This is a genomic window from Streptomyces sp. STR69 (assembly GCF_024519455.1).
In the GTDB taxonomy this organism is placed as follows: Bacteria; Actinomycetota; Actinomycetes; order Streptomycetales; family Streptomycetaceae; genus Streptomyces.
Genome location: NZ_JALJRY010000002.1, coordinates 1 through 57,390, shown reverse-complemented (window position 1 = coordinate 57,390; position 57,390 = coordinate 1). Strand labels below are relative to the sequence as shown.

The 57,390-nt window shown below is 70.4% G+C and carries 52 protein-coding genes and 2 pseudogenes (1 of these 54 only partly in view); 40 read left to right on the top strand and 14 right to left on the bottom strand.

Translation table 11 applies throughout. The features are described from left to right. From OC490_RS03980 to OC490_RS03955, 6 genes are all read left to right on the top strand, one after another. Positions 1–214, top strand: the final stretch of a protein-coding gene (locus tag OC490_RS03980; RefSeq protein ID WP_262056372.1) for an ATP-binding cassette domain-containing protein. It extends 815 nt beyond the left edge of the window; the window shows 214 of its 1,029 coding nt (coding positions 816–1,029); the start codon falls outside the window, past its left edge; the stop codon is at positions 212–214. Position 215: 1 nt separating this feature from the next. Next, entirely contained in the window at positions 216–1,019 is an 804-nt protein-coding gene (locus OC490_RS03975) for an ABC transporter permease (RefSeq protein WP_262056371.1), read from the top strand. A gap of 5 nt (positions 1,020–1,024) precedes the next feature. Then, a complete protein-coding gene (locus tag OC490_RS03970) occupies positions 1,025–1,825 on the top strand; it encodes an ABC transporter permease (protein ID WP_262056768.1) in 801 nt (266 codons plus the stop codon). Further along, positions 1,822–2,973, top strand: a complete 1,152-nt coding sequence (locus OC490_RS03965) for an MFS transporter (protein ID WP_262056370.1) — start codon at positions 1,822–1,824, stop codon at positions 2,971–2,973. The genes OC490_RS03970 and OC490_RS03965 overlap by 4 nt, the downstream gene beginning before the upstream one ends. Positions 2,974–3,147: 174 nt before the next feature. Further along, positions 3,148–3,618 carry a SigE family RNA polymerase sigma factor gene (locus tag OC490_RS03960; RefSeq protein WP_410098569.1) on the top strand — a complete coding sequence of 157 codons (471 nt, stop codon included), beginning with the start codon at positions 3,148–3,150 and terminating at the stop codon, positions 3,616–3,618. Further along, complete coding sequence (locus tag OC490_RS03955; RefSeq protein ID WP_262056369.1) at positions 3,615–4,133, top strand: hypothetical protein; 519 nt, start codon at positions 3,615–3,617, stop codon at positions 4,131–4,133. The genes OC490_RS03960 and OC490_RS03955 overlap by 4 nt, the downstream gene beginning before the upstream one ends. Before the next feature lie 228 nt (positions 4,134–4,361). On the opposite strand, the gene OC490_RS03950 is transcribed toward OC490_RS03955, so the two are convergent. After that, positions 4,362–5,648 (bottom strand): YhgE/Pip domain-containing protein, encoded by a 1,287-nt coding sequence (locus tag OC490_RS03950; protein ID WP_262056368.1) that lies wholly within the window; start codon positions 5,646–5,648, stop codon positions 4,362–4,364. A 124-nt stretch (positions 5,649–5,772) separates the two neighbouring features. Here OC490_RS03950 and OC490_RS03945 point away from each other — a divergent pair, with 124 nt between their 5' ends. The 3 genes from OC490_RS03945 to OC490_RS03935 all read left to right on the top strand — a co-directional run bounded on the left by OC490_RS03945 (position 5,773) and on the right by OC490_RS03935 (position 8,655). Then, positions 5,773–6,354, top strand: a complete 582-nt coding sequence (locus tag OC490_RS03945; protein WP_262056367.1) for a TetR-like C-terminal domain-containing protein — start codon at positions 5,773–5,775, stop codon at positions 6,352–6,354. A gap of 218 nt (positions 6,355–6,572) precedes the next feature. Next, the gene (locus OC490_RS03940) at positions 6,573–7,907 is read left to right on the top strand and encodes a hypothetical protein (protein ID WP_262056366.1); all 1,335 of its coding nucleotides are present in this window, start codon (positions 6,573–6,575) and stop codon (positions 7,905–7,907) included. A 22-nt stretch (positions 7,908–7,929) separates the two neighbouring features. Continuing rightward, positions 7,930–8,655 (top strand): hypothetical protein, encoded by a 726-nt coding sequence (locus OC490_RS03935; RefSeq protein WP_262056365.1) that lies wholly within the window; start codon positions 7,930–7,932, stop codon positions 8,653–8,655. 16 nt (positions 8,656–8,671) lie between these two features. Here the strand turns inward: OC490_RS03935 and OC490_RS03930 are convergent, their stop codons facing one another. Then, positions 8,672–9,094 (bottom strand): NUDIX hydrolase, encoded by a 423-nt coding sequence (locus OC490_RS03930; RefSeq protein ID WP_262056767.1) that lies wholly within the window; start codon positions 9,092–9,094, stop codon positions 8,672–8,674. A gap of 246 nt (positions 9,095–9,340) precedes the next feature. Here OC490_RS03930 and OC490_RS03925 point away from each other — a divergent pair, with 246 nt between their 5' ends. Then, positions 9,341–10,909, top strand: a complete 1,569-nt coding sequence (locus tag OC490_RS03925; protein WP_262056364.1) for a hypothetical protein — start codon at positions 9,341–9,343, stop codon at positions 10,907–10,909. On the opposite strand, the gene OC490_RS03920 is transcribed toward OC490_RS03925, so the two are convergent. Together OC490_RS03920 and OC490_RS03915 are read right to left on the bottom strand one after the other, a co-directional pair. Then, positions 10,854–12,560, bottom strand: coding sequence for a DUF2264 domain-containing protein (locus OC490_RS03920; RefSeq protein ID WP_262056363.1), 1,707 nt, complete (start codon positions 12,558–12,560; stop codon positions 10,854–10,856). The two genes, OC490_RS03925 and OC490_RS03920, sit on opposite strands and share 56 nt — an antisense overlap. 87 nt (positions 12,561–12,647) lie before the next feature. Further along, positions 12,648–13,691 carry a rhamnogalacturonan acetylesterase gene (locus tag OC490_RS03915; RefSeq protein WP_262056362.1) on the bottom strand — a complete coding sequence of 348 codons (1,044 nt, stop codon included), beginning with the start codon at positions 13,689–13,691 and terminating at the stop codon, positions 12,648–12,650. Positions 13,692–13,878: 187 nt separating this feature from the next. Between OC490_RS03915 and OC490_RS03910 the strand changes: the two genes are divergently transcribed. Both OC490_RS03910 and OC490_RS03905 read left to right on the top strand, forming a co-directional pair. Next, positions 13,879–15,558, top strand: a complete 1,680-nt coding sequence (locus OC490_RS03910) for a rhamnogalacturonan lyase B N-terminal domain-containing protein (protein WP_262056361.1) — start codon at positions 13,879–13,881, stop codon at positions 15,556–15,558. A gap of 39 nt (positions 15,559–15,597) precedes the next feature. After that, positions 15,598–16,671: a pectinesterase family protein gene (locus tag OC490_RS03905; protein ID WP_262056360.1), complete on the top strand. Its 1,074-nt coding sequence runs from the start codon at positions 15,598–15,600 to the stop codon at positions 16,669–16,671. A gap of 8 nt (positions 16,672–16,679) precedes the next feature. On the opposite strand, the gene OC490_RS03900 is transcribed toward OC490_RS03905, so the two are convergent. Further along, positions 16,680–18,092 (bottom strand): RICIN domain-containing protein, encoded by a 1,413-nt coding sequence (locus tag OC490_RS03900; protein WP_262056359.1) that lies wholly within the window; start codon positions 18,090–18,092, stop codon positions 16,680–16,682. A gap of 160 nt (positions 18,093–18,252) precedes the next feature. On the opposite strand from OC490_RS03900, the gene OC490_RS03895 reads away from it, so the two are divergent. After that, entirely contained in the window at positions 18,253–20,364 is a 2,112-nt protein-coding gene (locus OC490_RS03895; protein WP_262056358.1) for an autotransporter, read from the top strand. Positions 20,365–20,394: 30 nt separating this feature from the next. On the opposite strand, the gene OC490_RS03890 is transcribed toward OC490_RS03895, so the two are convergent. Continuing rightward, positions 20,395–20,802, bottom strand: coding sequence for a hypothetical protein (locus OC490_RS03890; RefSeq protein WP_262056357.1), 408 nt, complete (start codon positions 20,800–20,802; stop codon positions 20,395–20,397). Between the two features lie 155 nt (positions 20,803–20,957). Between OC490_RS03890 and mmuM the strand changes: the two genes are divergently transcribed. After that, positions 20,958–21,884: a homocysteine S-methyltransferase gene (mmuM, locus tag OC490_RS03885; RefSeq protein WP_262056356.1), complete on the top strand. Its 927-nt coding sequence runs from the start codon at positions 20,958–20,960 to the stop codon at positions 21,882–21,884. On the opposite strand, the gene OC490_RS03880 is transcribed toward mmuM, so the two are convergent. Together OC490_RS03880 and OC490_RS03875 are read right to left on the bottom strand one after the other, a co-directional pair. Beyond that, positions 21,871–22,920 carry a LacI family DNA-binding transcriptional regulator gene (locus tag OC490_RS03880; protein ID WP_262056355.1) on the bottom strand — a complete coding sequence of 350 codons (1,050 nt, stop codon included), beginning with the start codon at positions 22,918–22,920 and terminating at the stop codon, positions 21,871–21,873. The genes mmuM and OC490_RS03880 overlap by 14 nt on opposite strands. Before the next feature lie 179 nt (positions 22,921–23,099). Next, positions 23,100–24,677, bottom strand: a complete 1,578-nt coding sequence (locus tag OC490_RS03875; RefSeq protein WP_262056354.1) for a carboxylesterase/lipase family protein — start codon at positions 24,675–24,677, stop codon at positions 23,100–23,102. A gap of 226 nt (positions 24,678–24,903) precedes the next feature. On the opposite strand from OC490_RS03875, the gene OC490_RS03870 reads away from it, so the two are divergent. The 7 genes from OC490_RS03870 (at position 24,904) to OC490_RS03840 (ending at position 33,271) form a co-directional block, all read left to right on the top strand. Then, positions 24,904–25,917, top strand: a complete 1,014-nt coding sequence (locus tag OC490_RS03870) for a hydroxyacid dehydrogenase (protein WP_262056353.1) — start codon at positions 24,904–24,906, stop codon at positions 25,915–25,917. 120 nt (positions 25,918–26,037) lie between these two features. Further along, a complete protein-coding gene (locus OC490_RS03865) occupies positions 26,038–27,129 on the top strand; it encodes a LacI family DNA-binding transcriptional regulator (protein ID WP_262056352.1) in 1,092 nt (363 codons plus the stop codon). A 190-nt stretch (positions 27,130–27,319) separates the two neighbouring features. Next, on the top strand, positions 27,320–28,651 hold the full coding sequence (locus OC490_RS03860; protein ID WP_262056351.1) for an ABC transporter substrate-binding protein: 1,332 nt from the start codon (positions 27,320–27,322) through the stop codon (positions 28,649–28,651). Positions 28,652–28,661: 10 nt separating this feature from the next. Then, positions 28,662–29,546: a carbohydrate ABC transporter permease gene (locus OC490_RS03855; protein WP_262056350.1), complete on the top strand. Its 885-nt coding sequence runs from the start codon at positions 28,662–28,664 to the stop codon at positions 29,544–29,546. Next, positions 29,546–30,451, top strand: coding sequence for a carbohydrate ABC transporter permease (locus tag OC490_RS03850; RefSeq protein WP_262056349.1), 906 nt, complete (start codon positions 29,546–29,548; stop codon positions 30,449–30,451). The genes OC490_RS03855 and OC490_RS03850 overlap by 1 nt, the downstream gene beginning before the upstream one ends. After that, entirely contained in the window at positions 30,448–32,049 is a 1,602-nt protein-coding gene (locus tag OC490_RS03845; protein WP_262056348.1) for a family 43 glycosylhydrolase, read from the top strand. The genes OC490_RS03850 and OC490_RS03845 overlap by 4 nt, the downstream gene beginning before the upstream one ends. 178 nt (positions 32,050–32,227) lie before the next feature. Beyond that, positions 32,228–33,271: a LacI family DNA-binding transcriptional regulator gene (locus OC490_RS03840; RefSeq protein ID WP_262056347.1), complete on the top strand. Its 1,044-nt coding sequence runs from the start codon at positions 32,228–32,230 to the stop codon at positions 33,269–33,271. Between the two features lie 33 nt (positions 33,272–33,304). Here the strand turns inward: OC490_RS03840 and OC490_RS03835 are convergent, their stop codons facing one another. Continuing rightward, positions 33,305–33,766 (bottom strand): PaaI family thioesterase, encoded by a 462-nt coding sequence (locus tag OC490_RS03835; protein ID WP_262056346.1) that lies wholly within the window; start codon positions 33,764–33,766, stop codon positions 33,305–33,307. Positions 33,767–33,918: 152 nt separating this feature from the next. Here OC490_RS03835 and OC490_RS03825 point away from each other — a divergent pair. After that, a pseudogene (locus OC490_RS03825) lies at positions 33,919–34,014 on the top strand (Lrp/AsnC family transcriptional regulator); the annotation flags it as partial. A 92-nt stretch (positions 34,015–34,106) separates the two neighbouring features. Here OC490_RS03825 and OC490_RS03820 read toward each other — a convergent pair. Further along, complete coding sequence (locus OC490_RS03820) at positions 34,107–34,763, bottom strand: ThuA domain-containing protein (protein ID WP_262056345.1); 657 nt, start codon at positions 34,761–34,763, stop codon at positions 34,107–34,109. A 28-nt stretch (positions 34,764–34,791) separates the two neighbouring features. Next, positions 34,792–35,388, bottom strand: a complete 597-nt coding sequence (locus OC490_RS03815; protein WP_262056344.1) for a hypothetical protein — start codon at positions 35,386–35,388, stop codon at positions 34,792–34,794. 83 nt (positions 35,389–35,471) lie between these two features. Between OC490_RS03815 and OC490_RS03810 the strand changes: the two genes are divergently transcribed. Then, the gene (locus tag OC490_RS03810; RefSeq protein WP_262056343.1) at positions 35,472–36,104 is read left to right on the top strand and encodes a VOC family protein; all 633 of its coding nucleotides are present in this window, start codon (positions 35,472–35,474) and stop codon (positions 36,102–36,104) included. 59 nt (positions 36,105–36,163) lie between these two features. Then, entirely contained in the window at positions 36,164–36,574 is a 411-nt protein-coding gene (locus tag OC490_RS03805; RefSeq protein ID WP_262056342.1) for a VOC family protein, read from the top strand. On the opposite strand, the gene OC490_RS03800 is transcribed toward OC490_RS03805, so the two are convergent. Both OC490_RS03800 and OC490_RS03795 read right to left on the bottom strand, forming a co-directional pair. Continuing rightward, a complete protein-coding gene (locus tag OC490_RS03800) occupies positions 36,551–37,252 on the bottom strand; it encodes a helix-turn-helix domain-containing protein (protein WP_262056341.1) in 702 nt (233 codons plus the stop codon). The two genes, OC490_RS03805 and OC490_RS03800, sit on opposite strands and share 24 nt — an antisense overlap. Positions 37,253–37,292: 40 nt before the next feature. Further along, positions 37,293–38,228, bottom strand: coding sequence for an AraC family transcriptional regulator (locus OC490_RS03795; RefSeq protein ID WP_262056340.1), 936 nt, complete (start codon positions 38,226–38,228; stop codon positions 37,293–37,295). Between the two features lie 81 nt (positions 38,229–38,309). Here OC490_RS03795 and OC490_RS03790 point away from each other — a divergent pair, with 81 nt between their 5' ends. Then, entirely contained in the window at positions 38,310–39,146 is an 837-nt protein-coding gene (locus tag OC490_RS03790; RefSeq protein ID WP_262056339.1) for an NmrA family transcriptional regulator, read from the top strand. 7 nt (positions 39,147–39,153) lie between these two features. Here OC490_RS03790 and OC490_RS03785 read toward each other — a convergent pair whose 3' ends face one another. Continuing rightward, the gene (locus tag OC490_RS03785) at positions 39,154–40,341 is read right to left on the bottom strand and encodes a YihY/virulence factor BrkB family protein (RefSeq protein WP_262056338.1); all 1,188 of its coding nucleotides are present in this window, start codon (positions 40,339–40,341) and stop codon (positions 39,154–39,156) included. Positions 40,342–40,808: 467 nt separating this feature from the next. On the opposite strand from OC490_RS03785, the gene OC490_RS03780 reads away from it, so the two are divergent. The 15 genes and pseudogenes from OC490_RS03780 to OC490_RS03715 all read left to right on the top strand — a co-directional run. Next, positions 40,809–43,259, top strand: a complete 2,451-nt coding sequence (locus OC490_RS03780) for a Pls/PosA family non-ribosomal peptide synthetase (RefSeq protein WP_262056337.1) — start codon at positions 40,809–40,811, stop codon at positions 43,257–43,259. A 42-nt stretch (positions 43,260–43,301) separates the two neighbouring features. Continuing rightward, positions 43,302–45,386 (top strand): non-ribosomal peptide synthetase, encoded by a 2,085-nt coding sequence (locus OC490_RS03775; protein WP_262056336.1) that lies wholly within the window; start codon positions 43,302–43,304, stop codon positions 45,384–45,386. Between the two features lie 55 nt (positions 45,387–45,441). Next, positions 45,442–46,446: a TauD/TfdA family dioxygenase gene (locus OC490_RS03770; protein ID WP_262056335.1), complete on the top strand. Its 1,005-nt coding sequence runs from the start codon at positions 45,442–45,444 to the stop codon at positions 46,444–46,446. Continuing rightward, positions 46,443–47,486 carry a 2,3-diaminopropionate biosynthesis protein SbnB gene (gene sbnB / locus OC490_RS03765; protein ID WP_262056334.1) on the top strand — a complete coding sequence of 348 codons (1,044 nt, stop codon included), beginning with the start codon at positions 46,443–46,445 and terminating at the stop codon, positions 47,484–47,486. The genes OC490_RS03770 and sbnB overlap by 4 nt, the downstream gene beginning before the upstream one ends. Before the next feature lie 34 nt (positions 47,487–47,520). Then, positions 47,521–48,507: a 2,3-diaminopropionate biosynthesis protein SbnA gene (gene sbnA / locus OC490_RS03760; protein ID WP_262056333.1), complete on the top strand. Its 987-nt coding sequence runs from the start codon at positions 47,521–47,523 to the stop codon at positions 48,505–48,507. 69 nt (positions 48,508–48,576) lie between these two features. Continuing rightward, positions 48,577–50,211 (top strand): acyl-CoA dehydrogenase family protein, encoded by a 1,635-nt coding sequence (locus OC490_RS03755; RefSeq protein WP_262056332.1) that lies wholly within the window; start codon positions 48,577–48,579, stop codon positions 50,209–50,211. 205 nt (positions 50,212–50,416) lie between these two features. Then, complete coding sequence (locus tag OC490_RS03750) at positions 50,417–51,706, top strand: GAF domain-containing protein (RefSeq protein ID WP_262056331.1); 1,290 nt, start codon at positions 50,417–50,419, stop codon at positions 51,704–51,706. Between the two features lie 169 nt (positions 51,707–51,875). After that, entirely contained in the window at positions 51,876–53,135 is a 1,260-nt protein-coding gene (locus tag OC490_RS03745) for a hypothetical protein (RefSeq protein ID WP_262056330.1), read from the top strand. A gap of 45 nt (positions 53,136–53,180) precedes the next feature. Next, positions 53,181–53,753 (top strand): GNAT family N-acetyltransferase, encoded by a 573-nt coding sequence (locus tag OC490_RS03740; protein ID WP_262056329.1) that lies wholly within the window; start codon positions 53,181–53,183, stop codon positions 53,751–53,753. 127 nt (positions 53,754–53,880) lie between these two features. Beyond that, positions 53,881–53,964, top strand: coding sequence for a putative leader peptide (locus OC490_RS49305; RefSeq protein WP_309500612.1), 84 nt, complete (start codon positions 53,881–53,883; stop codon positions 53,962–53,964). 126 nt (positions 53,965–54,090) lie between these two features. After that, positions 54,091–55,788, top strand: coding sequence for a nitrite/sulfite reductase (locus OC490_RS03735; RefSeq protein WP_262056328.1), 1,698 nt, complete (start codon positions 54,091–54,093; stop codon positions 55,786–55,788). Beyond that, a complete protein-coding gene (locus tag OC490_RS03730; RefSeq protein WP_262056327.1) occupies positions 55,785–55,964 on the top strand; it encodes a hypothetical protein in 180 nt (59 codons plus the stop codon). The genes OC490_RS03735 and OC490_RS03730 overlap by 4 nt, the downstream gene beginning before the upstream one ends. Next, positions 55,961–56,671, top strand: coding sequence for a phosphoadenylyl-sulfate reductase (locus OC490_RS03725; RefSeq protein WP_262056326.1), 711 nt, complete (start codon positions 55,961–55,963; stop codon positions 56,669–56,671). The genes OC490_RS03730 and OC490_RS03725 overlap by 4 nt, the downstream gene beginning before the upstream one ends. Before the next feature lie 23 nt (positions 56,672–56,694). Continuing rightward, positions 56,695–57,231, top strand: a complete 537-nt coding sequence (gene cysC / locus OC490_RS03720) for an adenylyl-sulfate kinase (protein WP_262056766.1) — start codon at positions 56,695–56,697, stop codon at positions 57,229–57,231. Next, positions 57,228–57,390: pseudogene (locus OC490_RS03715) on the top strand (sulfate adenylyltransferase small subunit); the annotation flags it as partial. The gene cysC and the pseudogene OC490_RS03715, both read left to right, overlap by 4 nt.

Genomic DNA, 57,390 nt, shown 5'->3' with positions numbered 1-57,390 from the left:
GGTCGTATCGCTGCCGGGCATCGCACTGGTACGGCGGGACGGACCGCAGCTCGTCTTCGGCCCGGACGGCACCGGGGGGCCGACCGTCCACCAAGCCCTGAAACAGGTCATCGAGCGGTACGAGGTGACCGAGATCGCCATGGACGAGGCGGAGTTGGAGGACGTGATGCGGGCCGCGTACGTCCAGGCCGGACCGCGCGCCGAGGAGACCTGAGGTGGCCGCCCTGCACGCCTGGCGCGCCGCCCGTGTCACCCCGCTCGGCGAACTCCTCGCCCCGCCCCGCATCACCGCCGCCCTGCTCCGGCTGACGGTGCAGATCGTGCTGGTGGCGTCCCTCTGGCGCGGCCTGTACTCCCAGACCGGCACCACCGCGGGACTCACCCGCGACCAGGCGGTGACGTACGCAGTACTGGCCGTACTCGCCTCCCGGCTGCGGGAGTTGGACCAGTACGCGGGCCGGGACACGGTCCTGCAGCACATGCACTTCGGCACGATCATCTACTGGTATCTGCGTCCGCTGCCGCCCCAGCGCTACTACGCGCTGCGGGCGTTCGGCGAGCAGTTGTACGGGCTGGCCTGGGCGCTGACGGGATACGCCGTCTGCCTCGCGGCCGGGGTGGTGGAACCGCCCAAGTCACCTGCCGTTGCAGGGGTGTTCACGCTGAGCATGCTGCTGGGGCAGCTCGTCCTGTACTACGTCATGCTCCTCATCGACCAGTTGTGCTTCTGGACGCTCCGCAACGGGGCCGCGATGCTCATCCTGATCTTCGCGCAGAACCTGCTGTCCGGTGTGTACGCGCCGCTGTGGTTCTTCCCGGACTGGTTCATCACGATGAGCCGCTTCCTGCCGTTCCAGGCGACGCTCAGCGTGCCGCTCTCGATCTACGTGGGCCGCATCCCGCTGTCCGACGCGGGCGCCCAACTCGCCCTGCAGGCCGCCTGGGTGGCGGCCCTGTCCCTGTTCACCCGGTTCCTGTGGCGGCGCGCCGCCCGCCGGGTCGTCTCGCAAGGAGGCTGATGCCTATGAAAGCCGTCCGGATCGTGTGGCGTATCACACGACTCAACTTCCGTGCCCAGCTCGAATACCGGACCGAGTTCCTGCTGATGATCGCGATCGGCGCGATCTGGCAGGTGTCGGTGATCGTGTTCGCGACGGTGCTGCTCACCCGGTTCTCCGGAATGGGCGGCTGGGACAGCTCGGACGTGCTGCTGATCCCGGCGACGCGGATGATGGCGCACGGGCTGATGGTGCTGTTCCTGGGCCGTATGCACGGCCTCGGCCGCTACATCCAGGAAGGCCGCATCGACATCTACCTGGTGCGGCCGATGCCGGTCCACCGCCAGGCGCAGCTGGAGTACTTCCCCACCAACGCGATCGGCGACCTCACGGTGGCGGGCGGCCTCATGGTGGGCGCGCTCAGCCGCAGCCACCTGGACTGGACGGCGGGCCGCATCGCCTACCTGATCGCCGCGCTCATCGGCGGCATGCTCCTGGAGGCGGCCCTGTTCACGACCGTGGCGAGCGCCTCCCTCCGCTACCCGTCGGCCGACTACTGGAGCCGCTGGCTGGAGGACCTCCTGGGCACCTTCGGCAACTACCCGCTCAACGTCCTGCCCCGCGCGGTGGGCGGCTTCCTCACCTACGGCCTTCCGCTCGCGTTCGTCGCCTTCCTCCCGGCGGCCGTACTCACCGGGCACGGCCACGACATCGGGGTGCCGTACTGGCTGGCGGCGAGCTCGCCCCTCGTGGGCCTGCTGACGTATCTCGGGGCGCGGCTGCTGTGGCGGTGGAGCCTCAGCAACTACACGGGGGTGAACGGGTGACCGCGACAGCGGTCCCGTCCGACTTACGGGCACGGCTCGCGGTCGGCCTGGTCTTCGTCATCCTCGGTTCCACACAAGGCGGTTGGATGGCGCGGATCCCCGCGATCCGCGACCAGGTGGGGCTGGACACCGCGCGCTGGGGCGTGGTGTCCAGCGCCTCGGCCGTCGGCGATCTGGTCGCCCTGGCCCTCGTGACCGTGCTGATCGGCCGGGTGAGCACCCGGCTGCTGTGCCTTGCGGCGACGGTCCTGGTACTGCTCAACGCACCGGTGCTGGCGGGGGCTTCGGCCGTACCGGCACTGGTGCTCGGCCTCGCGGTGTGGGGGCTGTCGGCGACGTCCCTGAACACGCCCGTCAACACCCTCGCCGTCGCGACGGAACACGCCCACGGCCGCCCGCTGATGTCCCGGTTCCACGCCTGCTACAGCTGCGGAGTGCTGGCGGGCGGGGCACTGGGCACCCTGGCCGCGGCTGTCGGCGTGTCACCCGGGCTCCAACTGGCGGTGAGCAGCACGGTACTTGGCGCACTGCTCCTGACACTGGGCGGCCGACTGCCCGACGAGACGGCTTCGCCGGCGGAACGGCGCCGCCCGCTCAAGGACCGTTTCACACCGCAGTTGGTGCTGCTGGCCTCCATCGCGTTCCTGGCATCCTTCGTCGAGGGCGCGGCCTCGCAGTGGAGTTCGGTGTTCACGGCCGACTATCTGGACGCGGGTGCGGCGCTGGGCGCGGCGACCTACACGTGCTTCACCGTGGCGATCCTGGCCGGGCGGCTGGTGGGCGACCGTTTCGTGGCCCGGCTGGGCCGGCGTCTCTACGTCCGGATGTCATTGCTGACGGTCGTACTGGGAACGGCAGTTGGTCTCGCGCACCCCGGACTGACCTTCGCGCTGGCCGGGTTCACGATCGTAGGACTCGGTCTGGCGTGCGTCATGCCCGTGGTGATCGCGCTGGCCGGGCGGCAGCCCGAAGTCCCGCCCGGCGAAGGGGTGTCGGTGATCACGATCGGTCAGTGGCCGGGGTTCCTGCTCGCGGGTCCCGCGGTGGGGCTGCTCGCGGGGGCGACGAGTCTGCGGTTGGCGTTGGCGACGCCGGCCGTGGCGGCGCTGGCGGCGGCCGGGCTGACGAGGAGGCTGTCGACGGCGTGACCCAGGTCACGTCATCGCCGTGCAGCAGATCCATGGGCTTTCCCGTCGAGGAGGGGTGACAGGAAGGGAGGAGCGTGTGGATCTGGCAGCCAGTGAGCAACGGACGCGGGAAGCAACGGAGTTGGATCGACGGAGGGAGACTTCCATGGATTCGTCGCCGCCCGGTCGGCCGCGCTGTTCCGGGGCGCTTTCGTCCTGACGGGCAGCCGCGACGCGGCGGAGGACCTGGTCCAGGAGACCCTGGAGCGGGCCTGCCGCAAGTGGCGCATCATCAGCGCCAAGGACGCCCCGGACGCGTACGTACAACGGATCATGGTCAACCTCGCCAACGACCGCTGGCGAAGATTCCGCCGTACGGCTCAGCACCCGGTCGACGGCGAGCCTGCCGCGCCGGGTGACGAGTACGGACGGATCGACAGCCGTGACCAGTTGGTGCGCGCCCTGCAGCAACTGCCCATGCGGATGCGGACGGTGGTGGTGCTGCGGTACTTCCACGATCTGTCGGACGCCGAGATAGCGGCGGACCTGAAGATCTCGCAGAGCACCGTCCGTTCCCAGCTGGCCCGTGGAATAGGCCAGTTGAGAAGCCAGTTCCCCGCACTCTCCGCCTCTTCGCCACAGCAGCTCACGGAAGGAACCCAATGAGTTCGTACGACCCGCGGTCCTCCGGCTGCACACCTTTCGAAGAGGAACTGATCAACGCCATGAACGACTTCGCGCCCTCCACCGACTCCCCGGCCTTCGACACGGCCGGCATGGTCCACCGCACCCGCCGCAGGCGGGCCACCCTCATCGCCGGTTTCGCCGCGGTCCTGATCGCGGCGGGCGGCGGCACGGCCCTGGCGTCCATGACGGGCGGCACCTCGCCGACGACGGCGGAGAAGCCCATGACCACGGCGACCACCAAGGGTTCCGACTACAAGAAGGCCATCCTGCTGCTGGACTTCGGCAAGGGGGGAGGCCCCGTCGCGATCGACTTCACGGGCACGGACCTGCGCACGACCAAGGGGCGATTCCTCAAGGCCGGCATCAAGCTCGGCACGGTGAGCAGCGTGAACAGCTCGGGCTGCAAGCCGGACTCGGTGGTCGAAGTGACCCCCCACGCCCCGAAGATCGTGAAAACGGGCGACACCGTGAACGTGAAGCTCTGCGTGGGCTGATCGAGTTGACCGGGTAGGACCCCGGTCCTGGGCGTGCGCGCACGAGCCGCTCAGGACCGGCGAAGTCCCTTTGCCGCCGAAGGGGTTGGGCCTCCGCGCCTCGGGTCACTCCGGGTGGCTGACGGCCTCCGCGGCCGGTCCTTGTCCCAGCGGACGTATCCCGTAGTTGACCGTGCTGTACGCACCGGCCACGCGGCTGCGCAGGTTGTCCGGGCCGGCAGTTGCCGCTCAGCCCATCGGCTGTGGGGTCAGGCGTTTGTGGCCCTTCCTGTCGTAGTACTGGACCATCGCGAAACCGAAGATCAGGCCGATGGCCGTACCGACGCCGATCATGGTCCAGGCGCGGGTCAGGCCCGCGTCGCCGCGTGCGTCGAAGTAGAGGATCGCCCTTACTCCGTCGCTGAGTTGGCGCATGGGCTCGAAGTGGGAGAGGAAGCGGTAGAAGCCGGGGACGGCCTGGAGGGGGACGGTCGCGCCGGAGGACGGCAGGCCCAGGACGATGAACACGAACATGGAGACCAGCTGGCCGATCCCGCCGAACGCGGCGTTGATGGCCTGCACGCCGAGGCCGACGGCGAGGGCCGCGCAGTAGGAGTAGATCCACAGCAGCGGGATGTGGGTGGCGTCCATGCCGAGGATGCTGACGGCGGCGAGCATGATCAGGGAGACGCTGAGGAGGGTGATGCCGGCCGTCATGACCATCTTCAGGAGGAGAGTCTGCGTGCGGTTGATGGGGACCGTGGGGCGGCGGGTGTGCCAGGGGCCGATCTCGTTGTCGGCGTAGCCGAGAGCCGTGTCGACGCCGTTGCTGATGACGTTGCCGCCCATGAAACCGGCCAGGACCAGCAGCAGGGTGTAGTAGAAGGCGGTCAGACCGATGCCGCTGTTGCTGCCGATGGGGTGGCCGACCTGGGTGACGACGGCGACCGGGTCGGCGAGCAGCAGCTTCTGCGTGGAGTCGGCCTTCGGGGCTGCCGCCGTGAGCTGCTTGCCGATGGTGAGCGAGGCCTTCTGGGCCACGGTCGTGGAGATCTTGCTCGCGAGGGAGGAGCCGAGGCTGCCCTTGCCGGGGTTGGTGAGCACGGTGATCGTGGGCCGGGCGGTGGCGTTCGTGGTGGTGAGCGCGGCGACGGAGTCAGTGAAGCGGGCGGGGATGACCAGGGCGCCGTAGACCTTGCCGGCGTCGAGTTCCTTCTGGGCCTGGGCTCTGGTGAGTTGGCGCCAGCCGGCCGCGCGGCTGCTGGTGTCGGTGACGATGGAGTGGGCGATCTGGGTGCCCAGGTTCTGCTGCTGCCCGGGGAGCGGGTTGCCCGTGTCGCTGTTGACGAGGGCGATGGGCAGGTCGTTCAGCTCGCGGTTGGGGTTGACGATGCCGCCCATGTAGAGCAGGGACAGCAGCAGCGCGAGCAGGCCGGTCAGCACGGTGGGGATGAGCCACAGCTTGGGGCGGCCGAGGAGTGCGGTGGCGCGGAGGCCGGTGGGAGCGGGGGCGGGGGTGCCGGAGTCGTCGTCCATGGTGGTCAAGTCTGGTGCCGGAAACCGGCGGCGGCGGTGTGGAAACACGCGGAGCACTCCTCTTGTTACTGGCTATTGTCCTAGGGTCTCCAGTTACCGCAGGTCAGAGGAGAGGTGGTGCACCGTGCCGCGTGCGGGACTCACCGCCGACCGCGTCGTGGCGGCGGCGGCCGACCTCGCCGACGAGGTCGGCTTCGAGAACGTCAGTCTGTCCGCGCTGGCCCGCGGCTTCGGCGTGAAGGACGCGAGCCTGTACTCGCACGTCAGGAACCTCCAGGACCTGCGCACCCGGGTCGCGTTCCTCGCGGGCGGCGAGCTGATCGACGGTATCGCCGTCGCCGTTGCGGGCCGCTCCGGCCGGGACGCGCTGGCCGCGTTCGCCGACGCCTACCGTGCCTACGCCCTGGCGCACCCGGGCCGGTACGCGGCCACCCAGATCCGTATCGACCAGACCCTGGTCGCCGCCTCCCCCGCCCTCCGGCGCACCGCCGAGCTCACCTACGGCCTGCTGCGCGCCTACGGCCTGGAGGAACCCGATCTCACCGACGCCGTACGCCTGTTGCGCAGTACGTTCCACGGCTACTGCGCCCTGGAGTCCACCGGCGGCTTCGGCGCGCCGCGTGATGTTCAGCGGTCGTGGGAGCGGGTGGTCGACGCGCTGCACATGGCCCTGACGCACTGGCCCCGGGAGGCCGCGGCCGACTGACGGAGACGCTCGTTCCGGTCCACACCACAGGCGCATCCCTGACCACTTAGACTGGAAGCTTCGCGAATGCCACGTGCCACCCTGGGGGGAGGGAGCGCGACTTGTCTCAACAGCAGCTGGGACGTGGTCCCTTGAGAGCGCCGGGAGCGCCCGGTCCGGTACCGCAGGGCGGGAGTCCGCCGGCCCGGTTCGTAGGCTGGCTGGGCCGGTTCGGATGTGTGGCCGCCGGATACGCGGTGTTCCAGTTCCTGTTCGAGGTGCTGCCCGACTCGATCGACGGAGCACCGGCGAAGTATCTGATCTCCGGGCTGAGCGGCCTCGCCACGGCCGGCATGACCTGGCTCGCGGCGGCCCTGCTCCGCGCCCGCACGACCGGACCGTCACCGCTCACCGCCCCCGCTCCCCCGGCACCGGCCGTCCCCGGCCCGCTGCCGGAGGTGTTCGGTTCCGCCTACGACGCCCTCGTCGCCCAGGTCTCCGAGGTCGACGACCCGGTGCGCGGCCGTCTCATCGGGTGGCCGCACTCCCTCCAGGAGCTGGACGGCCCGGCCCGGCCGACCTCGCTGGCCACGGCGTACGGCCTGCACATCGTGCTGGACCTGGGCGTGCCGGACGGACGGCTGCACACCGGCGATCTCATCGACACACTGTGGCGGCTACGGCTGCAGGGCGGCGGCTGGTCGGCCCGTTCGCAGGGCGCGGTGGCCCGCCCTGAGGTCACCGCGATGGTGCTGGGCGCACTGGCCCGGGCGGGAGCCTCGCGGGAGCGGCTGGCGGACGAGGTGGCGCGCTGCGAGGCCGGATTCACGCCCGAACTCGACAGTACGGGGCGGGCGTTGACCCACGTCGTCACCACCGTGATGCGGGGGCTGCTGCGCGCGGCACCGGACGCGCCGACGCTTCCCGTGCTGCGGGACGCCCTGGTCGACGGCGCGCTCTCCGACCCGCAGCGCCAGCACCGCCGCTGCTGGAGCCACCGGCTGTCGGCGCTGCCGTGGCCCGCGCACCCGGACCGACCCGTCGTCCGGCAGCCCACCCAGCCCTCCGCCGTGCACACCGCGCAGGCCGTGGTCGCCCTGGACCGGGCGGCCCGGGTCCTTGGCGAGGGGCCGGTGGAGCGTGCGGCGCGCGAGGACGAGGTGCGCTGGCTGCTGGCCTGCCCGGCGACCGCGCACGACGCCTGCGCCGATCTCGCGAACCTGCGGGAGGAGGTGCGCCGCCGCCACCCGGACGACTCCTCGCACCACGAGGTCCTGAACGTACGGCACTTCACCGCGTCCTGGATCCTGCGCGCCCTGCTCACCCGGGGTGCCCTGGAGATCGCCCGGCAGGACGGCCTGGAGGAGGCCTGGCAGGAGCGGCTGAACGGGGCGGCGGGCGCGGTGTGGGCGGCGCAGACCGACGGGATCTGGTCCTGGAGCCGGGACGGATCCATGTTCACGACGACGGAGGAACTGCGCCAGCCGATCTGGATGACCTATCAGGGGCTTTCGGCGCTGCGCGCACATGCCGTATGGATGTATCAGCCGGATACTCGAACGAGGCCGGTGTGAGGGCGAGTTGGGGAGTGAGTGCATGGGTGGTCGGCAGATCCTGGCGGCGCGACGGCTGCTGACCGAGGCGCTGGACGGCGACCTGTCCGACCAGGAGACGGTGACCGCGGCCCGTGCCGTCATCGCCGAACTGGGCTCTCCCGAGCGGCTGTTGGAGCTGGTGGCCGAACTCGCCTCCGGGGAGGGCGATCCCGAGCACTGCGCCGGGCTGTCGTACCGTCATGTCCTGGGTTTCGACAAGCTGTTGCTGATCGACGGCGGCCCCCGGCACATGCTGCGCGCGCACCTCTGGCATCCCAACGCGACGGCGATCGGCACGGAGGACATCCACAACCACCGCTCCCCGCTTGCCTCCTACGTGGTCCGGGGCCGGCTCGCGATGGAGCTGTACGAGGCGCGCGGCGACGGGGGGATCGCGGCGGACCGGTACGAGGAGTCCCTCGCCGGGCGCAGTGCCGACTGGACGCTGCGGCCCGCGGGACCGGCGCGGTTGCGGCTGACGCATGTGGGGCAGTACGCGGCGGGCAGCGCCTACGCCCTCCCGGCGAACACTCTGCACCGGGCGTGGTGCGACACGGACGTACCGACCGTGACGCTGTTCCTGGAGACGGGGGCCGAACGGCGGCGCCACACCGATGTGTTCACGGCCGCGGGCCCGCATCCGGGCGCGGTGGCGAAGGTGCCGCTCGATGTGAAGGACTATCTGGGCGCGTTGAACGCTCTGGCGGAGTCGCTCAGAAGTTCGTGAGGACCTGGCGGAGTTGTCAGAAGTCCGTGAGGGCCTGTCGTACGACGTCCAGGTTGTACGCGTCGATGTCGAGGCCGGAGGCGGCCAGCTCGGACGGCCGGAGCCAGCGGTACGCCTGGTCGGGCTCGGGGAGGGTGATCTGCAGCGTCAGCGGCCTGATCAGGAAGTTGTCCTGCCAGTTCTTGGTCTCGCGGCCCTGGTACTCGCTGACGAAGGACGACTCGCCGATCTTGCGGACGATCTCGCCGAGGAGCCCGGTCTCTTCCTTGAGCTCGCGCAGCGCACCGTCCTCGGGGTGCTCGTCCGGCTCCAGCTTCCCGCAGGGAACGCCCCACACCCGGGGCAGGAACCTCTCGGTCGCGCTGCGGCGCACCAGAAGCACGCGCCCGTCGTCGTCCATCACGACGGCAGCCGCCAGCCGCTTGTCGCCGGGGTCCATGGTCATGGTTCCTCGGTCCCTCGCCGGAGATGAGTCCAAAGGGTCTGATACCCAGGAAAGCATCCAACGTACCAGGATCGGCCCGCCCTGGCTGTGGAGCCGGTCTCACCTCCGGACGAAGCCGGTCTCACCTCCGAACGGCTCCGGTCTCACCTCCGGACGGCTCCGGTCTCACCTCCGGTCGGCTCCGGAAGATTCCGTCCGGCAGCGCGGCAACCTCCGTCGCGCGAGCGGCGACTTGGGGGCATGACCAACGCAAGACGCACCACTTCGCACCGTCGCCGCGACCGCCGCCGCATCGCCCGCAAGCCGCTCGCGGGCTCGCTCGCCGTCGCGGCCCTGCTGGGCGGCGCGTGGTACGCGACCGCCGCGACGAACGGCGGCGACAGCGACAGCGGCACCTCGACCGCGGCCGGGACGACCACATCCGCGTCCCCGTCCATCGGCGCCAGCGCGGACGGCTCCGCGTCCACCGCCGCTACGGCGACCACGGCCGCCTCCCCCGCGAAGACCACCCCGAAGGCGGTCGCGAAGACCCCGGCCGCCGCCACCGCCGCGACCGGCACGCTCACCCCGACCAGCACCACGGTGGCGCTCGCCGCCAAGTTCCCCTATCTGACGGCCGGTTACAACAACACCCGCCAGTGGACCCGGACATCCACGGCCGTGGCCCCCAACGGCACCCTGCGCGTGGCCTGGCCCGCCGCGGACGGCGTTCACGTGACCCCGCTGAACGCCGCCGGAGTGCGCTCGGGCGCCGACACGGTCGTCAAGGGCGCCAAGGAGGTCGGCGGTCTGGTCGCGCACAACGACGGCTTCGCGCTGCTCACCCGCGTGGCCGACACCAACAAGTGGAAGGAGACGGCCGCCGCGATCATCCGCTACACGAACGGCAAGCAGACCTTCCGCACCAAGCTCACCGGCACCGCCTCCAACGACACCTCTCCCGGTCTCGACGGCCAACTCACCTGGAACGGCAGCAAGTACGGCGCGTACTTCGTGGTCCACGGCGCGGGCGGTTTCGCGGACGGCCACTTCGGCGACAAGCTGGCGTACATCAGTGCCAAGGGGGCCAAGCTGAGCGGTGGTTGGAGCTGGGGCTGCAGCCACAACGAGGGCATCGCGCTGCACGCGGAGACCACCGGCGCCTTCACCTCCCTGTGCTTCGACGACTGGCGCTCGGGCCTGTTCGTCTCCACCGGGATCGGCGCCCCGGACGTGGCGCCGGTCGTGCAGCGCGAGCAGTGCTGGGCGGGGTACTGCGGTGGTACCTTCCCCGGCCGCACGGGCGATCTGGTGAAGTCGGCGAGCGGACGGTACGCCACCGCCTTCGCCTCCCGCGGTGCCGCCTCGGCCAAGAAGAACTCCGCCGACTCCAGCGGACGCGGCTGGACGGTGACCCCGAAGACGAGCACCCACCAGGTCGCCGTCGCCTTCATGGCCAACCGCAACTCCGGTCCCGGCAAGGCGATTTACCTCACCAGCGCGGCCGGCACCGAGAACGTCAACGTGCACATCGCGCCCTACGGCAAGGACCGCCTCCTGGTCTCCTGGGAGTCCCTGAAGGGCGCCAAGTGCGCGGCCGGCACCTGCACCGGCACCTTCACGGGCACCCACCTGCGGCTCATCGACTGGAACGGCAGGTTCCGGAGCGCGGACAAGGTGGTGAGCGCCCGGATCAGCGGTGACATAGCGGTCCTGAAGAACGGGACTCTGACCTGGGCGTACGCGCCGGTCACCCCGACCTACGCGAGCCCGCTCAACGGGGCGTCGCCGACCGCCACGAGCCTCCGGACAGCCCGGCTGACTCCGTGAACCGGTAGTTCATGCGCCTGCCGCCGGCCCAGTGAACGGACACGCCGTGATCCCCGTCGACCTCCACGGACACCAGTTCCGCGAGGGGACGGGGGTCCGGCTCCGCGGTGAGCCGGACCAGGGCGACGAACAGGGTGGGCCCGTCACCGACGACACCCTCATCGTCCAACAGGCCGTGCAGGGAGAGGAGTTCGGCGCACTGCCCGTCCTCCGCCGACCACCCCGTGACCCGCACCGGCGTCCCGGCAGCCGCGCCCACCACCAGATGCGCCCGCACCTCCACCGCACCCTCGGCCATCACCACGCTGGTCACCCGGGCCCCGGCAGCCGCAGTGTGCCGGGAGGCCACCCACCCCTCCCCCACCCCCAACGGCACGATGTCCGTACGGCTCGGATCGCCGCCGACGAACACGCTGTTGTCGTACGACGTCGACGGCGTCGTGGCGGTGGAGTAGGCGAGGCGTGTGTAGTACGGGTCGTAGCGGACGTCCTCGCTGCCGTGGTTGTGGAGGCGGACCAGGCCGTCCGAACCGGTCGACTGGAGCAGCCAGTTGGCGGGGGCGATGGCGGTGACCGCGTCGGTTCGCTCCGCCGGGGCCGGTTCCTCGACCGCCGTCCACACCTCGTGGTCGGGTGGGAGCAGCAGGCCGAGGAAACCCTTGCTGGCCCAGTACGGGGACGCGGGGCCCGAATAGCCTTGCAGGACAGCCTCATTGGGGCCGTGCCAGCCCAGACTCAACAGTCCCCGGTCGTCCACCGCGCCCCGGTCGAGGAAATGGCGGAGCGCCCCGGAGGCCAGCCGTCGTGTCTCCCCCGGCGACAGTGGCGTACGACCCGTGAGCGCGCCCAGCCACAGCGGAGCCGTCGTCGCGAAGCGGTAGGTGAGGGAGCGACCCTGGTGCATCGGCGCGCCGTCGCCGCCGAACAGGCGGGCGTAGTCGGCGAGATGGCGCTCCAGGCGGGCGCCGTAGAGGTCGAGGAGTCGGGTGTCGCCGGCGAGCCAGGCGTGCAGGACCGGGTAGAGGTGCATCGCCCAGCCGTTGTAGTAGTCGAACTTGCGGCCGTCGCCGTCGGTGTACCAGCCGTCGCCGACGTACCACTGCTCGATGCGTTCCAGGCCGTGGTCGATCGCCTTGCGGGAGGCGTCGGGTTCGTGGCCGGTCTCCTGAAGGAAGCCGCCGACCGTGACGGGGAACAACTCCCAGTTGCAGGGCCAGGGTTCGGCGGTGAGGGCGTCGGCGAGCCAGGCCGCAGCGCGCTGTCGTACGGGCTCGTCGAGACGGTCCCAGAGGAGGGGGCGGGTGAGGCGCAGGGCGAGGGCGACCGAAGCCGCCTCGACCAGGGGCTGACTGCGGTCCTCGATGCGGGGCCAGACGCCCGCGACTCCTGCGGCGAGCCCGTCGGCGTAGCGTTCCAGTGCCGTTTCGTCGCGGCGGAAGGCGGCCAGCAGGAGGGTGCGGGCGTAGCCCTCCAGGCCGTCGGAGAGCCTGCCGGACCAGCTGGTGTGGGTGCCGGGGAGGTGGTAGAGCGCGCGGTCCTCGGTGGCGTAGGGCTCCACGGCGGCGAGGAGGGCGTCGGCGGCCGTCTCCCAGTGGGCCCGGGTGTAGCCGGTGCGGGGGCTCGACTCGCGGTCGTCGGCGGGCAGTTGCATCGGCTCACTCTCACGGGCGACGGGTGCGGCGGGTGAAGCCTGGGGCGCCCCGGTTCCGGTCGGAACGCCCCAGGGGTCTTTCGGGTCTCAACCCACCCGTACCCGGTCCTCCGGCAGCAGATGCCGGGCGACGAGTGCGTCGCGGACCAGGCCCGCGTACACCGTGGCACCGTGCGCGGAGGTGTGCGTGTTGTCCTTCTTCTCGTTGTAGAGATAGATCGCCTTGGAGCCTTCCACTCCCAGCGATTCCACCAGCGCCTTGGTCTGCGCCGTGAGATCGATCAGTGTTACCCCCTCGGCGGCGGCGACCGAGCGGATGACGCCCGGCAGGTCCACGCCGAGTCCGTTCACCAGCAGTGCTGTGTTGTTGTTCAGTGTGCCGTCGGCATTGAACCAGCGTCGGACGATCGGTGTCACCAGAACCGGACGACCGCCCATGTCCCGTATACCCGTTACAAGGGTTTCCAAGTTCGCCCTGTAGGTGGCCTCGTCGGTCGTCTTGTCGTTGTGGGCGAGCTGGACGAGGACCAGGTCACCGGGGTGGATCAGCGGCTCAACCGTCCCCCAGAGCAGGGGATTCTCCAGGTAGGTGACCGTACTCTCCCCGGAATCGGCGTAGTTGGCGACGGAGACGCCCTTGCGCAGGAACTGCGGGAGCTGTTGGCCCCAGCCGGAATACGGGTCGCCCGGCTGGTCGCAGACCGTGGAGTCGCCGATCAGGATGATCTGGTGGGCACGGCGGGTGGGGGTGACCCTGATGTCGGCGAGTGCGGGGGCGGTGCCGCCGAGGGTGAGGTCGAGGCCGGGGGCGCCGTCGGGGCCGGTGGGTTCGCCCTCGGGGGTGCGGACGTTCACGGTGAAGCTGCGGGTGACTGTCCGGCCCGCCTCGGTGGCCGTCTCGGGGAGCAGGGAGCGGCGGGTCTCGCCGGTGATCGCCGTGCTCGCGGCCGACTCGCCGCCGAGGCGGACCGTGACGTCGTAGGTGCCGGGCGGGACGTCGAAGTGGCAGGCGGTGGCGGTGCAGTTGTCGATGCCGAGCGGGGGCCTTCGGTCGTGGGCCTGTGCGGGTGCGGCCGACAGGGCGGTGCTCAGTGTCACCGCGGCCAGCAGGGCGATGTTGAAACGTCTCATCCGTGGCTCCTCCGTCCGACGACATGGCCTGGCGGTGGACCGTACCGCTCCGGACAAGCGCTTTCTAGACCCGCGTCAGATTTCGCATCATCACCAACCCCCACGCTGTGAAAGCCCTTTCGCGAAATCGATTCAACTGTCACCCTCCAAAGCACCCGCACCCCCACCTCCCGAAGGAGGCACCCCCATGTCCGGTTCTGTGAACAGACCGGTCCGTCGCCGCACCTTCGTCCTCGGCACGGCGGCCGTGGCCGGTACGGCGGCGCTCGCCGGGCCGCTCGCCGAGACCGCCTCGGCCGCGAGTTTCGGCTACACCGACGACGGCTCGAACTACGTCGTCGACACCGGCGCGAGTCTCGTCTTCAAGGTCAGCAAGACGAACGGCGATCTGACCTCGCTGGCCTACAAGGGCACCGAGTACCAGGGCTACGGCGGCATGAACTCGCATGTCGAGTCCGGCCTCGGCGCGTCCACGGTGACGATCACCCAGTCCGGTACGACGATCCTGATCTCCGTCACGCACGGCACGCTGAAGCACTACTACGCGGCCCGCAGCGGTGAGAACAACGTCTACCTGTGGACCAACAAGGCCGACACCTCGGTCAGCGCGACGCGCTACATCGTGCGCGTGAAGGCCGGCCTGTTCCTCAACGACCAGCCGGATTCCTACACTTACGCGCCGACCACCATCGAGTCCGCCGACGTCTTCGAGAAGTCCGACGGCCAGACCCGCTCCAAGCACTACTCGAAGAACCGGGTCATCGACTACGACTACGTCGGCTGGACCACCGGCAGCGTCGGCCTGTGGGTCGTGCGCAGCAACCACGAGAAGGCGTCCGGCGGCCCGTTCTACCGCTCCCTGCTGCGCCACCAGAGCGCGGACGGCGGCGGGTTGTACGAGATCCTGTACTACGGCGAGAACCAGACGGAGGGCCAGCGGTTCGGTCTCCAGGGCCCGTACGTCATCGCACTCACGGACGGCGCCGCGCCCTCCTCGGCGCTGCACCACGCCAACCTCACGACCTCGTGGGCGGATTCGCTCGGCATCTCCGGGTACGTGGCCTCCGGCGGCCGGGGCCGGGTGGCGGGCGTGGGCATCACCGGGCGGGACACGGCGTACGCGTACACGGTCGGGCTCGCCAACTCGGCGGCCCAGTACTGGGGTTCGGCGCGGGCCTCGGACGGCTACTTCTCGATCACGGGAGTGCTGCCGGGGACGTACACGCTGACGGTCTTCAAGGGTGAACTCGCCGTCTACACCGGGTCGGTGGCGGTCACGGCGGGCGGTACGACGACGCTGAACAGCATCGCGATCCCGTCCTCGAACGACCCGTCCAACGCGAGCGCGATCTGGCGGATCGGCAACTGGGACGGCACACCAGGCGGGTTCAAGAACGCGGACCTGATGACGTACGCGCATCCCTCGGACGTACGGGCCGCGTCCTGGACCGGCAATGTCGTCATCGGCAGCGGGACGGAGACCTCGGCGTTCCCCTGCTACCTCTGGAAGGACGTCAACAGCGGCCTGATCGTGTACTTCAAGCTGACGGCCGCTCAGCTCGCCGCCGCGCACACCCTGCGCATCGGGGTGACGACGGCCTACGCGAACGGCCGGCCGCAGGTCGTCGTCAACGACACCTGGACCTCGGCCGTCCCGTCGCCGCCCACCCAGCCGAGCACGCGGTCGCTGACCGTGGGGTCGTACCGGGGCAACAACCACACGTTCACGTACAGCGTGCCCGCGTCCGCCTGGCTGACGGACGCGAGCGCGTACAACACGCTGAAGATCTATGTGGCGAGCGGGTCGGGGACCACGTCGTTCCTGAGTGCCGGTACGTCGGTCGACGCGATCGATCTGCTGGCCTAGGGGCGGCAACTTCCGGGCGGGGGACGGCGACTTGCAGGCATGACAGAGCCGAACACGCACCGCCGCTTCCCCGCCCGGCGTCGAGCCGTCGCCGTGGTGACCGGTACCGCCGCCGCCCTCGGGCTGGTCGCCGTGTCGCCGGCGTCCCAGGCACGGGCCGCCACCGTCATCACCGTCGCCAAGGACGGTTCGGGCCGCTTCACGACCGTGCAGGCCGCCGTGAACGCGGCAGCCGCCGGCGACACGATCTCCGTGGCGAAGGGCACGTACGCCGAGATCGTCAACGTCCCTTCCGGAAAGACGGGGTTGACCATCCAGGGCGCCACCGGCAACGCCGAGGACGTCGTCATCACCTATGACCGGGCCGCCGGTTACACCGACTCCGGTGGCAACAAGTACGGCACGCTGGGCAGTTCGGTCGCGACGTTCTCGGCGAGCGGCCTCACCGTCACCGGGATCAGCGTCCAGAACACCTTCGACAAGGCGGCCCACCCCGACATCACGGACACCCAGGCCGTCGCGATCACCGCGCAGGGCGACCGGCAGACCTTCACCAACGACCGGTTCATCAGCCGCCAGGACACCGTCCTCAACTGGTCGCCCTCGTCGACCGGCCAGTACCGGCAGTACTTCTACTCGTCGTTCATCACCGGTGACGTGGACTTCGTCTTCGGCAACGCCACCGCCGTCTACGACCGGGTCAACATCCAGTTGCGCAACTCGGGCGCCGCGGCGGGCGGTCTCAACGGCTTCCTGTCGGCGCCCAACACCAGCTCCGCCAAGGCGTACGGCATCCTCGTCACCGGCAGCTCGGTGACCAGCCCGGCGGCGGCCAACACGTACTACCTTGGCCGCCCTTGGCATCCGACGGCGGACGCGGTGGGCCAACTGGTCGTCCGGGAGACCTCGTTGCCCGCCGCCGTGAAGGTCGCCGGGCCCTGGACGGACATGAGTGGCTACTCGTGGAAGAACGCCCGCTTCTTCGAGTACAGGAACACCGGCGCGGGCTCCACCGTGAACTCCAACCGCCCGCAACTCGCCGACTCCCAGGCCGCGAACTACACGGCCCAGAAGTATCTGGCGGGCACGGACGGCTGGAATCCGGTCCGGTAACGCGGGCCTCAACTCCCGCGCGTCCACTGCTGGTTGGTCGCCCCGCTGCACGTGTAGGTGATGATCGCGGCGGAGTTGGCGGTGGACGCGCCGTTCACGTCCAGGCACTCGCCGCTCGTCCTGGCCTTGACGAGGACGTAGCTGCCGGACGTGGTCAGGCTCCACTGCTGGGCGGTGGCGCCGGTGCAGTTCTCCTGGGTGACGTTGGTCGAGTTCTCCTGGAGGCACAACGAGCTGCCCCGGCCCATGAGTTCGTAGTAGCCGGTGCCCAGGTCCTTGAACCACCACTTCTGGTTGGTACCGCTGTTGCAGGTGTACTGGCTGATCGCGACGCCCTGCCACAGGGACTGGTTCGGAACGTCCGCGCACTTGGCGCTGTTGCGGGCGATGAGCGTGTTGTACGTGGCGCTCGTCCCGGTGATGGTGCCGACGGCCGTGTCGATCGACACCTCCGGGTACCAGGACGCCATGGACATCGAGGTGGTGGTCGGGAAGGTCAACGGCAGCCAGACGTAACGGGAGTCGTCGACGGTGCCGCCGAAGGAGTTGCCCCAGCGGTCGCCCATGTAGAGGTAGGAGGTGCCCGAAGTCCCCGTGATCGGGAGGACGTACGCCGTCTGCGAGTTGTATGCCGTGGAGTCGCCGACGTTCGTGAAGGCCGTCCAGGGGCCGGTGATGCTGGTCGCGGTGGCGTACTGCTGCTGGTTGGCGCTCCAGCCGGTGGCGGCCGAAGTCAGCATGAAGTAGACGCCGTTGCGCTTGAACAGGGCCGGTGCCTCGCGGTGTCCGCCGACCCACGGGTTGGCGACGAGGCTGTCGATGGCGGTGTAGTCGGCGGTGAGCCTGTAGATGTGCAGGTCGTAGTTCTCGTTGGCCGCGGAGACCATGTAGGCGGTGCCGTCGGTGTCGACGAACGTCGTGATGTCCCGGGACATGTTGTCGCCGAGCGGCTGGAAGCTGCCCTGGTAGGTGTAACTGCCGTCCACGGTCGAGGAGACGGCGACGGCGGCCTTGGCCTCGCTGTAGTCGACGCCGTTCTCCTTGTGCATCCACATCACGAACTGGCCGGTGGACGCGTTGTAGATGACCTTCGGCCGCTCGATGTAGGCGGTGCCGAGCTCGGAGGCGCTGGACTGGGTCAGGACGTGGTTGCGGAACTCCCAGTTCTTCAGGTCGGTGGAGCGGTAGGCGTCCACGTACTTGAAGGTGTTGTCGGCGTTGCGGTCCTCGCCGAACCAGTAGTAGTAGCTGCCGACCTTGATCACCCCGCCGCCGTGCGCGTGCAGGGCGTTGCCCGAAGTGTCCGTGAACTGCGTGCCGTTGGTGATGGTCTGAGCCGCCGCCTGGGCCGGTCCTGCGGTCACCAGTGCGGCGGCGAGCACGCAGCACAGGGCGACCAGGATTGCGTACACACGTCTCATCTGACGCCTCTCGGAGGGGGGTTCGAGATTTCGTACGGCATCTGTCATTACGAACGCCGAAAAGGTAAGGGTGTGTTACGGGAAGGTCAACGGTTCGCGCGTGACAAAGATGGACGCGAGATTTCTGTTATCGCCGCGGCCGACGCACGTCTCCAGTGACGTGCGCAGCCATACCCACAAGACAGCAGCCGCCGTAGGCGCCCTCGCGACCGTCGCTCTCCTGGTCGGCACTCCCCCGGCCTCGGCCGCCGGCGCCCGTGACGCCACCGCCGACGTGCTCGCGGGCCGCGATGTCACGCTCACCGGTGACACAGTGGTCACCGTGCCGGCCGGGACGACGACGTACGGCGGGGTGTTCCGCGGCCAGGGGACGCTGACCGTGCGCGGCGGGGGGACGCTGATCCTCACCAGGGACAGCGACTTCACGCTCCCGGCGGACCGGCAACGGCAGAAGGTGACCACCCAGGGCGGCAACCACCCGTATACCACGGTCAGCAACCCGGACCCGCCCGCGATCACGGTCGAGCGCGGCACAACTCTCCAGTACGGCGCGGGCGGTGGCACCGGCCTGATCGGCCACTTCCCCTACGGCACCCCCGGCTACCAGCTGAACCAGCTCAACGTCCGGGTCGACGGCACCCTCCGCCTCTCCCTGACCCGCACCTTCAACATCGGCACCATCAGCGGCTCGGGCCTGGTCTCGCAGCCCCGCAACATGTGGGGCACCCTCGACCTCGCCGGAACTCACCCTTTCTCAGGGGTGATCGACAACGGCACCGGCATGGCGGTCGGCCGCCCCGAGTACCCGGTGGCGCTCCCCAACACCCGCGCGATCCTCAACCAGGGCTCCTGGATCATCGACACCCCGCTGTACCAGACGATCACCCTGCGCCAGAACTTCTACCAGCGCGAGTACGGCAGCGACGTCAACGTGCACTCCCGGCCGGGCAGCAAGGTCGTCCTCACGGGCCAGTACAGCTACAGCGACCAGGGCGGCGACACCAATCCGTCGCTCAGCGACCCCGACCTCAACTGGCGTGCGATCGCCCACCAGTTGAACAAGCGCGGCACCAACATCGAGGGCGCGAACGTCCAGTGGGGCGACGGCACCACCCACCAGATCTTCATGCCGGGCACCAAGGACACCGTCTACATCAACCTCCACGCGGCGAGCGGAGTCCGGTCCCGGCTGACCTTCGACTACGACGGTCCGGTCACCCTCGGCGCACCGATCGGCGGCGGCAAGTACCACGACACCCTGGCCGCGCCCGGCGCAGGGGACATCGTCGTCGCGGGGACACGCGGCAACGACGTGACCTTCGCGGCGCCGCAGTACTACGACGGGTCTACGACCGTGGAGAAGGGGGCGGTGCTGCGGCTGGGGTCCGGGAAGCGGGGCGGCGACGGCGGGCTGCTGACCGGCACGGAGGGGCGGCGGATCGTCGACGACGGGACCCTTGTCGCGCGGAACGTGTCGCTCCCCGTGAAACTGTCGTACCTCTCCGGCAAGGGGTCCCTGGTCCAGTCCGGCGCCGCGACGACGACACTCACCGGTACGGCGGTGACGTACACGGGGACGACGACGGTCTCGAAGGGCACGCTGGCGCTCCGGTCGGGGGCAACTCTCGTGCGCAGCAAGTCGATCCGGCTCACCTCGGTGGGCGCGCGGCTGGACGTGGGGACGGCCGGCCTGCGTGTGGCGACCGACCTGACCGGCGTGGGCACGGTGAAGGGTTCGGTGACGAACCACAGCGTGGTGACGACCGGGTTGACCGTGACCGGGAACTACACGCAGAGCACGAAGGGCGAACTGGTTCTGCGCGACAAACCGTTGAAGGTCGCGGGCAAGGTCGGCCTGGCCGGCGACCTGGACCTCTCGGCCGCCGGTACGCACCCCGCGCGGACCGTGACGATCCTCGATCACACAGGTACCGCCCCAACGACCGGCGCTTTCAAGGGACTTCGCGAGGGCAGCAGGCTCAGGCTCGCCGACACGACGTACCGGATCAGCTACCGGGGCGGTGACGGCAACGACGTCGTCCTGACCGCCGTCACCACAAGCAGCTCCTCCTCCCCCACCGCCCACCCCAGGTCGTCGTCCGGGACGACGATCACCGAGGCCCGCACCGAGAACACCGCCCGCGGCGCCGGCTTCGGCTGGTGGCCCTACGCCCTCGGACTCGGTCTCCTGGGCGCCCTGCTGGTCCCGGCGACCAAGCGCACGCGGGGCGGGAGCCGGCGCGGAGGCGGGGGCGGGAGGCACGCGGCATAGACCTGACGGCCGCGGCCCGACGGTTCCCCGTCATTCCGGGACGTCGACGGGAACGGTCATCGTGCGATGGCCGTCGCCGTTGGTCGGCGAGCGGGGACCGTCGAGGGCGTTCAGGGAGGCGGCCAGGTGGCGGGCCGCCTCGATGGTGAAGGCACCCTCCGGTGTGGCCGTCCCCTCCGGGGGCAGTCGTGTCTCGTTCTCGGCCGGAGGGGTGCTGCCGAAGAAGCGGGCCAGGTCGATGCTGACGATCCAGCACGCCACGGCCACCTCGCCCTGGCCGGGTGCCGTCCGGCGCGCCCTGAGGTGGCCGTACAGGGTGAAGTCGTCCCCTCCGTGGGTGACTGTCGTGGAGTGTTCCTGACCGTCGGCCGCCAGGCGCAGCAGCTCACGGGCGGCGGGCGCCAGCGAGAACCGGGCCATCCCTTCCGCATAGATCACAGAGCCTCCTCAAGACGTGTACATGCAAGCTTCGCAGGTCGGGGGCACGACCACCAGATCGTCATACGACGGAACAGGGCGTATCACATACCGGGCAATCCGTTCACCAGCTGGACACAGGCTGCGCCCACGGCCGTATCGGCTAGCGTCGAGACATGACCAGCGACACCACTCCCCTCCTCGCCGACGCCCTGGCCGCCGGAACGCTCGTTCTCGACGGCGGGCTGTCCAACCAGCTCGGGGCGGCCGGGCACGATCTGAGCGACGAGCTGTGGTCGGCGCGGCTGCTCGCGGACCGTCCCGAGGCAATCGCCGAGGCGCATCTCGCGTACTTCGAGGCGGGCGCCGACGTGGCGATCACCGCCAGCTACCAGGCCACCTTCGAGGGCTTCGCGAAACGCGGCATCAAGCACGACCGGGCGGCCGAACTCATGGCCGAGAGCGTGGAGTTGGGCGTCGACGCGGCGGTGGAGGCCGGGCGGCGGGCTATCGGGCGGCCCCTGTACGTGGCGGCCTCGGTCGGACCGTACGGCGCGATGCTCGCGGACGGCTCCGAGTACCGGGGCCGGTACGGGCTGAGCGTGGCCGAGCTGGAGGCCTTCCACCGGCCCCGCCTGGAGGTGCTGGACTTCGTCGGGCCGGACGTGCTGGCCTTCGAGACGATCCCGGACGCCGTCGAGGCCGAGGCGCTGCTGCGGGCGGTGCGCGGGCTGCGGACGCCCGCCTGGCTGTCGTACTCGATCGCCGGGGACCGCACCCGTGCGGGGCAGCCGCTGGAGGAGGCGTTCGCACTGGCCGCCGACGCGGACGAGATCATCGCGGTCGGCGTCAACTGCAGTGCCCCCGAGGACGTCGACGGCGCGGTCGAGATCGCGAGCCGTGTCACCGGGAAGCCGGTCGTCGTCTACCCGAACAGCGGCGAGACCTGGGACGCCAACGCCCGTGCGTGGACGGGCCGTTCCACCTTCACCGCCGAGCAGGTCGAGGGCTGGCGGGCGGCCGGCGCGCGGCTGATCGGCGGCTGCTGCCGGGTGGGGCCCGAGGCGATCGCGGACATCCGGCGGACGCTCACACCGTCCTGATCGAGTTCCGTACGACCACATGCGTGCCCAGCAGCAGGTGCTCGTCCGGGGACTCCGGCGTGCGCCCCAGCGCGGTGCGTACCGCGAGACGGCCCAGCTCCTCGTAGGGAACGTGGACCGTCGTCAGGGCGGGGTACAGGTCGCGGGCGAAAGGGATGTCGTCGTAGCCGGCCAGTGAGACATCGCCGGGGACGTTCAGGCCCGCCTCGTGCAGGGCGGTGAGTGCGCCCGCCGCGACCATGTCGGTGGCGGCGACCACGGCGGTGAACTCCAGTCTCCGGCTCAGTGCCTGGCGCATCAGGCGGTGGCCCGAGTCACGGGTGAAGTCGCCGTGGAGCAGGAGTTCCGGGTCGGGTTCGAGGCCGCGGGCGCGGTGGGCGGCGAGGTAACCGCGTTCGCGGCCCTGTGCGGTCGCGTGGTCGGGCTTGCCGCCGAGGAACAGCACGCGCTGGTGGCCCTGGGCCAGGACGTGCGCGACCAGGGCGTAGGCGCCGCCCTCGTTGTCGTACTCGATGACCGTGACCGGTGCGTCCGGGCCGAGCGGCGGGCGTCCGCACAGCACGAGCCGCGAGCCGGCCGCCGCGAGGGAGTCGGCGATACGGCGGGTTCGGGTGCGGTACTCGGGGGTGTCGGCGGTGCCGCCGACGAGGATCACGGCGGCGGTGCGCTGGGCGCGCATGGTCTCGATGAAGTCCAGTTCGCGCTGGACGTCGCCCTCCGTGCTGCACACCAGGCAGAGATGGCCGAGCCGCGTCGCCTCGCGCTCCACGCCGTGTGCCATCAGGGCGAACGACGGTCCCGTGATGTCCTCCAGGACGAAGGCGAGGGTCGGGGTCCCGACGCCCGCCACGGCCTTGGCGCGGGCGTCGGCGACGTAGTCCAGTTCGCGGACGGCCCGCAGCACGCGCGTGCGGGTCGCCGTGCTCACGGGGTACTCGCCGCCGAGCACCCGCGACACCGTCGAGGCGGACACCCCGGCGCGGGCCGCCACGTCCCGGATGGTGCTCCCGTTCGCGTCCTGGCTCTTCCTGGTCATGCGCCGCCTCGCCCCTCCCCCGCCTGTGGGAACACGTCCGGCAACCGGTTCCCTGCGCGGAGGGTAGCAGCGAGCGACGGTCGGGAGGAGGGGCGTGCGTCGGCCAATTCGCCTACGTCAGCACGGCGGTCGTCGGTAACTGGCGTTGGGCAACCGGTTTCCGTCCCGTAACCGCCCGCTCACGACGACTTCGGCACCTCCCCGGTCCGCCGCAACCGCCGTACGACCGACCGCAGTTCGACGGCACCTCGCGCGGGCGTGCCCACGACCGGGACCGCCGGCTCGCGCGTCGCCGCGTCGGCCGTCCACAGGGCGAACTCGGCGTCGCGCGGGCCGTTCGCGACGTAGGACGTGCCCTCGCCGAAGATCCGTACGGGGTGGGAGTCGTCCCAGGCCCGCCAGCCCGGGTCGCCGTCCGCGGCGAACCGCACCCAGGCCGTGTGCATGGTGTCGGCGAGTTCCTGTGGCGCACCCTCGCCCGCGAGTTTGGCGGCCTCGGGGATGTCGCCCGTGTCGAAGACGAAGCCGAGTTCGAGGGCGTGGCAGGAGCCGAGGTCGGGGAGGTTGGAGGGCCAGGCGAACTCGTAGAGGTAGGAGTTCCCGGGGCGGGCATCGGCCAGGCGGTGCAGCGGGTAGCGGAGCAGATGGTCGGTGACGAGCTGGCCGACGGTCTCGGCGGTGCCGGCTCCGGGGTGCAGGGCGCGGTAGCCGCGCGGGACCTCGACGCCGCAGTGGCAGCGGGCCATCGCACCGGCCAGGGCGACCGCACCGAGCCGGTCGACGCGCTCGTGCAGACCGCCGGGGACGAGCCACAGCCGGTACTCGTCGCGGGTCCAGCCCAGCAACAGGTCGACGTCCCGGGCCACTTGACCGTCGACGAGCGCCTCCAGCGGGTCGCGGGGCACCAGTTCGCCGTCGATGACGATCCCGAAGCTGGGCCCGCCGAGCACCGGGCTGCTGAGTCTGCCCACGTCGGCCTGGGTGCGCAGCAGCAGTTCGCGGTCGACGGCGGCGAAGGCCTCGGCGGTGGCGGGGACCTTCAGCCGGGTCGCCATCCGGCGCACCATCCGCCGTACCTTGTCCCGGTCGAAGGCCTCCGGGGGGCCGCTCTGCAGGACGGCCCGGCGGACGAGTCCCTGGGCCTGCGGGGCGGCGAGCAGGGCGCCGATACTGATCGCGCCGGCGGACTGGCCGAAGAGGGTGATCCGGTCGGGGTCGCCGCCGAACGCGGCGATCGACTCGTGCACCCAGCGCAGCGCGGCGAGCTGGTCGCGCAGGCCGGGGTTGGCGGGGGCGTCCGGGAAGAGGCCGTAACCCTCCACGCCCAGGCGGTAGTTGACCGAGACGAACACGACTCCGTCGCGGGCGAAGGCGTGACCGTCGTAGACGGGGACGGCCGAGGAGCCCCGGGTGAGCGCGCCGCCGTGCAGCCAGACCATGACCGGCAGCCGGGCGCCCGGGCCGGGTTCCGGGGTCCACACGTTGAGGTTGAGGCAGTCGTCGCCGGGCACGACGGGGTCGGAGAGCAGTTTGGCGAAGGCGTCGGAGTACGGCGGTTTCGGCGGGGTCGGGCCGAAGGCGAGCGCGTCGCGCACCCCGGTCCAGGGCTCGGGCGGGACGGGCGGGCGGAATCTGCGCGGACCGAAGGGGGGCGCCGCGTAGGGGATGCCCCGGAAGACCGCGATCCCGTGCTCGTACCGGCCGCGTACCGCCCCGTAGGGGGTGCCGACCACGGGGTTCATCCGCTCTGCCGTCATCTGCCCACCAGCTCCTCACCGCGCTCGTGAACCATGCTCATCAGAGCATCACATCGTGCCCGGCTATTCCGGCGGACGAACGCGGCTGGACGGGTTATCCGGACGGGCGGTGCGGGACTGCGTGTTCTCCGACCGATTGACCCCCGCTCCCCGACAGATCTACGGTAGAAGACGCTTTCAGAAAACGTTTCCGAAGCAGCATCCCAAGCCGCACTACTGGAGGGTCATGCCCAGCGCCCAGCCGCCGAGGGCCGTGTTCGCCATGGATCCGGTGCACCTGCCCCTGCTCTTCCCCCCACCCCTGATGGCACGGCTCCGGCAGACGGCCGAGATCGACCCCGGGCTCGTCGTACGGGACTTCGCCGCCCCCGAGGCCGCCGGGGCCCTGGCCGGGGCCGAGGTCCTGATCACCGGCTGGGGCTGTCCGCACCTCGACGCGGGCGCCCTGGCGGCGGCACCCCGGGTGCGGGCCGTGCTGCACGCGGCGGGCTCGGTCCGCTCACTGGTCGGCGAGGCCCTGTGGGAACGCGGGGTATCCGTATCCAGCGCGGTCACCGGCAACGCGCTGCCGGTCGCCGAGTACACCCTCGCGATGATCCTGCTCGCCGGGAAGGACACCTTCGCGCAGCGGGAGCGCTTCCGGCACGCACACGCGTACCCGACGCCCGCCGAGACCGCCGCGATCGGCAACCTCGGCCGCCGGATCGGCGTCATCGGCGCCTCCCGCGTGGGCCGCCGGCTCCTCGAACTGCTGCGGCCCTACGACTTCGAGGTCCTCCTGCACGACCCCTACGTCAGCGTCACCGAGGCCGCCGTGCTCGGTGCCGAACTCCTGCCGCTGGACCACCTGTTGAGCAACAGCGACATCGTCAGCCTGCACGCCCCGGACATCCCCGAGACACAGCGCATGCTCGACCGCGGACGGCTCGCCCTCATCCGGGACGGCGGGGTGCTGATCAACACCTCCCGGGGCGCCCTGATCGACCACGACGCCCTCACCGACGAGCTGCTGTCCGGCCGGCTGACCGCGATCCTGGACGTCACCGAACCCGAGCCGCTGCCCCCCGCGTCCCCCCTCTACCAGCTCCCGAACGTCTTCCTCACGCCCCACATCGCGGGCTCGCTCGGCAACGAGCTGGCGCGGCTCGGCGACATCGTCGTCGACGAGCTGGAACGGTTGGCCGCGGGCCTGCCGCTCGCCCACGAGGTGCGGCACGCGGACCTGGCCCGTGTCGCCTGATCCGGGCCGTCCACAGGCCCGCCTGCCTGGAACAACGATGGGATACGGTTTCCGGACCGGCGCGGGAGCAGGGCCTCGCGCGCCCGGTGGGGAAGCCGATACCGCGAAGGAGTCGCCACGGTGAGTCAGCGCAAGACGTCGGGCGACGTCGGCCGGGCCACGATCCGGGACGTGGCGGAGCGCGCCGGGGTCTCGGTGGCGAGCGTCTCGCGCGTGCTGTCCGGCAACTATCCGGTGTCGGAGGAGCTGCGCCGCCGGGTGATGAAGGTGGTCGGCGACCTGGACTACGTCACCAACGCGCACGCCCGTTCCCTGGCCGGCGGCGGCACACCGACGGTGGCGATCCTCATCAACAACATCACCGGCGCGGCATTCGCCCATGTGGCCAAGGGAGTTGAGGGCGCGGCCACACTGCGCGGCTGGCTCTCCCTGGTCGGCACCACCGGCGACGACCCGGAGCGCGAACTCGCGCTGGTCAACCTGATGCGCCAACAGGGCGTCGCCGCCGTGGTGTTGCTGGGCGGCGCCTACGACGTCGACGAGTACCAGCTGCGCATGGCCCGCTTCGCCCGCTCCCTCGACGCGGCCGGCTCGCACCTCGTGCTTGTCGGCCGCCCGCCGTTGGAGGGCGACGTCCCGGCCACGACGGTCGACTACGACAACGAGGGCGGCGCCTACGCCATGGCCAGCCACCTCCTCTCGGCCGGCCACCGCCGGGTCCTGCTGCTGCCGGGGCACGCCGAACTCACCACGGCACAGGGCCGGTTGAGGGGAGCGCAACGGGCCTTCGAGGCGTACGGCGTGCCGTTCGACCCGGGGATGGTGCGGCACGGTCCGTACGACTACGAGCACGGGTACGAGGCGGTCGAGGAGAGCCTGAAGGGAGGGGTGGACTTCACCGCGGTCCTCGCGGGCACCGACGTGGTCGCCGCAGGCGCCATGCAGGCGCTGCGCGCGGGCGGTCTCAGGGTGCCCGATGACGTGTCGATCGTCGGCTACGACGACATCCCGCTGGCCTCCCAGCTCACTCCGCAGCTGACCACCGTGCACGTCCCGTACGAGGAGATGGGCCGGGTCGCGCTGCGCGCGGTGGCGGACCGGCGCGAGGGCGGCGGCACGGGCCGGCGCCGGGGAAGCGACGGCGACCATCTGGTGCTGGGCACGCATGTCGTCGTACGGAACTCGGTACGACCGCCCGCCCGACGGGACTAGTTCAGCACACGGAAAGCACACGGAACCAGGGCGTTACGTAACCGGTTTCTCTTCAAAGTCCCAGGCTGGACGGGGTCTGTCCTGGGCTGTCGAAACAAGTCGCTGCACACCTCTTGCTCCGTACAGCCCGCGATGTCTACCTTCCAAGCAACCGGTTTCTACCTCTTCTCTTCCGAAGGAACACGGTCTGATGAACTTCACCAGCCCCCGGAGAAGGTTCGCTCGGGCAGCCGTCGCGGGCCTCGCACTGACAGGTCTGCTCTCCGCCTGCGGCGGATCCGGCTCGGGAGACTCCAAGTCATCCGGCCCGGTCACCCTCCCCTTCTGGGGCTGGGCCAACGGACAGGACGCCGTAGTGAAGGCGTTCAACGCCGCTCACAAGGACATCAAGCTCAAGTACACCAAGGTCACCGACCAGTTGACGATGCAGAAGCAGCTCACCAACGCGGTCAAGGCCGGCAACGCGCCCTGCCTGGTGCAGAACACGGCGGAGTACGTGACCACCTGGGTCTCGCAGGGCGCGCTCGCCGACATCTCGCAGTACGTCTCCGCCGACAAGGACAAGTTCAACGCGGGCGCGTGGGCCAGTGCGCAGGTGCAGGGCAAGTCCTATGGCGTGCCGACCAGTTCGGCCCCCGCCTTCACGATCTACCGCACGGACGTCTTCCAGAAGTACGGCCTGAAGGCGCCCACGACCTGGGACGAGTTCATCGCCGCGGGCAAGGTGCTGAAGAAGCACGGCATCAAGATCACCAACTACGCCGGTGAGGACCCGAGCACCCTGGAGGTGCTCTCCATGCAGGCCGGGGCGCACTGGTACGCCATCGACGGCAACTCCTGGAAGGTGGACTTCCAGGACGCGGGCAGCCTCAAGGCGGCCAAGGTGATCCAGGACATCGTCGACAACGACCTCGCCTCCAAGCTGTCGTTCGCCGACTACGCGGCCGTACAGCGCAACTACGACAACGGCGGCACCGCGACCCGGCAGATCTCCACCTGGCAGATGGCGGGCATGGTGCAGAACTTCACCAAGTCCGACGGGAAGTGGGCGCTGTCGCCCTGGCCGACGTTCGCGGGCGAGGCCGCCAAGACGCCGGCCGGGACCAACCAGAGCGGTGGCGTCACCCTGGTGACCAAGCAGTGCGCGCACCAACAGCAGGCCGCCGAGGCCGCGTTGTGGATGTCGACGAACACGGGTGCGGTGAAGACGATGGCGAGCCCGACCACCGGCAACGGTGTGATGCCGGCGCTGGCCGACAGCAACGCATATGTCGGCGAGGCGATCTCCGACAAGCTGCTCGGCACGAACTACGAGCCCGCGAAGAAGGTCGTCACGGACAGCCTGAACACCGTCACCTCGGACTGGGTGTTCGGCCCGGACTGGACCGCCATGTTCACCGAGCTGCAGACGGGCTGGGCGAAGGTGATGAACAAGCAGGAGAAGGTCACCGATCTGCTGGCGCACATGCAGGAGTGGACGGTCAAGGACCTGAAGTCCCGCGGTATCAGCGTCAAGGGCTGAGGCAGCGCCGATGATTCACTCCCAGCGCTGGAAGGGTGCCGCGTTCACGGTGCCCTTCCAGCTCGGCTTCGTGTTCCTCTACCTGATACCGATCGGGTACGCCGTCTACGAGTCGCTGTTCGTGGAGCACCAGTCCGGGCTCGGCCTCGGCGGCTCCACGGAGAAGTTCTCCGGCCTGGACAACTACCAACAGGGCCTGACCGACTCGGCGTTCATGAACTCGGTGCTGCGCGTGGTGCTGTTCGCGTGCGTGCAGATCCCGGTCATGCTGCTCGTCAGCCTGCTCCTGGCGCTGTTCCTGGACGCGCTGTCCTCGAAGGTCGCGGGCCGCTTCCGCATCCTGCTCCTTGTGCCGTACATGATCCCCGGCGTGGTCGCCGCGATCGTGTGGATCAACCTGTACAGCCCGGACGTCGGCCCGCTGACCCCACTGGGCAAGGTGTTCGGCCTGTCCTGGAACTTCTTCGCGCCCTCGATGGTGTGGCCGTCCATCGGCAACCTGCTGACCTGGCACGGCATCGGCTACAACATGGTCATCATCTACTCGGCGCTCCAGGGCGTACCCCGCGACCTGTTCGAGGCGGCGCGCCTCGACGGCGCCTCCGAGTTCCGGGTCGCGACGAGCATCAAAATCCCTTACGTACGAGGGGCGTTGGTGCTGACGGGGATGCTCTCGATCATCCAGATGCTGCAGATCTTCAACGAGCCGGCGCTGTTCCGGAACGTCACCCCGCAGACGGTGAACGACAGCTTCACCCCGATCATGATCATCTACAACCAGGCGTTCAACGCGGGCAACTACCACTACGCAGCGGCCCTTTCGGTCCTCCTCGCCCTCATCCTCGGCCTCGCGTCCTTCCTCTTCTACCGCCTCACCGCGAAGGAGGCCGACTGATGACCCTCACCGAAGACCGCCGGACAGCTCATCAGGTCCGCCGCCTCAACAAGCCCGATCCGGCGGCCCGTTCACGCGGCGGCCAGCGCTTCCTGCTCGTCGGCCTGGTCCTGGCCAGCGCCTACAGCCTGTTCCCGGTGTGGTGGCTGATCGTCGCCGCGACCAAGAACCGGACGGGCCTGTACCAGAGCAACGGCCTGTGGTTCTCCGGCATGCACCTGTGGGAGAACCTGCGTCAGGTCTTCAGCTACGAGCACGGCATCTTCCTGCGCTGGACCGCCAACTCGTTCCTCTACGCGGGCGTCGGCTCCCTGGGCGGCACCCTCATCGCCCTCGCCACGGGCTACGGCCTCGCCCGCTTCGAATTCCCGGGCCGCAGCGCGGTGTTCGCATGCGTGGTGGGTTCGTTCCTGATCCCGATCGCGCTGCTCACCCTGCCGCTGTACCTGATGTTCTCGAAGATCGGCCTGGTCGACACCCCCTGGGCGATGCTGATCCCCTGCCTGATCAACCCGTTCAGCGTCTACCTCGCCAAGGTGTACACCGAGGCCACGATCCCCTTCGAACTCCTCGAAGCGGCCCGCCTCGACGGCGCGGGTGAACTCCGCATCTTCTTCAGCATCGTGCTGCGGATGATGACGACGGGCGGCGCCACGGTGTTCCTGCTCGCGTTCGTGAACACCTGGAACGCCTTCTTCCTCCCCCTCACCGTCCTGCGCGGCGAAGAGAACTGGACCCTCAACATCGGCCTCTACAACTGGTCCGGCAAACGCCTGGAGTCGGGCGTCGACCTCACCAGCCTGGTGCTGACCGGCGCGCTGCTGTCGATCGTGCCGATGGCCGTGATGATGGTGGCGATGCGGCGGTACTGGCGTACGGGCGTCACCCTGGGAGCCCTCAAGTGACCTTGCTGCACAACCCTGTTGTCCGCGGCTTCGCCCCCGACCCCTCCATGGTGAGGGTGGGCGACTGGTACTACGTGGCGACCAGCTCCTTCGAGTGGTTCCCGACGATCCCGATCCACCGCTCCCGGGATCTCGCGCACTGGGAGTACGCGGGCCACGTCCGGGGCGCGGTTCCCGGCGACTCCCTCGCCGGTGTCCCCGACTCGGGCGGCATCTGGGCGCCCTCGCTGAGCTGGGACGGCGAACGCTTCTGGATGACGTACTCGATCGTCCGCTCGGTCGGCACACCGTACTTCGACGCCGACACCTACATCACCACGGCCGCGGACATCGACGGAAAGTGGGCCGCCCCGCGGCGAGTCGCGAGCCACGGCTTCGACCCGGCGCTGTTCCACGACGAGGGCCGGATGTGGCTGCTCAACCTGCAGAACGACCACCGCCCCGGCGGCCGGCGCTTCGCGGGGATCGTCGCGACCGAGCTGGACCGCGACACGCTCGCCCCGGCCGGTTCGACCCAGCTGCTGCTCCAGCACGAACGGCTCGTCGAGGGACCGAAGTTGGTGCGGCGGGGCGACTGGTACTACCTGCTCCTCGCTGAGGGCGGCACCGGGTTCGAACACGGGGTACTGGTGGCGCGCGGCCGTACGGTCACCGGTCCGTACGAGGTCGACGACCGTCCCCTGCTGACGTCCCGGGACGATCCGTCGGTGCCGTTGCAGAAGGCGGGACACGGCGAGCTGGTCGAACTGCCGGGCGGTGAGTGGGTGTTGAGCCACTTGGCGGCGCGACCTGTCGCGACTCCCGCAGGACCTCGGTGCACCCTGGGCCGGGAGACGGCCATCCAGGCCGTGACCTGGGACGCGGACGGCTGGCCGAGGCTGAGCGGCGGGGGTTGGCACCCGGCGGTGGAGGTGGCCGTATCGACGCAGCCTGTCGCCCGACCCGACCAAGTCACCGAGGACAGCGGGTCGTTGGGGTGGCCGTGGAGCAGTCCGCGCGGGTGCCCGGACCCGTCCTGGGCCGATGCCGCCACCCGCCCGGGCTGGATCCGGCTGCGCGGACGGCACGGGCCGGAGTCGCGGTGGGCGCACAGTCTGCTCGCCCAGCGGATCACCGAGCATCGGGCGGAAGTCGAAGTCACCGTCGAGGCAAGGCCGTTGACGTTCACGCAGGCGGCGGGGCTGGTGCTCCGGTACGGCGCCGACGCGTATCTCGGCCTGGACCTGACCTGGACGGAGCCCGAGGGCGAGGGGCAGCGGGGACAGCAGTGGCGGGGGGACGGCGGGCGTACGGTGCTCAGGCTGGTGGAGCGGGACGAGGACGTCACGCGTGAAGTGGCCGTCGTCGAGGTCGAGTTCGGGGTGCCGGTGACGCTGGGGGCGACGGTCGACGGTGCCGACGCGCGGTTCTGGTACGTCCGTGACGGCGAACGCGTGCCGGTGGGGCCGGTGTTGGACTTCAGCCGGCTCTCGGACGACCACGGCTCACGGCTGCGCTTCACCGGAGCGATGGCCGGGATCCATGCCGTGGATCTCGTCGGGGCGGAGTTCACCGCCGACTTCGGCGGCTTTCGCCTGGAGTGCACCCCGCCCCGCTGAGCTGTTCGGGGTTTCGAAAGATCGGGTCGCCGCCATCACGTGAATTCCCTGGTCTTCCCGCCGTGTTGACGCGCACCTATCGTAGGAAGCGCTTTCTGATCGGTTGGTGGTCGGGCCGTGGAACAGCGCTGGTCGAAACTTTCGATGGCCCTCGGGCGGGCTGGAGAGGTGGTTCCCGATGGTCCGTGCGGGGAGCGCAAGCATGGCGGCAGGGCCGACGCTGGCGGTCGTGGCCCGTGAGGCCGGAGTGTCCGTGCCAACTGCGTCGAAGGTGGTCAACGGCCGGGAGGACGTGGCGCCGGAGACCAGGCGGCGGGTGACGGAGGCGCTGGAGCGGCTCGGTTATGTGCGCAGGCCCCGGTTCGACGCGAACAAGGCGCCGGGGCTTGTCGACCTGGTGGTGCACTCGTTGGAGAGTTCCTGGTCGGGGGCGGTGCTGCACGGGGTGGAGGAGGCGGCGTACGAGGCCGGGCTCGAAGTGGTGGTGTCGGCCGGGCTGACCCGGACACGGGCCGACCGGCCCGAACGGGGCTGGCTGGACAAGCTGGTCGGCAGGGGATCCTCCGGAGTCCTGTTCAATCTGGCGGAGTTGACGCCGTCGCAGTACGCGTGGCTCGACCAGCACCGCATCCCGTTCGTGATGATCGACCCGGTGCAGGAGCCGCCGCCGGGTGTGGTGTCGGTCGGCGCCGCCAACTGGCACGGCGGGGTGACGGCGACCGAGCATCTGCTGTCGCTGGGCCACGAGCGCATCGCGGTGATCGCCGGTCACCGGCACAAGATGTGCAGCAGTGCCCGCGTCGCCGGCTACCGCTCGGCGCTCGCCTCCGCCGGGGTGCCCGCGCGCCCGGACTACATCCGCCACGGCGGCTTCGACCAGGCCATGGCCCGCACCCGGATGCGCGAACTCCTGGACCTGCCCGAGCCACCGACAGCGGTCTTCGTCTGCTCCGACCGCATGGCGCTGGGCGTCTACGAGGCCCTGGCGGAACGGGAGTTGAGCGTGCCGGACGACATCAGCGTGGTCGGCTTCGACGACCTGCCCGAGGCCCGCTGGGTGACTCCGGCCCTGACCACGATCCGGCAGCCCCTCTCGGAGATGGCCGCTACGGCCCTCCGTCTCCTGGTCCGCATGATGGACGGCGACCGTCCGGAGAGCACGCGGACGGAGCTGTCGACGCGGTTGGTGGAGCGGGCGAGTACGGGGGTGCCGCGGGGCTGAAGGCTGCCGCGCGGTGATCCTCGCGGAGCTCGCCTATCCGGCGGGGGCGTCCACGCGGATCAGGGTCTGCTGACCGGTCGCGACGAGCTTCGACTGGCCGTCGCGCACGCCGAACACGTCCAGTCGGCAGACCGTGAGCGTGCGCCCTGGCCTCAGGACCGTGCCCACCGCTTCGATCTGATCTCCGAGAGCGGGTGAGAGGAGGTTCAGCTTGTACTCGACCGTGAGCACTTCGGTGTCCTCGGGGAACAGAGTGAGCGCGGCATAGCCGCCGGCGCTGTCCGCGATGGCGCTGGTGGCTCCGGCGTGGACATAGCCGTGCTGCTGGGTGACCTCGGGCCGGCTTCGCAGGACGATGTGGACACGGCCCGGGGCGATCTCGGTGATCTCGGCGCCCAGGTGACGCATCAGACCCTGGCGGGCGAAGCTGTCCCGGATGCGCGCCTGGGTCCGAGGGCTCGCTTCCCGCTGATCCTGCTCGGGGTGGTCGCTCATCGTGCCCCTTCCGTGGTGCCGCGACGCGGACCGGGTCACCGGCCGGCCAGACGTTCCAGCAGCAGGAAGCCGCCGATCGCGATCATCATGACACCCGAGATCCGGGTGATGGTCCGGGCGGCCCCGGGCCGGGCCCCGAGCACAGTGCGGGCCGGCTCCACGACCAGCAGCTTTCCCGCCTGTCCGGCTTCCAGCGGCTGACCTCGACCCTCGTGATGAAACACGTCGTCAAGGACCGGCCCCTCCCGGGACGATTCCGGCAGAGCGGCCTGCTCGCCCCACGCCCTGGCTCCATCCTCATCTCCGGGTCACCGGCAGGACCGCCGCAGCCGAGGTCCCTCTAGCTCAGCCCCGCCGCCCAGTTGATCCCGCCCAGCAGATGCGCGCGGAAGTCCGGGTCGTCGTAGGCCTCCGCCGCATGGCCCAGGGCCGTGTAGAAGACCCGGCCCGCGCCCTTCTCGTGGCACCACGCCAGGGGGTGGTCGTCGCCCATTCCCCCGCCGTCGTAGGAGGATTCGTCGGCGGAGAGGAGGACGTGGGTCGAACTCCTCGGGTTGGTGCGGAAGTCGTACCACTCGTCCGTGAACTGCCATACGGCGGGCAGGTGTTGGGTGGCCGGGTGGGTGCGGTCCTCGATCACGGCCCTGCCGGGCTGGTAGGCCGGGTGCCGGTCGAAGCGGGCGCCGAGGAGGTCGCCGTAGTACGGCCAGTCGTACTCCGTGCAGGCCGCCGCGTGGACGCCGACGAAGCCGCCGCCCGACTCGACGTAGGCCGTGAGGTGTTCGCGGCCCGCCGGAGTGAGCACCTCACCGCTGGTGGAGAGGAAGACCACGGCCGCGTAGCCGTCCAGCGGGTGTTCGAGGGCGGCCGGGTCCTCCGTGGCGGTCACCTCGAAGGGGCCGAGGGTGCGCAGGGCGGTCACGGCGGCCGGGATGGAGTCATGGCGGTAGGCGGTGGTGCGGGTGCAGGCCAGGAGGCGGGGTGCGGCAACAGCCATACGCGGCAGCCTATTTCACTCCGTGGACTCAACCGCCGGTCCCCACACCGTTGCCGAACTCCCTGGGCGGGAGGATCTCGGAGAGCTCGCTCTTGTACGGACGGCGCAGCGACCGGGCCGACTCACGCAGGACCTCGCGGCTCACCTTGTCCTGCTCGGCGGCGACATGCACGAGGTGGCCCTTCGCCGCCATCACGTACTCGGCGTCTCCCCCACCGGTGCGGTACCAGGCGTTCCCGTCGCGTACGCAGGTCATGTGCTCGGTGGTGACCGCCTGCGTCGTGCAGTTCGCGTCGGTCATCGTGCCCGGCTCCACGCGCAGGTTGATCACGGCGCCGTTCTTCGCCGACGTGTACGACACGGAGAGACCGACGTCCGACACGCCCACCGACTGCTGGGCGAGGGTGAATCCGGGCGGGTCGATGACGTAGACGAGGTCGGGGTCGAAGCCCAACGCCTTTGCGCGGGAAGCGATTTCGGCAGACGTCGCCGGGGACGGGGAAGCGGAAGGGGAGGACGAGGCCTTCGGGGCTCCGGCACCGGCGTCCGCTTTCTCGGTGCCGCAGCCGACCATCAGCGCGGGCAGCAACAGCAACAACGGCAGGGCTCGTACGGCACGGATCATGCGGCCATCCTGCCGTACAGGTGTTCCACACTTCAGGGACTTTTCCCCTCCTGTGGCGGTCCCGCCGCGTAACCTTGCTGGGGATGAATGCCGTTCCCGCACGCCTGGACCACCTCGTCCTCGCGACCCCCGAACTGGCGGCGACCGTCGCCGACTTCACCCTGCGCACGGGCATCGCACCGGTGGCCGGCGGCGCCCATGTCGGGCTCGGTACCCGCAACTACCTGGTGTCTCTCGGTGGTTCGCGCTACCTGGAGATCCTCGGTCCCGACCCGGAGCAGTCCGAGCCGTCGGGGCCGCGCCCGTTCGGTGTCGACGGGCTGTCCGTCGCCCGGACCGTGACCTGGGCGGTCAGTCCGCCCGATCTGGACGCGGCGGTCGCGGCGGCCCGCGCCCAGGGATACGACCCCGGGCCCGTGCGGGCGATGAGCCGCCGCCGGCCCGACGGCACGCTGCTGGAGTGGCGGCTCACGGACGGGGACACGGCGCACCCGTCCGGTCTGGTGCCGTTCCTGATCGACTGGAGTTCGTCGCCCCACCCGACCGCCTCGGGTCTGCCCGTCGCGCCGCTGCTGGAGCTGGCCGCGACCGCTCCGGCACCGGACGAGATCCGCCCACTGCTGTCCGCCGTGGGCGTGGAGCTGGCGCTGACCGAGGGACCGGTGACGCTCTCGTTCACTCTGGACACGCCTCGCGGGGCGGTGACCTTCTCCTGAGAGGGAAGGTGTCCGATTCGTTCAAGACCCGCCGCCCGGCCCCTGCCTACCGTGGCCTCATGACTCCACGATTCGACGCGATCGGCCTGGTCGTCTCCGACATGGCCGCCTCTGTCGCCTTCTACCGTCGGCTCGGGTTCGGTTTCCCCGAGGGTGCCGAGGACCAGCCGCATGCCGAGGCCCAACTCCCCGGCGGACTACGACTGTTGCTGGACACGGAGGACACCGTCCGCTCGTTCCACGCGGGTTGGCAGCCGCCCACCGGAGGTAGTGGCCGGGCCGCGCTCGCCCTGCTCTGTGACGATCCCGCCGAAGTCGACCGGGTCTACGAGGAGTTGGTCGGCACCGGTCACCACGGGGAGCTCAAACCGTGGGACGCGTTCTGGGGGCAGCGGTACGCCGTTGTGCACGACCCCGACGGCAATGGGGTGGATCTGTTCGCGCCGCTACCCGGCCCGGCGGCCGAGTAGTTCGCCCAGCGGCATCCCGGCCAACTCCTTGACGTCCCGGGCCAGATGGGCCTGGTCCGCGTAGCCGGAGCGGGCCGCCGTCGTCGCGAACGGGACTCCGGCGCGGGCCAGCGCGAGGGCCCGCTGCAGGCGCAGCACGCGGGCCAGGGTCTTGGGGCCGTAACCGAAGGCGGCCAGTGAGCGGCGGTGCAACTGGCGGGCGCCGAGGCCGAGTTCGTCGGCTGTGGCGGCCACCGGGCGGCCGGTGTCCAGGGCCGCCACGAGGTGTCGTAGCAGCGGGTCGGGTGGGGGTGCGTGCGCGGCGCGTTCCAGTGCCAGGTCCTCCAGTGCTGTCGCCGGGTCGGGGGCCGTGTCGACGCGGGCGCTCAGGCTTCGAACCGTCGCGGCGGGCCACAGGTCGGTGAGGTCGACGCGGCGGTCGCGGAGTTCGTGGGCCGGGACGCCGAGGAAGGTGGGGGCGGTGCCGGGGTAGAAGCGGACGCCGGCCCAGTGCGCGGGCTCGGCCCCGGGAACGTATGCGCGGGTGTCGGGACCGGCGACCAGCAGGCGGCCCTCGTTCCAGAGGAGGTCCATGCAGCCGTCGGGCAGGACGGGCCGGACCGGGCCGACGGCGGGGTCCTCGACGGTCCGGCTCCAGACCACCGCGCCGGGCAGCCGGGATGCCCTCTCCACGTACACACGCAAAAGGCTACGCCGACCGCAGCACCCGGCGGAGTCGCTACCCCACCCGCGTCCGGTGCTCCTGCGGGCTCACCCCGTACACCCGCTTGAACGCGCTGGACAGGGCGAAGGCGCTGCCGTAGCCCACGTCCCTGGCTATCGCGGCGATCGTGTCGTCCGTGTCGCGGAGGCGGTCCGCGGCGAGGGCCAGGCGCCAGGCGGTGAGGTAGGACATCGGGGGTTCGCCGACCAGGTCGGTGAAGCGGCGGGCCAGGGCCGCGCGGGAGACGGCCGCCTTGGCGGCCAGGGAGGCGACCGTCCAGGGGTGGGCGGGATCGTCCTGGAGGAGGCGCAGGACCCTGCCGACCACCGGGTCCGCCTGTGCGCGGTACCAGGCCGGGGCCTCCGCCTCGGGGCGGGAGAACCAGGCCCTCAGGGCGGCGATGACCAGGAGGTCCAGGAGGCGGTCCAGGACGACTTCCTGGGCGGGTTCGTCGCGGACGATCTCCTCCATGAGGAGGGGGGTGAGCGGGCACTCCCAGACCTCGGAGGGGAGGGAGAGCAGGGGTGGCAGCGCGTCCAGGAGGCGGCCGTTGATCTCGCCGCGCATGAGGTAGGTGCCGATGAGCATCACCGTGGAGCCGTCGAGGCGGTCGCCCCAGGTGCGGACGCCGAGGTCCATCGAGCCCTTCAGGGAGGTGCCGTCGGGGTAGCTGCACTCGCCGCCGGGCAGGATCAGCGCCTGTGGGGGTGTGTCCGGGGCGTCTCCGCAGGTGTACGGGTCGGGGCCGCGCGCTATGGCGAGGTCGCCGGCCCGGAGACGTATCCGCTCGCCCGTCTGCGGGGTGATGCAGGCGTCGCCGCGGACCATGAGCATGATCGTCAGCGGGGCGCGGTCCTCGATGCGCAGGGCCCACGGCGGGTCGAAGCACGCGCGGATCATGAAGGCGCCACGCGCGCGTGGACCCTCCAGAAGGCCTGACAGGGCGTCCATGCGGCCAGCGTAGACGCGTGCTTATGGGAATGAGCCGTTCAGCGATGGCCCGTGCTCGCGCACGGGCGTTGACTGAACGGCATGACAGAGAACGCACGGAACATGACGATGGTGGTGACGGGCGCTTCGGGTCGTACCGGGCGCCGGGTGGCGGAGGCCGCGCGGGCGGCGGGGCTGACCGTGCGGGCGGCCTCGCGGGCGCAGGGCTTCGACTGGGCGGACCGGTCGACGTGGGCGGACACGCTGCGGGGCGCCGATGCCGCGTATCTGGTGTACCCCTCGGACGTCGGGGCGCCGGACGCGCCCGGCGCGGTGGGGATGTTCGCGCACGAGGCGGTCGGTCTCGGCGTACGGCGGCTGGTGCTGCTGTCCTCGCGGGGCGAGGAGCGGGCGCGGCCGACCGAGGAGGCGCTGCGCGGGTCGGGGGCGGACTGGACGGTCGTACGGGCGGCGTGGTTCGCGCAGAACTTCAGCGAGGGGCCCTTGGTGGAGGGGCTGCGGGAGAGCGGGGAGCTGGTGTTCCCGGCAGGTGAGGTGCGGGAGCCGTTCATCGATGTGCGGGACATCGCGGACGTGGTCGTGGCCGCGGTGACGGCCGGGGACCGGTACGTCGGGCAGGCGCTCACGGTGTCCGGGCCGCGGCTGCTGACCTTCGGGGAGGCGATCGCGGAGATCTCCGAGGCGGCGGGGCGGGCGTTGACGTATCGGGCGGTGTCGGCCCGTCAGTACGGCGACGATCTCGCCGGGTTCGGGGTGCCGGACGGGGAGGTCGAGTTCCTGGTGGAGCTGTTCGAGTCGCTGCTCGACGGGCGCAACTCGTATCTCTCGGACGGGGTTCAGGAGGTGTTGGGGCGCGAGCCGCGCGACTTCGCGGAGTTCGCGCGGGAAGCCTCGGCGGCGGGCGTCTGGAAGGTGTAGCGGAGCGTTACTCCACCGGTCCCGGTGTGTCTCCGCCGCTCTTGTGGGTGCTCTTGGCATGCGTGCTCTTGGCGTGCGTGCGCAGCCTGGACGTGACGTCCTCGGGGGGCAGGAAGCGGGACCAGCGTTCCGGGAACTCGGAGGGCATGTCGCCGTCGTCGGGGTCGTCGAAGTCCTCGTCGTCCTCGCCGCCCTGGGTGCGGGCGGCGGCCATGCGGGCGACGTACTCCGCGGCCTGCTCCTCGTGCCGGCGTTCGTTGGCGGCGCGGGCGGCGGCCGTCGCGGCGGCCGGCCAGACCCGGTCGATGGCCGCGTTGACGGCGGCGCCGACGAGTACGGCGAACGCGGACACGCCGATCCACAGCAGTACGGCGACGGGCGCGGCGAGGGAGCCGTAGATGGTGGGGCCCTCGACCGTGCCGGTGAGGTAGATGCGCAGCAGGTAGCTGCCGAGGACCCACATGGCGAGGGCGACCAGGGAGCCGGGCACGTCCTCGATCCACGGGGAGCGGACGGGGACGGAGACGTGGTACAGCGTCGTGAGGAAGACGACGGACAGGACGATGACGACGGGCCAGTACAGGACCTGTACGACCGTCTCCGACCAGGGCACGACCTTCACCACGGCGTCCGGTCCGGCCACCATGAGGGGCAGCGCGACCGAGCCGATCAGCAGGGCCGCGATGAACAGCGCGAAGGACACGATCCGGGTCTTGACGATGCCGCGTACGCCGTCGAGGCCGTACATCACGGTGATGGTGTCGATGAAGACGTTGACCGCGCGGGAGCCCGACCAGAGGGCGAACAGGAAGCCGATGGAGATGACGTCGGGCCGGCCGCCCTTCATGACGTCGTGCAGGATCGGCTGGGCGATCTCGTGGACGCCCTTGTCGGTCAGGACGGTGCGGGACGCCTCCAGGATGTTGTTCTCCAGGCCGGCGATGCTGTGGGCGCCGGTCCAGCTGTCGACGTAGCCGAGCAGGCCGATGAGGCTCAGCAGGAGCGGCGGCACGGACAGCAGCGTGAAGAACGCGGCCTCGGCCGCGAGGCCCAGGATGCGGTACTCCATGCAGGAGTTGACGGTGTCCTTGACCAGCAGCCAGGCGGTCCTGCGCTTGGAGACGTTCCGGTAGAGGGCACGCGCCCGGTGGAACCGGCCGGTGGGCCGCTCGGGGGTTTCACTTGCTGACTGCACGCCCTAAAGGTATCCGCCGTGCCGGGATGCACTCATCCCCCGGGGGCGTCGGCCGGGACCGGGCGCCCGCCGGCCGGCCGGCCGTGTCATGCTCGCGCTGGCCGAAAGTTTTCGGTCCTGAATTCGAATTGGCATTCGAGATTTTAATGGTTGTTTTGGAGAGCTTCCCGGTGAGGACTTCGTCCGTCAATCCTGATTGACCTTCACCGCACCCCGCGAAGTCGAAAAAGCGCCATTGCCCAAAACGGCCTTGACCCGTTCCGGAATGTCCAGAAATAATCCGGACTGCATTCGTTGCGCACGTTGGGACGACGTCAGCGCACACGACTCGGGGGAATCACATTGGGTCCATGACCGGGACCCCGTCCCGGAAATTTACTTTCACCCCACCCGTTTCGCGTGTGCCGTATTCGTCTTTGACGATTTTGGCAATTCAAAGACAATGATCAGCACCAAGGAGCCACGTGGTGGGAAAACCCGGCGCCGGCACCGAGACCGTTCTCGCAGAGGTCCTGGCCGGTGTCGTACGCAAGGAAGCAATACCGCTCGACAGTCACTTCTTCGACGACCTGGGCGCCAACTCACTGGTGATGGCGCACTTCTGCGCCCGGGTCAGGAAACGCGACGATCTCCCGTCGGTCTCGATGCGGGACGTCTACGGCCATCCGACGATCCGTAGTCTCGCGGCGGCGCTCGCCGACACCTCCGGGCCTTCCGAGCCGGCCGTCGCCGAGCCTCCGCCGCCCGGCAGCACGGCACGCTATCTGTTGTGCGGGTTGCTTCAGTTCCTCGTATTCGCGATGTACTGCGCACTCGCCGGACTTGTCACGGGCCGCGGGTACGAATGGGTTTCCGGCGGTTCCGGAGTGGCGCAGGTTTATCTGCGTTCCGCGATATTCGGCGGCGCGGTGTTCATCGGTGTGTGCACGGTGCCGGTGGTGGCCAAGTGGGTACTCGTCGGCCGCTGGAAGGAGACCGAGTTCCCGGTCTGGAGCCTCGCCTATGTCCGGTTCTGGACGGTCAAGGCGCTGCTGCACGCCAACCCGATGATCCTGTTCGCCGGCAACCCGCTGTACGTCCTCTACCTGCGCGCACTCGGCGCCCGGATCGGCAAGGGCGTCACGATCCTGTCCCACTCCGTCCCGGTCTGCACCGACCTGCTGACCGTCGGAGACGGAACGGTCATTCGCAAGGACTCCTTCTTCCTCTGCTACCAGGCGCACGCCGGCCGTATCCGCACCGGCCGGGTCACGCTCGGCAGCGGGGTGTACGTCGGCGAGAAGACGGTCCTCGACATCGGCACGTCCATGGGCGACGGCGCCCAACTCGGCCACTCCTCCGCCCTGTACGACGGGGCGCGGGTCCCGGCGGGCGGACGCGTGCACGGCTCGCCGGCCGTTGCCACGGACGTCGACTACGTCCGCGTCCCGGCGGCGGACTGCTCCACGGCGCGCCGCTTCGGCTACGGCCTGGTCGCGCTGCTGCAGATGGTGCTGGTCTACGTCCCGCTCGCGGTCGGCGGCACCTACATGGTGCTGACCGTGGTGCCGGCCCTCGACCACCTGCTGGACCCGAACAAGACGGACCTCAACTCGGCCCGCTTCTACGGCGAGGCGCTGGGTCTGTCGCTGGTGGCGTTCGTCGCCTTCATCGTGCTCGGCTTCGCCTCCGTGTCCCTGCTGCCGAGGCTGCTCCGTCCGCTGCTGCGCCCGGACCGGGTGTATCCGCTGTACGGCTTCCACTACTCGGTGCAGCGAGCGGTGGCCCGCCTGACCAACCTGAAGTTCTTCAAGTGGCTGTGCGGCGACAGCTCGTACATCGTCGGCTATCTGAAGGCCATCGGCTACGACCTCGGCGAGGTGGAGCAGACCGGCTCCAACTTCGGTACGGAGGTGCAGCACGAGACGCCGTATCTGGTCAGTGTGGGAAGCGGCACGATGGTCGCGGACGGTCTGTCGATCGTCAACGCGGACTTCTCCAGTACGTCGTTCCGGCTGTCGCACGCCACGATCGGGCCGCGCAACTTCCTGGGCAACAACATCGCCTACCCGTCCGGGGGCCGCACCGGCGACAACTGCCTTCTCGCCACGAAGGTGATGGTGCCGCTCGACGGCGAAGTCCGCGAGGGCGTGGGCCTGTTGGGCTCGCCGTGCTTCGAGATCCCGCGCTCGGTGGAGCGGGACAGCCGCTTCGACCATCTGCGCGAGGGCGACGAGCTGAAGCGCCGGCTGACCCTGAAGAACCGCGCCAACCTGCGCTCGATGGGCCTGTATCTGTTCGTGCGCTGGCTGCACTGGTTCGTGCTGACCGTGCTCGGCTTCGCCGCCGTCGACCTGTACGGGGGCGAGGGCATCGGCGGGGGGCTGCTGATCGGCGCGTCCCTGATGCTGGGGCTCGGCTTCACCGCCGGGTACTACGTGCTGGTGGAGCGCCTGGTCGGCGGATTCCGGCCGCTGGAGCCCAAGTTGTGCTCGATCTACGACCCGTACTTCTGGTGGCACGAACGGCTCTGGAAGGTCCCGGACCACTACATCCAGGTGTTCAACGGGACGCCGTTCAAGATCCTGATCTGGCGGCTGCTGGGCGTACGCATGGGCCGGCGGGTCTTCGACGACGGCGCCTACATCACCGAGCGCACGCTCACCGCGATCGGCGACGACTGCACGCTGTCGGCGCACACCAAGGTGCAGTCCCACTCGCAGGAGGACGGCACGTTCAAGTCCGAGCTCATCACCATCGGCGACGGCTGCACCCTCGGGGTGGGTGCGCTCGTGCACTACGGGGTGTCGATGGGCGACGGGGCCGTACTCGCCGCCGACTCGTTCCTGATGAAGGGCGAGGAGATGCCCGCGCTGTCGCGGTGGGGCGGGAATCCGGCGGTGGCCCAGCGCGGCGCCGTCGCGCACATGACTCCCTGACGGCCTGGCCGCAGGGGGAAGGAAACAGGGGGGAAAAGAACGATGGAGATCATTCCGCGGTGGACGCTCGCTCCGGTGCCCGGTGTGGCGGAGTACGAAGTGTCCCTGCCCGAAGGGCTGTTGATCGAGCCCGCCGCTTTGAAGGCCGCCCACGCGACCGTGCTCGCCGCGCTCTCCGGGGAGAGCGTCGAGGAGGACCCGGCGCTGCAGGTGAGCGTCACGGGCCGCACGCTGCGGCTGCGGTACCGCACCGACGTCCTGGACGCCGAGGCCGCCGCCCGCATCGCGGGCTACCACCTCACCGTCCTCGTCGATCCGAAGCGGACGAGCCTGCTGTCCGAGGCCGAAGTCCGTTTCCAGCTGGAGGAGTTGGCGGGCCCGCGGCGCGAACTGCCGGACCGGCGGGGGCACGAGCTGTTCGAGGACATGATGGAGGTGTGCCCGGACGCGGTCGCCGCCGTGCAGGGTGACCGGGAGTGGACCTACCGGGAGCTCAACTCCCGGGCGAACCAGTTGAGTCGGGCGCTGCTGGCCCGCGGCCTGACCCGCGAGGGTGTCGTCGCCGTGGTGCTGGAGCGCAACCTCGACTGGATGGCCGCCGTACTGGCCGTGTTCAAGGCGGGCGGGGTCTATCTGCCCGTCGAGCCGCACTTCCCGGCCGACCGGGTGGCGCGGGTGCTCGACCGCGCCGGGTGCGAACTGGTGCTGACCGAGCACGGCAGCGACGGCGCGCTGGACACGTCGGACCGCACGCTCTACGTCGACGAGGCCTACGCCGAGGGACATGCGGACAGCGACCTGGGGATCGAGGTCTCGCCCGGTCAACTCGCCTACATCTACTTCACGTCGGGCTCCACGGGTGAGCCCAAGGGCGCGATGTGCGAGCACGCGGGTTTCCTCAACCATGTGTTCGCCAAGCTCGACGACCTGGGGATCGGGGCCGGGCAGGTGGTCGCGCAGACCGCTCCCCAGTGCTTCGACATCTCGCTGTGGCAGCTGGTCTGCGCGCCGCTCGTGGGCGGGCGGACGCTGCTGGTGGAGCAGGACGTGATCCTGGACGTGCCGCGGTTCGTCGACACGATCGAGGCGGGGCGGGTCAATGTGCTCCAGGTCGTGCCGTCGTATCTGGAGGCCGTGCTCGCCGAGTTGGAGCGGCAGCCGCGCCCACTCCCGGACCTGCGCTGTGTGTCGGTCACCGGGGAGGCCGTGAAGAAGGAGCTCGTGGAGCGCTGGTTCGCGGCGCGGCCCGGGGTGCGGCTGGTCAACGCCTATGGCCTGACCGAGACTTCGGACGACACCAACCACGAGGTGATGGACCGGGCGCCGGACGGGCCCCGGGTCCCGCTCGGCCGCCCGGTGGGCAATGTGCGGGTGTACGTCGTCGACGAGGACCTGGTGCCGGTGCCGCTGGGGGCGCCCGGCGAGATCGTGTTCTCCGGTGTGTGCGTGGGCCGGGGGTACGTCAACGATCCCGAGCGGACGGCGGCGGCCTTCACCGAGGATCCGTACCGGCCGGGTGAGCGGCTGTACCGCAGCGGCGACCACGGGCGCTGGCGGCCCGACGGCAAGCTGGAGTTCCTGGGGCGCCGGGACAGCCAGGTGAAGATCCGCGGCTTCCGTATCGAGATCGGTGAGATCGAGAACGCGCTGCTGCGGGTGGACGGGGTCAGGGACGGCGCGGTGGTCGTCGTACGTGGGACGCAGCTGGTGGCGTTCTGCACGGGTGCGCGGCCTGTGCAGGCCGACGCCGTGCGGGCGCGGCTCGCCGAGTCGCTGCCCGCCTACATGGTGCCGTCGGTCGTGCACTGGCGGGCGTCGCTGCCGCTGACCGCCAACGGCAAGACCGACCGCCGGACGCTCACCGCGCTCGCCGGTGACCTGGACGCGGTCGGCGAGGGTCCCGGCACACCGGCCGAGTGCCGGCTGGCGGCGGCCTGGGCGGTGGTGCTCGGCATTCCGGCCGACCGGATCGGCCGCCAGGACCACTTCTTCGACCGCGGCGGCACCTCGCTGGCCGCGGTGAAGCTCGCGGTCGCCCTCGACCGGGCGATCAGCCTCAAGGACGTCACCCGACACCCGGTCCTCGCGGACCTGGCCGGACTGCTGGAACCGCCGGTCTCCTCCTGAGACCCGCCGCACCCCCGGCCGAACGATCGACAGCACCACCGAAAGGAACACCGAGATGTCGCTCTCATCCGCGACCCTTCTCCACGCAGTGACCCTGAGCCCGGACGGTCCGCCGCTGCTGCACGCCGACGCCGGCGCGGACCCGGTCGGCTGGGCCGACCGGCACCGTACGGCGCTGCGGGCCGTCGTCGCCGAGCACGGCTGCGTCCTGGTCCGGGGTCTGGGCCTCGCCGATCCGGCCGGGGCCGAGACCGTCTTCCGGCGGCTCACCGACTCCCTGATGGCCGACCGGGAGCCGTTCGCGCCGCGCCGCACCTACGCGGAGGGCGTGTACTCCGCCACCAAGTGGCCGACCGACCAGCCCATGTGCCTGCACCACGAGTCGAGCTACGCGCTGGACTTCCCCGGACTGCTGCTCTTCGCCTGCCTCGACGCGCCGACCGAGGGCGGCGCGACCCCCGTCGCCGACGCCGAGGCCGTCCTGACCTCGCTGCCCACCACACTGGTGGACCGCTTCGAGCGGGAGGGCTGGCTGCTGACCCGGACCTACCACGAGGAGATCGGGGCGTCGGTCGCCGAGGCCTTCGGCACCGAGGACCGCAGTGTCGTGGAGCGCTACTGCCGGGCCCAGGGCATCGACTTCGCCTGGCAGTCCGACGGTTCGCTGCACACCCGGCAGCACCGCGCCGCCGTGCTCCGCCACCCGGTCACCGGCCGCCGCTGCTGGTTCAACCAGATCGCGTTCCTGAACGAGTGGACGATGGAGCCCGAGGTCCGCGAGTACCTGATCGACGTCTACGGCGCCGACGCGCTGCCCTTCAACACCCGCTTCGGGAACGGCGATCCGGTCGACGCGGACATCGTGGCGGCCATCAACGGGGCCTACGACGCACACGTCCGGCGCACGCCGTGGCGCTCCGGGGATCTGCTGCTGGTGGACAACATCCGTACCGCGCACGGCCGGGACCCGTTCGAGGGCCCGCGTGAAGTGCTCGCCGGACTCGGCGACCCGGTACGGCTCACGGACTGCGCGCCGACAGGAGGGGTGAGGGCGGCATGAGCGAATTCACCACGGACTTCGACACACCCTCGTTCGCGGTCGTCAGCGGCGAGCAGGTCCAACAGGCCCTGGCCGGGCGGGAGTCGGAGATCGGCGAGCTCGTCGAGGCCACCTACCGGCTGCACGGTGCGGGCGACTCCGTGAACCCGCCGTCGTACTTCCTGCGCTTCCCGGACCGCCCCTCGTCCCGGATCATCGCGCTGCCCGCGTCGCTGGGCGGGCCGCTGCGGGTGGACGGCCTGAAGTGGATCTCCAGCTTCCCGGGGAACACCGGCTCGGGCCTGCCCAGGGCCTCGGCGGTGCTGATCCTCAACGACCCCGACACCGGCTATCCGTACGCCTGCCTGGAGAGTTCGGTGATCAGCGCGACGCGTACGGCGAGTTCGGCGGCGCTCGCGGCCGAGAAGCTCAGCCAGGGGCGGACGCGTCCGCTGCGGGTCGGGTTCGTCGGGACCGGCCTGATCGCCCGCTACATCCACACCCATCTCCGCGCCACCGGCTGGGAGTTCGAGGAGACGGGCGTGTACGACCTGTCCGCGGACAGCGCGGAGGGGTTCCGGGGATATCTGGAGCGGTCGGGCGCGCAGGGCCGGATCACCGTGCACGACAAGGCCGAAGGGCTGGTCCGCTCCAGCGACCTGCTGGTCTTCGCGACGATCGCCGGCGCGCCGCACATCCACGATCCGGCCTGGTTCGACCACCATCCGCTGGTCCTGCACGTGTCGTTGCGGGATCTCGACCCGGCGATCCTGCTCGCGTCCGCGAACTTCGTGGACGACGTCGAGCACTGCCTGAAGGCCGACACCTCACCGCACCTGGCCGAACAGGCCACCGGCGGGCGGGAGTTCATCGACGGCACGCTGGACGACGTGCTGACCGGGCGGGTGAGCGTACCGGCGGACCGCACGGTGGTGTTCTCGCCCTTCGGCCTGGGGGTGCTGGACCTGGCGGTCGGCAGGTTCGTCCATGACGAAGTGGCTCGACGGGGCGAACTGCGCGTCGTCGACGGGTTCTTCCACGAGCTGCGCCGGTACGGCTGACGGCGATCGTGGCGCACCACTAGGGGGGAAATACATGGCTGTTATCTCCGATCCCGCGGAGTTCAACGAGGACGAGCTCTACGTCGATCTGCGGGCCTCGCTGGGCCTGCCGCTGTATCTGAAATGTGAGGGGTTCAACTTCGCCGGCTCGATCAAACTGAAGGCCGCCACCGAGATGGTGGACGCCGCCGAGCGGGACGGCATCCTGCGGCCCGGCTCGGTGCTGGTCGAGTCGTCGTCCGGGAACCTGGGAGTGGCCCTGAGCGTGATCGCGGCGAGCCGCGGTTACGGGTTCCTCTGTGTGACCGACAGACGCTGCAACCTGCCCACGGTGCAGCTCATGGAGACGCTGGGCAGCCGGGTCCACATCATCGACCAGCCGGACGGGCACGGCGGTTTCCTGGGCGCCCGGATCGCGTACGTGCGGGCGCTGTGCGCCTCGGACGAGCGGTACGTGTGGCTCAACCAGTACACCAACCAAGGGAATTGGCGGGCGCACTACCGCACCACGGCACCCGCCATCGCCCGCCGGTTCCCCCAGCTCGACGTGCTGTTCGTGGGGGCCGGCACCACCGGGACCCTGATGGGCTGCGCGCGCTGGTTCTGGCAGTGGCGGCGCCGGGTGCGGATCGTCGCCGTGGACGCCGTCGGCTCCGTCACCTTCGGCGGGGAGGCGAGGCCGCGGATGATCCCGGGACTCGGCACCAGCGTGGGGTCGCCCTTCCTCGACGAGTCGTACGTCGACGACGTGATCCATGTCGAGGAGACGGACACCGTGCAGACCTGCCGCCGGCTGGCCGCGCGGGGCTTCCTGTTCGGCGGGTCCACCGGCACGGTCGTCAGCGGGGCCGGCCAGTGGCTCGCCCGCAACGGCTGGCCGGACCGGCGGCACGGCCCGACCGCGGTGGCGATCGCCCCTGACCTGGGCGAACGCTATCTGGACACCGTGTACCGCACGGGCTGGCTGGAAGAGGAGGCGGCCGGGACCGAGATACTGGCGGCCATGTCCCAGTCGGCCTGACGGCGGCGGCGGTGGCTGTTTCACCGCGGAGATCCGGACCACCGCCGTCCGCACGGGTAGGTTCCAGCCATGGCACGCACCACCCACACCGTGACGAACCAGCCTCCCCGGCTGGTCGGATACGACGTCTTCACCGCCGACCACGTCCTGACGGCCGCGGTCGAGCGGCACACGCCGCCCGGACTCCTCACCGAGGTACGGGACGACCTCTCCGCCCTGGGCCGGGCCGCCGGCTCGGCCCAGGTGCAGGAGTGGGGTGCGCAGGCCAACGACAACCCCCCGGGCCTGCGCACCCACGACCGTTTCGGCAACCGGATCGACGAGGTCGAGTTCCATCCGGCCTGGCACCGGCTGCTCGGCAAGGGCGTGGCGGCGGGACTGACCGCGGCCTGGAACCGCCCCGCCGGGCATGTGCGGCGGGCCGCCGGTTTCCTGGTCTGGACACAGGTCGAGGCCGGCAACGGCTGCCCCCTGTCCATGACCCACGCGGCGGTGCCCGCCCTGCGCGCCGACCCCGCGCTCGCCGCCGAGTGGGAGCCCAGGCTGACGTCCATGGTCTACGACCGTGAGCTGCGGCCCGCCCACCTCAAGGCCGGGGCGGTCTTCGGGATGGGCATGACGGAGAAGCAGGGCGGCAGCGACGTCCGCGCCAACACGACGGAGGCGCGACCTCTCGCAGAGGACGGGACGTACGAGCTGACCGGCCACAAGTGGTTCTGCTCGGCGCCCATGTCCGACGGTTTCCTCGTGCTGGCGCAGTCGCCCGGCGGGCTCACCTGCTTCCTGGTGCCCCGGGTGCTGGCGGACGGCACCCGCAACGTGTTCCTGCTCCAGCGCCTCAAGGACAAGCTGGGCAACCGGTCGAACGCCTCCGCCGAGGTCGAGTTCGACGGGACCTGGGCGCGCCGGGTCGGGGACGAGGGGGACGGGGTGCGGACCATCATCGGAATGGTCGCGGCGACCCGGCTCGACTGTGTGCTCGGCTCGGCCGGTCTGATGCGGCAGGCCGTCGCCCAGGCCGTCCACCACGCCACCCACCGCGAGGCGTTCGGCGGCAGGCTCCTCGACAAGCCGCTGATGCGCAACGTCCTGGCCGACCTCGCCCTGGAGTCGGAGGCCGCGACCACGCTCGGGCTCCGACTCGCCGCCGCATACGACGACGGCGGTGAACAGGAGCTGGCGTTCCTGCGGTTGGCGGTGCCGGCCGCCAAGTACTGGGTGACCAAGCGCTGTTCGACGGTCGCGGTCGAGGCCGCCGAGTGCCTGGGCGGCAACGGCTACGTGGAGGAGTCCGGACTGCCGCGCCTGGTACGGGAGTCACCGCTCAACTCGGTCTGGGAGGGCGCCGGGAACATCCAGGCCCTCGACGTACTGCGGGCGTTGCAGCGCGAGCCGCAGGCGCTGAACGCGTTCCTGGTCGAGGTCGGCCGGGTGCGCGGCGCCGATCACCGGCTGGACGGCGCGATGAAGAACCTGCTCGTCGAACTCGCCGACCTGGACGGCATCGAGGGCCGCGCCCGGCGCCTGGTCGAGCGGATCGCCCTCGTACTCCAGGGGGCGCTGCTCGTCCAGCACGCGCCGCCGGAGGTCGCCGACGCGTTCTGCGCCTCCCGGCTGGGCGGCGACTGGGGTGCCACCTTCGGCACCCTGCCGCCGAGCCTGGACCTGACGTCGATCGTGGAACGCGCCCGGCCGACGGCCTGAGCATACCTGCGCAACGCGAGGGTGGTGCTGCGCCGACACGGCACCACCCTCGCAGCGTGGGACAAGTTTCAGACACCGTACGACCGTTCACCAGGGTTGCAGAGGGTTGCAACTTGGTGGCCACTGTGTTCGGAGTGTCTCCCTCCGTCACCGCGGGGCGGCACTATGAGAACAACAGTCGATACGGGACCGGAGAGAAGGACCCATGGTGAACCCGCCGGCCGCCCCAACACAGCACGCCACCGTCGACGCGGCGCGGACGGCACGGATGCTCAGCGACGCCCGGCACACCACGCTCTCGGGGCAGCGCGCCCGCACCGCTCCGCGCCCGGTGATCGAGGAGTCCTGGGAGCGCGCGTTACGCGGCGGGACCCACCCCGACCACGATCTGCGCACCGGACTGCTCTCCCGCGAGGAGGTCGAACGGCGGCGCGGCGCAAGCCCGTTGCGGCACGTCCTGCCGGTGCTGCGGGAGGGCCTGGTGTCGGTCGCGGACGCCGCCCACCACATCGTGCTGATCGCGGACGACGAGGGCCGGGCGCTGTGGCGCGAGGGCAGTGCGGCCGTGCTGCGCAAGGCCGACGAGGTCGGCATCGAGGTCGGCACTGACTGGCGCGAGGACGTCATCGGCCCGAACGGCGTGGGCACCCCGGCGGTCGTACGGCGGCCCGTGCAGGTCTTCGCCGCCGAGCATCTCTCCCGCGCGCTGACCGCGTTCACCTGTGCGGGCGCCCCGATCACCGACCCCAGGGACGGCCGGCTGATCGGTGTCGTCGATGTCAGCGGTCCGCTGGAGACCATGCACCCGGCGACCCTCGCCTGGGTCGACTCGGTGGCGAAACTCGCCGAGGCGCGGCTGCGTGAGCTGCACATGACCTCGCTGGAGCGGCTGCGCGCGGTGGCGGCGCCGATCCTGCCCCGGCTCGGCGGGCGGGCGCTGGTGGTGGACCGGGACGGCTGGACCGCCGCGGTCACCGGAATGCCGTATGTGAAGCGGATCGCGTTGCCCAAGTCGCCCTCGGCCGGCCGTCGTTGGCTGCCCTCGCTCGGGCTGTGCTCGCTGGAGCCGCTGGCCGGGGGCTGGTTGGTCCGGGCCAGCGACGAACCGGGGCCGCGCGCCGCCACCCGGATCGTCCTGGATCTCGCGCTGCCACGGCGCTGGTCGGTGACGGTGTCCGGCTGCACAGGCTCCTGGACCCATGAACTCAGCCCCAGGCACGCCGAGTTGCTCTACCTCCTGGCCCTGCACCGCACCGGTCGCAGCGCGGCGGGCCTGGCCGAGGACATGTTCGGCGACCCGGGCCGCACGGTGACCGTACGCGCCGAGATGTCCCGGGTACGGCGCTATCTCGGGGCGTTCCTGGAGCACCGGCCGTACCGCTTCTGCGAGGACGCGGAGGTCGAGGTGGTGCTGCCGGACGACCCGCGGGAGTTGCTGCCGTATTCGACGGCACCGGCGGTGACCAAGGGGCGGAAGCCGGTCCCGACGCCGTAGCGGACAGGTGGCGCAAAAGACACGTCGGGCGGCATCTTCCGCATAATTGCAGGGTCTTGCCCATGGGGCGGCCTTGACTGCCGTAGCATCCCTCTACGGGCCACCCCACCTGCTCCCTGGTCAACGCACGGATCACCAGGCGCAGTTGGCTCGCTCCGGGAGGACACTTATGGGTGCACGTGGGCGACATCGCCGGCGCAAGCGGGGCAGGGCACTGCGTGCGGCGCTGGCCGGGGCCGCGCTCGGCCTCACCGCCGCCGCGACGATGATCAGTGCCTCGCAGGCGACGGTGAGTTCCGATCCCGGGGCGCTGAAGCCGCTCACCTCGGCTTCCGAACTGGGGAAGTTGGAGCTGCGGGAGAGTCTGGAGCCGCAGCGGTCGCTGGACCGGCTCAGCACCGCGATGGGGCGTCCGGTGGGCGTCGACACCGTGTTGAAGAGCGCCGACCACACACTCCGTGACGCCGCCGACTGCACGACGGACGAGAAGGCGGCGCTGCCCGTCGAACCGGCGGCCACCCGCGCGTACTGCTGGGACAGCGGCGACGCGGCCGACCCGGCGTGGACCCCGCGCTCGGTGACGACCTCGGGCGACGCCGACGAGGACGGCTGGTGGGGCTCGAACCGGGTGATCCTCTCCGGCTGGAGTGCGAACAGCGGCGGCCTGGCCAAGGTCGCCTTCGTGAACGCCGACGACCCCGGCCGGCTCACCTACACCTGGGCCCTCCTCGCCGTACCGACCGACGGCGGGCGCGACTACCGCGGCCTCGTCTCCAAGGTCTCCGGGATGGTCTGGTACCAGGACAAGCTGCTGGTCACCACCACCAGCGGGACCCGCGACGCCCTGTACGTGTACGACATGAACCGCATCCAGCGCGCCACGGTGACGGCCTCCGCGGTCGGCCGGGTGCGCGAGGGCTGGTCGGCCGCCGGGTACCGGTATGTGCTGCCCGCGATCGGGTCGTACCGGCTGACGGGTGACAGCTCCGCCACGGGCCCGGTCGGTCTCTCGCTGGACCGCAGCACGGTGCCGGACAGTCTGGTCGCCGGCGGTGGGAAGCATCTGTGGCGTTACCCGTTCAGCCTGGACCCGGCGCGGCCGGGGCTGCTCGCCACCGACTCGGCAGGACACGCGGTGCCCGAGGAGGCGTACGCGACGAAGGTCACCGGCGTCGGGGGCGTGCTCGCGAACGGTGCCTCCTGGTACCTGGGCGGCGCGGCCGGGGAGCAGAGCGGACACGGCTCGCTGTGGCGGCAGGACGCGAAGGACGCGCGGGCCACCGAGTGCGGGGCCGACGAGACGCACCAGTGCTGGAGCGCGCAGACCGACTCCCTCTCGTACTGGCAGGAAACGGGCGAGGTCTGGTCGGTGTCCGGCCGGATGCTGTTCGCGCTGCCGCTGACCTCGATCGACAGCTCCCTCGATTGATCCGCTGATCGACAGATCCCCCGGCCGGATGATTCGCTGACGGGCATGACGAACACCCCCGTGACCACCTGGTCCCTGGAGCAGACCGACCCGCGCGACCTCCTCCCGGCCGTCAAGCCGGACGGAGACGTGCGGATCGTCCGCGCCGAGGTGCCCTCCCCCGAGTTCAGCCGCTTTCTGTACGCGTCCGTGGGCGGGGACATCCTCTGGATCGACCGGCTCGGCTGGACGTTCGCACAGTGGCAGGAGTACCTGGACCGGCCGGGCACGGAGACCTGGGTCGTGTACGACCGGGGCACCCCCGCCGGGTACATAGAACTGGCCGCGCACGAGGACGGCGTCGTCGAGATCGCCTACTTCGGACTGATCCCCGCCTTCCGCGGCCGACGCCTCGGCGGCCACCTCCTCTCCTACGGCACCGCCCGCGCCTGGGACCTCGCGGACCGCTGGCCGGGGCAGGCGCCGACCCGCCGGGTGTGGGTGCATACCTGCAGCCTGGACGGGGTGCACGCGATGGACAACTACCAGCGCCGGGGCTTCAAGCTCTTCGACACGCAGGTCGAGGAGGTGACGCTGGTGACCACACCGGGCCCGTGGCCCGGGGCCTACTCGGTCTGACCTGCGCCGACAAGACCGCGCGCACGTCATGTGACTGACGACACCCTCGTCTCACATATCGGGACCAGGGTGTCCGCATGGCGGACGAAGCTGGACTGTGTCCAGATCGCCGTGACACGCTTCCGTCATGTCTGGAACTGGGATTGCCTTGGTGAGTCGGCGGCACGTCGACCTCGGCCGCATGTCCAGCGCCATCTGTCCGGCGGGCTAGCCGAGCCGCAGCCCCCGGAATTCCCGTATCTGCCCCACCCTGCGCAAAGACGCGCACGTATGCCCGCATGCGCCCGTACGCGCAGGTCAGAGCCGATCACCCGCCTGTCCCGGAGGACGTAGAACCATGGCCGCCACCCCCGAGAACCCTGCATCCGCAGCGCCCCGCCGCAAGGTGAGCCGTCACCGCGGTGAGGGTCAGTGGGCAGCCGGACACTTCACCCCGCTCAACGGGAACGAGCAGTTCAAGAAGGACGACGACGGTCTCAATGTGCGGACACGCATTGAGACGATCTACTCCAAGCGCGGCTTCGATTCCATCGACCCGAACGACCTGCGCGGCCGTATGCGCTGGTGGGGGCTGTACACCCAGCGCAAGCCCGGGATCGACGGCGGCAAGACCGCGATCCTGGAGCCGGAGGAGCTGGACGACAAGTACTTCATGCTGCGCGTCCGCATCGACGGCGGCCGGCTCACCACGGACCAGCTCCGGGTGATCGGCGAGATCTCGCAGGAGTTCGCGCGCGGCACGGCCGACCTCACCGACCGGCAGAACGTGCAGTACCACTGGATCCGCATCGAGGACGTGCCCGAGATCTGGAACCGCCTGGAGGCGGTCGGTCTCTCCACCACCGAGGCCTGCGGCGACACGCCCCGCACCATCCTCGGCTCCCCGGTCGCCGGCATCGCCGAGGACGAGATCATCGACGGCACGTCGGCGATCGACGAGATCCACCGCCTGTACATCGGCACCAAGGAATTCTCCAACCTGCCGCGCAAGTTCAAGACGGCGATCTCGGGTTCCCCGCTCCTCGACGTCGCGCACGAGATCAACGACATCGCGTTCGTCGGCGTCAACCACCCCGAACACGGCCCCGGTTTCGACCTGTGGGTCGGCGGCGGCCTGTCCACCAACCCGAAGATCGGCGTCCGGCTCGGCGCCTGGGTCCCGCTGGACGAGGTCCCGGACGTCTGGGCGGGCGTGATCGGCATCTTCCGCGACTACGGCTACCGGCGGCTGCGCACCCGCGCCCGCCTGAAGTTCCTCGTCGCGGACTGGGGCCAGGAGAAGTTCCGCCAGGTCCTGGAGGACGAGTACCTCAAGCGCAAGCTCGTCGACGGCCCCGCCCCCGCGCAGCCGGTCCAGCGCTGGCGCGACCACGTCGGCGTCCACCGCCAGCAGGACGGCCTGTTCTACGTCGGTTTCGCGCCGCGTGTCGGCCGCGTCGACGGCACCACGCTCACGAAGATCGCCGAGCTGGCGCAGGCGCACGGCTCGGGCCGGCTGCGCACGACGGTCGAGCAGAAGATGATCGTGCTCGACGTGGCGGAAGACCGGATCGACTCACTGGTGGAGGGCCTCGAAGCCCTCGGCCTCACGGCCAAGCCCTCGCCCTTCCGGCGCGGCACCATGGCCTGCACCGGCATCGAGTACTGCAAGCTCGCGATCGTCGAGACCAAGCAGCGAGGCATCACGCTCATCGACGAACTGGAGCGCCGTATCCCGGAGTTCGACGAGCCGATCACCATCAACATCAACGGCTGCCCGAACGCCTGCGCCCGTATCCAGGTCGCGGACATCGGTCTCAAGGGCCAGTTGGTCCTCGACGACAAGGGCGAGCAGGTCGAGGGCTTCCAGGTGCACCTCGGCGGCGCCCTCGGTCTGGAGGCCAGCTTCGGCCGCAAGGTCCGCGGCCTGAAGGTCACTTCGGAGGAACTGCCCGACTACGTCGAGCGGGTCCTCACCCGGTTCCAGCAGGAGCGCGAGGACGGCGAGCGCTTCGCCGCCTGGGCGACGCGCGCCAGCGAGGAGTCACTGTCGTGAGCGAGCGGGCTGCCCCCTTCTACTGCCCCTACTGCGGTGACGAGGACCTGCGTCCCAACGAGCAGGGCCATGGCGCATGGGAATGCGCGGCATGCAATCGGGCCTTTCAGCTGAAGTTCCTCGGGCTCCTCGCCCGGGGTCTCCAGCAGACCGACGCAGGGGGAGACACGATATGACGACGACTCAGAAAGCGCGCCCGACCGACGACTTGAAAGCCCTGGCCGAGCAGGCGGGCCGCGACCTGGAGGACGCCTCCGCGCTGGAGATCCTCCAGTGGGCGGCTCGGACCTTCGGCAAGCAGTTCTGTGTGACCTCCTCGATGGAGGACGCGGTGGTGGCCCACCTCGCCTCCCGCGCGATGCCCGGCGTCGACGTGGTGTTCCTCGACACCGGCTACCACTTCCCCGAGACCATCGGCACCCGGGACGCGGTCGAGGCCGTGATGAACGTCAACGTCATCACGCTCACCCCGCGCCAGACCGTCGCCGAGCAGGACGCCGAGTACGGCCCCCGACTCCACGACCGCGACCCGGACCTGTGCTGCAAGCTGCGCAAGGTCCAGCCGCTGGAGCAGGGCCTCACCAAGTACGCGGCCTGGGCGACCGGGCTGCGCCGCGACGAGTCCCCGACCCGGGCGGGCACCCCGGTCGTCGGCTGGGACGAGAAGCGCCAGAAGGTCAAGGTCTCCCCCATCGCCCGCTGGACCCAGGACGACGTGGACGCCTATGTGGCCGAACATGGCGTCCTCACCAACCCGTTGCTGATGGACGGCTACGCGTCCGTCGGCTGCGCCCCCTGCACCCGCCGGGTCCTGGCCGGCGAGGACGCGCGCGCCGGCCGCTGGGCGGGGCGCGGCAAGACCGAGTGCGGGCTGCACGAATGACCATCACCGAGAAGGAGTCGCACGTGACGACCGGAGCCACCGTCTGGCTCACGGGTCTGCCGAGTGCCGGCAAGACCACCATCGCGTACGAGCTGGCAGGCCGGCTGCGCGAGGAGGGCCACCTCGTCGAGGTGCTCGACGGCGACGAGATCCGCGAGTTCATCTCAGCGGGCCTCGGTTTCTCCCGCGAGGACCGGCACACCAACGTGCAGCGCATCGGCTTCCTCGCCGAACTGCTCGCCCGCAACGGCGTCAAGGCGCTCGTCCCGGTCATCGCGCCGTACTCCGACAGCCGCGAGGCCGTCCGCAAGCGGCACCAGGAGAGCGGCGCCGCCTATATCGAGGTGCATGTGGCGACCCCGGTCGACGTGTGCTCCGTACGCGATGTGAAGGGGCTCTACGCCAAGCAGGCCGCCGGTGAACTGACCGGGCTCACCGGGGTCGACGACCCGTACGAGGAGCCCGAGTCGCCGGACCTGCGGATCGAGTCGCAGCACCAGACCGTGCAGGAGTCGGCAGCGGCACTCCACGCGCTGCTCACCGAGAGGGGACTGGCATGACGGCGACCGTCGCCAAGGCCGAGGACGGTACGGACACGCCGTACGCCCTCTCACACCTGGACGCTCTTGAGTCCGAGGCGGTGCACATCTTCCGTGAGGTGGCCGGTGAGTTCGAGCGGCCGGTGATCCTCTTCTCCGGCGGCAAGGACTCCATCGTCA

Coding starts and splice junctions, on each gene's coding strand:
- OC490_RS03925 (WP_262056364.1), top strand. CDS start 9,341: ATGACCAACGCAAGACGCACCACTTCGCACCGTCGCCGCGACCGCCGC.
- OC490_RS03955 (WP_262056369.1), top strand. CDS start 3,615: ATGAGTTCGTACGACCCGCGGTCCTCCGGCTGCACACCTTTCGAAGAG.
- OC490_RS03750 (WP_262056331.1), top strand. CDS start 50,417: ATGGTGAACCCGCCGGCCGCCCCAACACAGCACGCCACCGTCGACGCG.
- OC490_RS03930 (WP_262056767.1), bottom strand. CDS start 9,094: ATGGACCCCGGCGACAAGCGGCTGGCGGCTGCCGTCGTGATGGACGAC.
- OC490_RS03875 (WP_262056354.1), bottom strand. CDS start 24,677: ATGACGGCAGAGCGGATGAACCCCGTGGTCGGCACCCCCTACGGGGCG.
- OC490_RS49305 (WP_309500612.1), top strand. CDS start 53,881: ATGTCTGGAACTGGGATTGCCTTGGTGAGTCGGCGGCACGTCGACCTC.
- OC490_RS03915 (WP_262056362.1), bottom strand. CDS start 13,691: ATGAGACGTTTCAACATCGCCCTGCTGGCCGCGGTGACACTGAGCACC.
- OC490_RS03725 (WP_262056326.1), top strand. CDS start 55,961: ATGACGACGACTCAGAAAGCGCGCCCGACCGACGACTTGAAAGCCCTG.
- OC490_RS03775 (WP_262056336.1), top strand. CDS start 43,302: ATGGAGATCATTCCGCGGTGGACGCTCGCTCCGGTGCCCGGTGTGGCG.
- mmuM (WP_262056356.1), top strand. CDS start 20,958: ATGACCAGCGACACCACTCCCCTCCTCGCCGACGCCCTGGCCGCCGGA.
- sbnB (WP_262056334.1), top strand. CDS start 46,443: ATGAGCGAATTCACCACGGACTTCGACACACCCTCGTTCGCGGTCGTC.
- OC490_RS03950 (WP_262056368.1), bottom strand. CDS start 5,648: ATGGACGACGACTCCGGCACCCCCGCCCCCGCTCCCACCGGCCTCCGC.
- OC490_RS03880 (WP_262056355.1), bottom strand. CDS start 22,920: ATGACCAGGAAGAGCCAGGACGCGAACGGGAGCACCATCCGGGACGTG.
- OC490_RS03745 (WP_262056330.1), top strand. CDS start 51,876: ATGGGTGCACGTGGGCGACATCGCCGGCGCAAGCGGGGCAGGGCACTG.
- OC490_RS03920 (WP_262056363.1), bottom strand. CDS start 12,560: ATGCAACTGCCCGCCGACGACCGCGAGTCGAGCCCCCGCACCGGCTAC.
- OC490_RS03860 (WP_262056351.1), top strand. CDS start 27,320: ATGAACTTCACCAGCCCCCGGAGAAGGTTCGCTCGGGCAGCCGTCGCG.
- OC490_RS03740 (WP_262056329.1), top strand. CDS start 53,181: ATGACGAACACCCCCGTGACCACCTGGTCCCTGGAGCAGACCGACCCG.
- OC490_RS03900 (WP_262056359.1), bottom strand. CDS start 18,092: ATGAGACGTGTGTACGCAATCCTGGTCGCCCTGTGCTGCGTGCTCGCC.
- OC490_RS03905 (WP_262056360.1), top strand. CDS start 15,598: ATGACAGAGCCGAACACGCACCGCCGCTTCCCCGCCCGGCGTCGAGCC.
- OC490_RS03855 (WP_262056350.1), top strand. CDS start 28,662: ATGATTCACTCCCAGCGCTGGAAGGGTGCCGCGTTCACGGTGCCCTTC.
- OC490_RS03835 (WP_262056346.1), bottom strand. CDS start 33,766: ATGAGCGACCACCCCGAGCAGGATCAGCGGGAAGCGAGCCCTCGGACC.
- OC490_RS03805 (WP_262056342.1), top strand. CDS start 36,164: ATGACTCCACGATTCGACGCGATCGGCCTGGTCGTCTCCGACATGGCC.
- OC490_RS03755 (WP_262056332.1), top strand. CDS start 48,577: ATGGCACGCACCACCCACACCGTGACGAACCAGCCTCCCCGGCTGGTC.
- OC490_RS03820 (WP_262056345.1), bottom strand. CDS start 34,763: ATGGCTGTTGCCGCACCCCGCCTCCTGGCCTGCACCCGCACCACCGCC.
- OC490_RS03790 (WP_262056339.1), top strand. CDS start 38,310: ATGACAGAGAACGCACGGAACATGACGATGGTGGTGACGGGCGCTTCG.
- OC490_RS03810 (WP_262056343.1), top strand. CDS start 35,472: ATGAATGCCGTTCCCGCACGCCTGGACCACCTCGTCCTCGCGACCCCC.
- sbnA (WP_262056333.1), top strand. CDS start 47,521: ATGGCTGTTATCTCCGATCCCGCGGAGTTCAACGAGGACGAGCTCTAC.
- OC490_RS03735 (WP_262056328.1), top strand. CDS start 54,091: ATGGCCGCCACCCCCGAGAACCCTGCATCCGCAGCGCCCCGCCGCAAG.
- OC490_RS03795 (WP_262056340.1), bottom strand. CDS start 38,228: ATGGACGCCCTGTCAGGCCTTCTGGAGGGTCCACGCGCGCGTGGCGCC.
- OC490_RS03970 (WP_262056768.1), top strand. CDS start 1,025: ATGAAAGCCGTCCGGATCGTGTGGCGTATCACACGACTCAACTTCCGT.
- OC490_RS03850 (WP_262056349.1), top strand. CDS start 29,546: ATGACCCTCACCGAAGACCGCCGGACAGCTCATCAGGTCCGCCGCCTC.
- OC490_RS03815 (WP_262056344.1), bottom strand. CDS start 35,388: ATGATCCGTGCCGTACGAGCCCTGCCGTTGTTGCTGTTGCTGCCCGCG.
- OC490_RS03770 (WP_262056335.1), top strand. CDS start 45,442: ATGTCGCTCTCATCCGCGACCCTTCTCCACGCAGTGACCCTGAGCCCG.
- OC490_RS03870 (WP_262056353.1), top strand. CDS start 24,904: ATGCCCAGCGCCCAGCCGCCGAGGGCCGTGTTCGCCATGGATCCGGTG.
- OC490_RS03840 (WP_262056347.1), top strand. CDS start 32,228: ATGGTCCGTGCGGGGAGCGCAAGCATGGCGGCAGGGCCGACGCTGGCG.
- OC490_RS03935 (WP_262056365.1), top strand. CDS start 7,930: ATGGGTGGTCGGCAGATCCTGGCGGCGCGACGGCTGCTGACCGAGGCG.
- OC490_RS03910 (WP_262056361.1), top strand. CDS start 13,879: ATGTCCGGTTCTGTGAACAGACCGGTCCGTCGCCGCACCTTCGTCCTC.